At 76.5% G+C, this 56265-nt stretch carries 51 protein-coding genes (2 of these 51 running past the window's edge); 26 read left to right on the plus strand and 25 right to left on the minus strand.

All coding sequences use genetic code 11. The features are described from left to right. Positions 1-198, minus strand: partial view of a 5-(carboxyamino)imidazole ribonucleotide synthase gene (locus LO771_RS05100; protein WP_230648455.1) — the start only. Its footprint begins 942 nt before the window's first position; the window shows 198 of its 1140 coding nt (coding positions 1-198); the start codon lies at positions 196-198; the stop codon falls past the left edge of the window. Between the two features lie 373 nt (positions 199-571). Between LO771_RS05100 and LO771_RS05105 the strand changes: the two genes are divergently transcribed. Continuing rightward, positions 572-1105, plus strand: a complete 534-nt coding sequence (locus LO771_RS05105) for a GtrA family protein (protein WP_230648456.1) — start codon at positions 572-574, stop codon at positions 1103-1105. A gap of 176 nt (positions 1106-1281) precedes the next feature. On the opposite strand, the gene LO771_RS05110 is transcribed toward LO771_RS05105, so the two are convergent. Next, positions 1282-2523, minus strand: coding sequence for an ATP-binding protein (locus LO771_RS05110; protein ID WP_230648458.1), 1242 nt, complete (start codon positions 2521-2523; stop codon positions 1282-1284). Between the two features lie 8 nt (positions 2524-2531). Next, positions 2532-3203 (minus strand): response regulator transcription factor, encoded by a 672-nt coding sequence (locus LO771_RS05115; protein WP_230648460.1) that lies wholly within the window; start codon positions 3201-3203, stop codon positions 2532-2534. 400 nt (positions 3204-3603) lie between these two features. Here LO771_RS05115 and LO771_RS05120 point away from each other — a divergent pair, with 400 nt between their 5' ends. Beyond that, entirely contained in the window at positions 3604-5112 is a 1509-nt protein-coding gene (locus tag LO771_RS05120; RefSeq protein ID WP_230648462.1) for a peptide MFS transporter, read from the plus strand. Positions 5113-5223: 111 nt separating this feature from the next. On the opposite strand, the gene LO771_RS05125 is transcribed toward LO771_RS05120, so the two are convergent. Beyond that, entirely contained in the window at positions 5224-5757 is a 534-nt protein-coding gene (locus LO771_RS05125; protein ID WP_230648464.1) for an ATP-binding protein, read from the minus strand. Between the two features lie 143 nt (positions 5758-5900). Further along, positions 5901-6326, minus strand: a complete 426-nt coding sequence (locus tag LO771_RS05130; RefSeq protein ID WP_230648465.1) for an STAS domain-containing protein — start codon at positions 6324-6326, stop codon at positions 5901-5903. Between the two features lie 156 nt (positions 6327-6482). Between LO771_RS05130 and LO771_RS05135 the strand changes: the two genes are divergently transcribed. After that, positions 6483-7412, plus strand: coding sequence for an RNA polymerase sigma factor SigF (locus LO771_RS05135; protein ID WP_230648466.1), 930 nt, complete (start codon positions 6483-6485; stop codon positions 7410-7412). A 123-nt stretch (positions 7413-7535) separates the two neighbouring features. Here the strand turns inward: LO771_RS05135 and hutI are convergent, their stop codons facing one another. From hutI to hutU, 4 genes are all read right to left on the minus strand, one after another. Then, the gene (hutI, locus tag LO771_RS05140) at positions 7536-8705 is read right to left on the minus strand and encodes an imidazolonepropionase (RefSeq protein ID WP_230648468.1); all 1170 of its coding nucleotides are present in this window, start codon (positions 8703-8705) and stop codon (positions 7536-7538) included. Between the two features lie 28 nt (positions 8706-8733). After that, a complete protein-coding gene (locus LO771_RS05145; RefSeq protein ID WP_230648470.1) occupies positions 8734-10110 on the minus strand; it encodes a formimidoylglutamate deiminase in 1377 nt (458 codons plus the stop codon). Then, complete coding sequence (locus tag LO771_RS05150) at positions 10101-11297, minus strand: allantoate amidohydrolase (protein ID WP_230649057.1); 1197 nt, start codon at positions 11295-11297, stop codon at positions 10101-10103. The genes LO771_RS05145 and LO771_RS05150 overlap by 10 nt, the downstream gene beginning before the upstream one ends. Positions 11298-11402: 105 nt before the next feature. Beyond that, positions 11403-13079: a urocanate hydratase gene (gene hutU, locus LO771_RS05155; RefSeq protein WP_230648472.1), complete on the minus strand. Its 1677-nt coding sequence runs from the start codon at positions 13077-13079 to the stop codon at positions 11403-11405. 157 nt (positions 13080-13236) lie between these two features. On the opposite strand from hutU, the gene LO771_RS05160 reads away from it, so the two are divergent. Further along, complete coding sequence (locus tag LO771_RS05160) at positions 13237-16512, plus strand: tetratricopeptide repeat protein (RefSeq protein ID WP_230648474.1); 3276 nt, start codon at positions 13237-13239, stop codon at positions 16510-16512. A 44-nt stretch (positions 16513-16556) separates the two neighbouring features. Here LO771_RS05160 and LO771_RS05165 read toward each other — a convergent pair whose 3' ends face one another. The 3 genes from LO771_RS05165 to LO771_RS05175 form a co-directional block, all read right to left on the minus strand. After that, positions 16557-17066: a hypothetical protein gene (locus tag LO771_RS05165; RefSeq protein ID WP_230648475.1), complete on the minus strand. Its 510-nt coding sequence runs from the start codon at positions 17064-17066 to the stop codon at positions 16557-16559. 158 nt (positions 17067-17224) lie between these two features. Continuing rightward, complete coding sequence (locus tag LO771_RS05170; RefSeq protein ID WP_230648477.1) at positions 17225-17566, minus strand: hypothetical protein; 342 nt, start codon at positions 17564-17566, stop codon at positions 17225-17227. A gap of 165 nt (positions 17567-17731) precedes the next feature. Next, on the minus strand, positions 17732-18145 hold the full coding sequence (locus LO771_RS05175; RefSeq protein WP_230648479.1) for a hypothetical protein: 414 nt from the start codon (positions 18143-18145) through the stop codon (positions 17732-17734). A gap of 212 nt (positions 18146-18357) precedes the next feature. On the opposite strand from LO771_RS05175, the gene LO771_RS05180 reads away from it, so the two are divergent. Then, positions 18358-18897, plus strand: a complete 540-nt coding sequence (locus LO771_RS05180; protein WP_230648480.1) for a GNAT family N-acetyltransferase — start codon at positions 18358-18360, stop codon at positions 18895-18897. A 70-nt stretch (positions 18898-18967) separates the two neighbouring features. Here LO771_RS05180 and LO771_RS05185 read toward each other — a convergent pair whose 3' ends face one another. After that, on the minus strand, positions 18968-19843 hold the full coding sequence (locus LO771_RS05185; protein WP_230648481.1) for a MurR/RpiR family transcriptional regulator: 876 nt from the start codon (positions 19841-19843) through the stop codon (positions 18968-18970). A 284-nt stretch (positions 19844-20127) separates the two neighbouring features. On the opposite strand from LO771_RS05185, the gene LO771_RS05190 reads away from it, so the two are divergent. Further along, positions 20128-20535, plus strand: a complete 408-nt coding sequence (locus LO771_RS05190; RefSeq protein WP_230648483.1) for a hypothetical protein — start codon at positions 20128-20130, stop codon at positions 20533-20535. Positions 20536-20572: 37 nt separating this feature from the next. On the opposite strand, the gene hutH is transcribed toward LO771_RS05190, so the two are convergent. Then, entirely contained in the window at positions 20573-22153 is a 1581-nt protein-coding gene (gene hutH, locus LO771_RS05195; protein WP_230649058.1) for a histidine ammonia-lyase, read from the minus strand. Between the two features lie 198 nt (positions 22154-22351). Between hutH and fdhD the strand changes: the two genes are divergently transcribed. Then, the gene (gene fdhD, locus LO771_RS05200) at positions 22352-23185 is read left to right on the plus strand and encodes a formate dehydrogenase accessory sulfurtransferase FdhD (protein ID WP_230648485.1); all 834 of its coding nucleotides are present in this window, start codon (positions 22352-22354) and stop codon (positions 23183-23185) included. Between the two features lie 152 nt (positions 23186-23337). Here the strand turns inward: fdhD and LO771_RS05205 are convergent, their stop codons facing one another. From LO771_RS05205 to LO771_RS05215, 3 genes are all read right to left on the minus strand, one after another. Continuing rightward, entirely contained in the window at positions 23338-25143 is a 1806-nt protein-coding gene (locus LO771_RS05205) for a sensor domain-containing diguanylate cyclase (RefSeq protein ID WP_230648487.1), read from the minus strand. 130 nt (positions 25144-25273) lie between these two features. Then, a complete protein-coding gene (locus tag LO771_RS05210) occupies positions 25274-26503 on the minus strand; it encodes an adenylate/guanylate cyclase domain-containing protein (protein WP_230648489.1) in 1230 nt (409 codons plus the stop codon). Positions 26504-26677: 174 nt separating this feature from the next. Next, positions 26678-27610, minus strand: coding sequence for a biotin--[acetyl-CoA-carboxylase] ligase (locus LO771_RS05215; protein ID WP_230649059.1), 933 nt, complete (start codon positions 27608-27610; stop codon positions 26678-26680). A 330-nt stretch (positions 27611-27940) separates the two neighbouring features. Here LO771_RS05215 and LO771_RS05220 point away from each other — a divergent pair, with 330 nt between their 5' ends. The 5 genes from LO771_RS05220 to LO771_RS05235 all read left to right on the plus strand — a co-directional run bounded on the left by LO771_RS05220 (position 27941) and on the right by LO771_RS05235 (position 31640). Then, positions 27941-29521, plus strand: coding sequence for an acyl-CoA carboxylase subunit beta (locus tag LO771_RS05220; RefSeq protein ID WP_230648491.1), 1581 nt, complete (start codon positions 27941-27943; stop codon positions 29519-29521). Between the two features lie 148 nt (positions 29522-29669). After that, on the plus strand, positions 29670-29888 hold the full coding sequence (locus tag LO771_RS05225; RefSeq protein ID WP_230648493.1) for an acyl-CoA carboxylase epsilon subunit: 219 nt from the start codon (positions 29670-29672) through the stop codon (positions 29886-29888). Positions 29889-29997: 109 nt separating this feature from the next. Then, a complete protein-coding gene (mmpB, locus tag LO771_RS30560) occupies positions 29998-30123 on the plus strand; it encodes a morphogenic membrane protein MmpB (RefSeq protein ID WP_255743832.1) in 126 nt (41 codons plus the stop codon). Between the two features lie 42 nt (positions 30124-30165). Next, the gene (locus tag LO771_RS05230) at positions 30166-30783 is read left to right on the plus strand and encodes a nucleoside triphosphate pyrophosphatase (RefSeq protein ID WP_230648495.1); all 618 of its coding nucleotides are present in this window, start codon (positions 30166-30168) and stop codon (positions 30781-30783) included. A gap of 83 nt (positions 30784-30866) precedes the next feature. Continuing rightward, positions 30867-31640, plus strand: coding sequence for a hypothetical protein (locus LO771_RS05235; protein WP_230648496.1), 774 nt, complete (start codon positions 30867-30869; stop codon positions 31638-31640). A 75-nt stretch (positions 31641-31715) separates the two neighbouring features. Here the strand turns inward: LO771_RS05235 and LO771_RS05240 are convergent, their stop codons facing one another. Then, positions 31716-32222 carry a hypothetical protein gene (locus LO771_RS05240; protein ID WP_230648497.1) on the minus strand — a complete coding sequence of 169 codons (507 nt, stop codon included), beginning with the start codon at positions 32220-32222 and terminating at the stop codon, positions 31716-31718. Between the two features lie 312 nt (positions 32223-32534). Here LO771_RS05240 and LO771_RS05245 point away from each other — a divergent pair, with 312 nt between their 5' ends. Further along, on the plus strand, positions 32535-34310 hold the full coding sequence (locus LO771_RS05245; protein WP_230648499.1) for a biotin carboxylase N-terminal domain-containing protein: 1776 nt from the start codon (positions 32535-32537) through the stop codon (positions 34308-34310). Positions 34311-34948: 638 nt separating this feature from the next. Here the strand turns inward: LO771_RS05245 and LO771_RS05250 are convergent. After that, a complete protein-coding gene (locus LO771_RS05250; RefSeq protein WP_230649060.1) occupies positions 34949-35929 on the minus strand; it encodes a DeoR/GlpR family DNA-binding transcription regulator in 981 nt (326 codons plus the stop codon). A gap of 206 nt (positions 35930-36135) precedes the next feature. Then, complete coding sequence (locus LO771_RS05255) at positions 36136-37581, minus strand: NAD(P)H-quinone dehydrogenase (protein ID WP_230648501.1); 1446 nt, start codon at positions 37579-37581, stop codon at positions 36136-36138. A 170-nt stretch (positions 37582-37751) separates the two neighbouring features. On the opposite strand from LO771_RS05255, the gene LO771_RS05260 reads away from it, so the two are divergent. From LO771_RS05260 to LO771_RS05270, 3 genes are all read left to right on the plus strand, one after another. Next, complete coding sequence (locus LO771_RS05260; protein ID WP_230648503.1) at positions 37752-38189, plus strand: gamma-glutamylcyclotransferase; 438 nt, start codon at positions 37752-37754, stop codon at positions 38187-38189. A gap of 143 nt (positions 38190-38332) precedes the next feature. Next, the gene (locus LO771_RS05265; RefSeq protein WP_230648505.1) at positions 38333-39154 is read left to right on the plus strand and encodes a purine-nucleoside phosphorylase; all 822 of its coding nucleotides are present in this window, start codon (positions 38333-38335) and stop codon (positions 39152-39154) included. 140 nt (positions 39155-39294) lie between these two features. Next, positions 39295-41025: a phospho-sugar mutase gene (locus LO771_RS05270; protein ID WP_230648507.1), complete on the plus strand. Its 1731-nt coding sequence runs from the start codon at positions 39295-39297 to the stop codon at positions 41023-41025. 172 nt (positions 41026-41197) lie between these two features. On the opposite strand, the gene LO771_RS05275 is transcribed toward LO771_RS05270, so the two are convergent. Next, the gene (locus tag LO771_RS05275) at positions 41198-41869 is read right to left on the minus strand and encodes a PH domain-containing protein (RefSeq protein ID WP_230648509.1); all 672 of its coding nucleotides are present in this window, start codon (positions 41867-41869) and stop codon (positions 41198-41200) included. Positions 41870-41987: 118 nt separating this feature from the next. Here LO771_RS05275 and deoC point away from each other — a divergent pair, with 118 nt between their 5' ends. The 4 genes from deoC (at position 41988) to LO771_RS05295 (ending at position 46403) form a co-directional block, all read left to right on the plus strand. Beyond that, complete coding sequence (gene deoC, locus LO771_RS05280; RefSeq protein WP_230648511.1) at positions 41988-42974, plus strand: deoxyribose-phosphate aldolase; 987 nt, start codon at positions 41988-41990, stop codon at positions 42972-42974. Between the two features lie 5 nt (positions 42975-42979). Further along, positions 42980-44563, plus strand: a complete 1584-nt coding sequence (locus LO771_RS05285) for an aldehyde dehydrogenase family protein (RefSeq protein ID WP_230648513.1) — start codon at positions 42980-42982, stop codon at positions 44561-44563. Continuing rightward, positions 44556-45470 carry an aldehyde dehydrogenase family protein gene (locus tag LO771_RS05290; protein WP_230648515.1) on the plus strand — a complete coding sequence of 305 codons (915 nt, stop codon included), beginning with the start codon at positions 44556-44558 and terminating at the stop codon, positions 45468-45470. Before LO771_RS05285 ends, LO771_RS05290 begins: the two co-directional genes overlap by 8 nt. 288 nt (positions 45471-45758) lie before the next feature. Next, positions 45759-46403, plus strand: a complete 645-nt coding sequence (locus tag LO771_RS05295; protein ID WP_230648518.1) for an ATP-binding protein — start codon at positions 45759-45761, stop codon at positions 46401-46403. A 343-nt stretch (positions 46404-46746) separates the two neighbouring features. Here the strand turns inward: LO771_RS05295 and LO771_RS05300 are convergent, their stop codons facing one another. Then, positions 46747-47613, minus strand: a complete 867-nt coding sequence (locus tag LO771_RS05300; protein ID WP_230648520.1) for a SigE family RNA polymerase sigma factor — start codon at positions 47611-47613, stop codon at positions 46747-46749. 399 nt (positions 47614-48012) lie between these two features. Here LO771_RS05300 and LO771_RS05305 point away from each other — a divergent pair, with 399 nt between their 5' ends. The 5 genes from LO771_RS05305 (at position 48013) to LO771_RS05325 (ending at position 52151) form a co-directional block, all read left to right on the plus strand. Next, positions 48013-48690: a response regulator transcription factor gene (locus tag LO771_RS05305; RefSeq protein WP_111491002.1), complete on the plus strand. Its 678-nt coding sequence runs from the start codon at positions 48013-48015 to the stop codon at positions 48688-48690. 117 nt (positions 48691-48807) lie between these two features. After that, positions 48808-50463, plus strand: a complete 1656-nt coding sequence (locus tag LO771_RS05310) for a HAMP domain-containing sensor histidine kinase (RefSeq protein WP_230649061.1) — start codon at positions 48808-48810, stop codon at positions 50461-50463. After that, positions 50460-50777 carry a hypothetical protein gene (locus tag LO771_RS05315; protein WP_230648522.1) on the plus strand — a complete coding sequence of 106 codons (318 nt, stop codon included), beginning with the start codon at positions 50460-50462 and terminating at the stop codon, positions 50775-50777. The genes LO771_RS05310 and LO771_RS05315 overlap by 4 nt, the downstream gene beginning before the upstream one ends. Positions 50778-50892: 115 nt before the next feature. After that, positions 50893-51621: a VanZ family protein gene (locus LO771_RS05320; RefSeq protein WP_308188841.1), complete on the plus strand. Its 729-nt coding sequence runs from the start codon at positions 50893-50895 to the stop codon at positions 51619-51621. Between the two features lie 347 nt (positions 51622-51968). Next, positions 51969-52151, plus strand: a complete 183-nt coding sequence (locus LO771_RS05325) for a PspC domain-containing protein (RefSeq protein ID WP_230648524.1) — start codon at positions 51969-51971, stop codon at positions 52149-52151. A 122-nt stretch (positions 52152-52273) separates the two neighbouring features. Here LO771_RS05325 and LO771_RS05330 read toward each other — a convergent pair whose 3' ends face one another. The 3 genes from LO771_RS05330 to LO771_RS05340 form a co-directional block, all read right to left on the minus strand. Beyond that, complete coding sequence (locus LO771_RS05330) at positions 52274-52834, minus strand: hypothetical protein (RefSeq protein WP_230648526.1); 561 nt, start codon at positions 52832-52834, stop codon at positions 52274-52276. A 208-nt stretch (positions 52835-53042) separates the two neighbouring features. Next, positions 53043-54194, minus strand: coding sequence for an adenosine deaminase (locus LO771_RS05335; protein ID WP_230648528.1), 1152 nt, complete (start codon positions 54192-54194; stop codon positions 53043-53045). Positions 54195-54527: 333 nt separating this feature from the next. Then, on the minus strand, positions 54528-55454 hold the full coding sequence (locus LO771_RS05340; RefSeq protein ID WP_230649063.1) for a LysR family transcriptional regulator: 927 nt from the start codon (positions 55452-55454) through the stop codon (positions 54528-54530). 105 nt (positions 55455-55559) lie between these two features. Here LO771_RS05340 and LO771_RS05345 point away from each other — a divergent pair, with 105 nt between their 5' ends. Then, positions 55560-56265 carry the 5' portion of an MFS transporter gene (locus LO771_RS05345; RefSeq protein ID WP_230649064.1) on the plus strand. 584 nt of this gene lie beyond the right edge of the window, so 706 of the gene's 1290 nt are visible here — the first part of the coding sequence; its start codon is at positions 55560-55562; its stop codon lies beyond the right edge, outside the window.

Below are 56265 nucleotides of genomic sequence, written 5' to 3' on the forward strand. Positions count from 1 at the left end.
GTCGCAGCCCTCGGCGAAGGCTCGCAGGACGTCCAGGTCGCGGTGGTCGCCGACCACGACGTCGCCGACCACCTGCGAGGCGGAGTCCTGCGGGGTGTCCGCGAGGAGCCTGAACCTGACACCGAGCGGGATGCCCGCCTGGTGTGCCATACGGGCGAGCTGGCCGCCACCGATCATGCCGACTACCGGGAAAGTCACACCGCAAGGATATCCGCGCCGCCGCCGGGCACCCGGCGCCGGGGCGGGGGGTCGGGACGCGGGGCCGCCGGGCGGGGGCGGGTGGCGGGGCGGACGGGCGGCGGGGCGGACCGCAGGGCGGGGAGGGGCGGGAACCGGACGGCCCCCTCCGGACGTCACACCGGGGCCGCACCGCCCGCGCGCCCGTCCGTCCGGTGCCCGCGGCACGTCCGGCCCCGCACGGTCCGTCCGGTGCGCCGGGGCTCCCCGGGGCTCCCCGGGGCCCGGATGCGTCCGGGGTGCGAGGCGGGTCCGGCTGTCCGGGGTGCGCCGTGTGCCGGGCGGGCACGCGGATACCATGGCAGGAATCCCGACGTCTGGAGACGGTCCCGGTATGACGACTGACACTCGCGCGGCGCACGGCCTGCGCGGACGGCTGCGCGGCCTCGTGCACGAGGTGATGAAGTTCGGCACGGTGGGCCTGCTGGGCGTCGTCGTGAACCTCGTCGTGTTCAACCTGTGCATCCACGGGCTCCACTGGGCGCCCGTGCGGTCGGGCGTCCTCGCGACCCTGGTGGCCATCGCCACCAACTATGTGGGCTACCGCTACTGGGTGTACCGGGACCGTGACGCGGACGCCCGCTCCCGGGAGATCACGCTCTTCCTGGTCTTCAGCGGCATCGGCATGGTGATCGAGAACGGCACCCTGTGGATCTCGCACTACAGCCTGGGCTTCCACTCGGGGCTGGCCGACAACATCGCCAAGAACGTGGTCGGCCTCGGCCTGGGCACCCTGTTCCGCTTCGTCTCCTACCGCACCTGGGTCTTCCGGGCGCTGCCGGAGCTGGAGGGCGAGCAGGCGCCGGGGGCCATAGGCGCGCACGAGCCGGCCATGGCCGGCCGGCCCGCCGCCGTCCGCGAGGGCTGACCGCCGCCCCGCACACCGTACGGACCACTGCCGCGCCCCGGGCCTCCCGCCCGGGGCGTTCCTGTTCCCGCGCCCGGCACCCCCGCCATCGGCCGCGCCCCTCCCGGCCCGTCCCGCCGCTCCCGGCCCGCAGCCCGAGAGGCGCCGGCCGGTCCGCGGGCCGGCCGCCGGTCCGGTCAGTCCTCGAGCTGCCGCCCCAGGAAGAGGGCGAACACCGGCGGCCGCAGCGAGAGCAGCTCCAGCCGCCCGCCGTCGGCCTCGGCGAGGTCGCGGGCCACGGCGAGGCCGATGCCGGTGGAGTTGCGCCCGCTGACCGTGCGCTCGAAGACCCGGGCGCCCAGCTCGGGCGGCACACCGGGCCCCTCGTCCCGGACCTCGACGACGACGGAGGTCCCGGTGACGCGGGTGGAGACCACCACGGTCCCCCCGCCGTGCATGAGCGAGTTCTCGATCAGGGTGGCCAGGACCTGGGCGACGGCGCCGGGGGTGCCGACCGCCTCCAGTCCGTGCAGGCCCTCGACCTCCAGGCGCCGGCCGGCGCCGCGCAGGGCCTGCCGCCACTCCTCCGCCTGCTGCTTGACGACCTCGTCGAGGTCGAAGGAGACGGCGGAAGTGCTGCGGGGGTCGCGCTGGTTGGTGAGCAGGCGCTGCACCACGTCGGTGAGCCGCTCGACCTGGCCCAGGGCGATGGCGGCCTCCTCCTTGACCGTCTCCGGGTCCTCGGTGGCGATGATCTCCTCCAGCCGCATGGAGAGCGCGGTGAGCGGGGTCCGCAGCTGGTGGGAGGCGTCGGCGGCGAGGCGGCGCTCGGCGGTGAGCATGCGGGCGATCCGCTCGGCGCTGGCGTCGAGGACCTCGGCGACGCGGTCGAGCTCGGGTGCGCCGTACCGGCGGTGGCGGGGGCGGGGGTCGCCCGAGCCGAGGCGCTCGGCGGTCTCGGCGAGGTCGTTGAGGGGCCGGGTGAGGCGCTTGGCCTGCCAGACGGCGAGGGCGACGGCGGCCTGGACGGCGAGCAGGGCGACGACGCCGAGCGTGAGCAGCATGGTGCCGATCTCGTGCTCGACGTCGCTGCGGGAGTGCTCGACGACCACCTGCTCGCCCCGGCCGCCGCCCTGGACGGCCCGGACGGGCCTGCCGCCGGAGGGCGGGCTGCCGATGACGATGGGCGCGCGGCCCGGCAGGCGGACCTCGGCGTACGAGCCGTCGGTGATCTGCCCCCTGAGGTCGTCGGTGCGGACGGGCTCCCCCGCGGCGATGCGGTTCTCGACCATGCCGAGGACCCGCACCGCCTCCGCGCCGGCCCTGTCCTGGGCGGCGCTCTCGATGGTCCTCTTCTCGAAGAGCGCCAGCGGCACGCAGAAGACGACGACCATCACGAGGACGACGCCCAGCAGGGAGTTGATCATCCGGCGCTTCACGCTGCCGGTCAGCCCTTCTCGAAGCGGAAGCCCACGCCGCGGACGGTGGTGATGTAGCGGGGGTTGCCGGCGTCGTCGCCGAGCTTCTTCCGCAGCCAGGAGATGTGCATGTCGAGGGTCTTGGTGGAGGTCCACCAGGTGGTGTCCCAGACCTGCCGCATGATCTGCTCGCGGGTGACGACCCGGCCGGCGTCCCGGACGAGGACGCGCAGCAGCTCGAACTCCTTGGCGGAGAGCTGGAGCTCGTCCTCGCCGAGCCAGGCGCGGTGGGACTCCACGTCGATCTTGACGCCGTGGGCCCCGGTGGTGAGGTCGACGGTGCCGCGGCGCAGCAGGGCCCGCACCCGGGCGAGCAGTTCGGCGAGGCGGAAGGGCTTGGTGACGTAGTCGTCGGCGCCGGCGTCGAGCCCGACGACGGTGTCGACCTCGTCGGCGCGGGCGGTGAGCACGAGGACGGGGAAGCCCTTGCCGTCGGCGCGGAGCCTGCGGCAGACCTCCAGGCCGTCCATCTCGGGCAGGCCGAGGTCGAGCACGAGGAGGTCGACGTCCTCCTCGAGCCCGGTCTCCAGTGCGGCAGGGCCGTCCTCGCGCACCAGCACCTCGTAGCCCTCGCGGCGGAGCGCCCGCGCGAGCGGCTCCGAGATGGCGATGTCGTCCTCGGCGAGCAGAACTCGGGTCATGGGGCGATCGTAGTCCGCGTCCCCGCCGCTGATCGGGCGCGTCGCGCGGGACGGGCGGGGCGGCGGGGCTGTGAAGTGAAGCACACCGTCCGGGGCGGGGAACGCCGGACGGGCGTGACGCGCACCACTGACGCCGAGGCGAAAGAGAGGAAGACTCCCGGAGAACGCCTTGCGTTCGAAGGAAGATTTACGCAAACGCCTGCATTTCGGCGTCAGATGCGCGATATGCACACTTAATGGCTGTTCACGGTCAATGAGTGCTCTTGATCCGTTATGGCAGCAATGGTGCCCGTACAGTGGTGGCGTCCCCATGTCACGTACCGCGGCACCCCCGTGCCCGGTGCAGGATCCGCACGGCCACCCCCGCGCGGTCCGCGCAGTCAGACAAGGAACGGCTCACATGGCGTCCACCCCGACGCAGACGGTCACTCCGCCCACCGCGGACCGCAGCACAGGCAAGACCTTCCTCGGTCAGCCGCGCGGCCTGGCCACCCTGTTCATGACCGAGATGTGGGAGCGGTTCAGCTTCTACGGCATGCGCGCCCTGCTGGTGCTCTACCTGGTGGCACCCACCGGCAAGGGCGGGCTGGGCTTCGACCTGGCCACCGCCACCGCCATCTACAGCGTGTACAACGCCATGGTCTACCTGCTCGCCCTCCCGGGCGGCTGGGCGGCCGACCGGCTGTGGGGCGCGCGGCGCACCGTGGCCATCGCGGGCTTCGTCATCATGACGGGCCACTTCCTGCTGGCCGTGCCGGCGAGCGCCTCGTTCTTCGTCGGCCTGGTCCTCATCGCGGCGGGCTCCGGACTGCTGAAGTCCAACATCTCCACCATGGTGGGCCACCTCTACGAGGGGCCGAACGACCCGCGCCGCGACGGCGGCTTCACGATCTTCTACATGGGGATCAACCTCGGCGCCTTCGTCGCGCCGCTGACCATCGGCACCGTCGGCGAGAAGGTCAACTGGCACCTGGGCTTCGCCATGGCGGGCGCCGGCATGGCGCTGGGCCTGCTCCAGTACCTGCTGGGCAGCCGCCACCTGAGCGAGCGCAGCGACGTCGTCCCGACCCCGCTGACCGCCGACGAGCGCGGCGCGCTGCTGCGCAAGGCCGGCTTCTGGACCCTGCTCGCGGTCGTCTTCTACGGCGCCGTGGCGCTGTCCGGCCACTTCACCATCAACTGGGCGATGTGGCCGCTGACCGTGGGCGGCCTGGCGATCCCCGCCTACTACCTGCTCCGGATCAAGCGCGACCGCGACCTGAGCCGGGACGAGCAGTCGAAGATGACCGGGTACGTCTGGTTCTTCGTGGCCGCCGCCATCTTCTGGATGATCTACGACCAGTCCGGCTCGACGCTGAACCTGTTCGCGGAGAACAACACCTCCTCCACGCTCCTCGGCTTCGGCTTCCCCGCCAGCTGGTTCCAGTCCCTGAACCCGCTGATGATCATGGCGCTGGCGCCGCTCTTCGCCTGGCTGTGGGTCGCCCTCGCCCGGCGCGCGAAGGAGCCGAGCACCACGGTCAAGTTCGCCTACGGCCTGCTGCTGATCGGCGCGTCCTTCCTGGTCATGATGCTGGCCCAGGCCGCCGCCTCCGACGGCACCAAGGTGAGCCCGCTGTGGCTGACCGTGGTCTACCTGATCCAGACCGTCGGCGAGCTGTGCCTGTCCCCGGTGGGCCTGTCGGTGACCACCAAGCTGGCGCCGCAGAAGTACGCCAGCCAGATGATGGGCGTGTGGTTCCTCGCCGTGACCGCGGGCGACTGCGTCACCGCGCTGGTGCAGCTGGCGGGCGCCAACATCGACAGCCAGGGGTACTTCGCCTTCCAGGGCGTCCTGGCGGTGCTGGCCGGCGTCGCCGTGGTGATGTACCGCCGCAAGGTGGTCGCCCTCATGGGCGACGTGCACTGACGCACGGCACAGCGGAGGGGCCCGGGGCCGGTACGGAGATCCGTACCGGCCCCGGGCCCCTCACCGTTCCGCCGTCCCGCGGGCCGGGGCCGCTGCGCCCCGGGAAGGCCCTCAGGAGCGCGCCCAGGGGGCGTCCAGCTCCACCCAGACCGTCTTCCCGGGCCCGGCGGTCCCGTCGGCGGAGACGCCGTCCGCGGCCGGGGCGGGGTGCCCGACCACGCCCCAGCGGCGGCTGAGCCGGCCCACGATGTGCAGGCCGTGGCCGCCCGGCTTGCCCCGCTCGTGGGGCCGGCGCGGCTCGGGGTGGGACGGGTTCGCGTCGGCCACCTCGATCCGCAGCGCGTCGTCCGTGCAGTGCAGCAGCAGCTCCTGGGGGCCGCCCGCGTGCAGGCAGGCGTTGGTGACGAGCTCCGAGACCACCAGCAGCACGTCCTCCGCGACCGCCAGCGCCTCCTCGTCCTCCCCCGGCAGCCACTCCCAGTCCTCCAGGGCCCCCCGGGTGAAGTCGCGGCTGCGAGCCACCACACCCTTGGTCCCGGCCAGCGCCAGACGGCGCACCTGGCCGCCCGGTGGCAGGGAGGAAGGCCTCCTGCGGCCACCGGAGGTGTGGGGGTCCTCCGGCACCCGAGGCCGGATGGTGCTCATGCCGCCCCTCCGTTTCGCTGCGGTCCACTGCGCGCCGTCCCGGCCGCGGTGTCGACCGCGGGCGCCGCCGCGCACACCGACCCGGCCCGCCCCGGCCGGATCCTGCCGGCTCTCCTGCCCGCACTTCGCCGGTGGATGCACATCTACCGGTCCGCCAGCGCCTCGTCGAGGGAGCCGTGCACCCGGAAGACGGTCTCCGCCCCGGTGATCTCGAACACGCGGGCCACCGCGGGCCGCATGGCCGCGAGGTGGACGGCGCCGCCCGCCTCCTGGGCCCGCAGCCGGGCGGCGAGGAGCACGTTGAGGCCGGTGGAGTCGCAGAAGAGCAGGTCCGAGCAGTCGACGACGATGCGGTCCTCGCCCTCGTCGAGGGCCCGCTCCAGCGGTCCCCGCAGCAGGTCGGCGGTGTCGTGGTCCAGCTCCCCCGAGGGGGCGACCACCACGCTCCCGGCGACGCTGCGCACCGCGACGGCGAGCCGGTCGGCCCCTGCGGCCTCCCCCGGCGTCAGCCCCACGGCGTCGCCGCCCGCGCTGTCCGAGCCGGGCGTACCGGCTGATCCACGGTCCATCTATGACCTCCCGGCGCCATCATCCCCCATCCCGGGCGATGAACTCGGCTTGCATCCTTGCAGACGGTCGGGGTAGGCAGGAACAAGAGGTGTCCGTACACGGAGGTGGCATGGCAGCCAACCATGCGCATCCCACCCGAGGGAGGAGCATCACCCATGGCAGCCCAGCTCGACGCCACGCGGCACGACGACGCGTCGTCGGAGACGGCGCGCACCGCGGCAGCGGAGCGGCCGGAGGCGGCCGCGCAGGTCACGGGAGCGCCGGTCCGCCGGCCCGCCTCGCTGGGGGACCTGCCGGAGATCCCGCCCGCGGACACGGTCGGCCCCCTGGACGCCAGGGCGCTCTCCAAGGTGCTCTTCCGCCGTATGGAGACCCTGGAGGAGGGCACGCACGAGCACGCCTACGTGCGTAACACCCTCATCGAGCTCAACCTCGCCCTGGTGAAGTTCGCCGCCTCCCGGTTCCGCTCCCGCAGCGAGCCGATGGAGGACATCGTCCAGGTCGGCACGATCGGCCTGATCAAGGCGATCGACCGGTTCGAGATGGACCGCGGGGTGGAGTTCCCCACCTTCGCCATGCCCACGATCATCGGTGAGATCAAGCGGTTCTTCCGCGACACCAGCTGGGCCGTCCGGGTACCGCGCCGCCTGCAGGAGCTGCGGCTCGACCTGGCCAAGGCCACCGACGAGCTGGCGCAGCAGCTGGACCGCGCCCCCACCGTCGCCGAGCTCGCCCGCAAGCTGGACATCCCCGAGGACGAGGTCGTCGAGGGCATGGCCGTGAGCAACGCCTACACCGCCAGCTCGCTGGACGCGCAGCCCGAGGAGGACGAGACCGAGGGCGCGCTCGCCGACCGCATCGGCTACGAGGACCACGGCATGGAGGGCATCGAGTACCGCGAGTCCCTCAAGCCGCTGATCGCCGGGCTGCCCGAGCGCGACCGCCGGATCCTCTCGCTGCGCTTCGTCGGCAACATGACGCAGTCGGAGATCGGTGCCGAGCTGGGCATCTCCCAGATGCACGTCTCGCGGCTGCTCACCCGGACGCTGACCCGGCTGCGGGCCGGGCTCCTCGTGGAGGAGTGACCACCCGCCGCACGGCCTCGCCGGCCACCCGTACGCACCCCCGCCGCCCCGGAGCGCGCCGCCGTCCCGGGGCGGCGGCGCGTTCCGGCGCGCGGGGGCCGGAGGCCGGCGGACGGACCCGGGTCAGAGCTCCCGCACGCCGCCGCGCCAGACGGCGGAGACCAGGGGCACCCCGGGCCGGTAGGCGAGGTGGACGTGGGAGGGCGCGTCCAGCAGCACCAGGTCGGCGCGGGCGCCGGGGGCGATCCGGCCGACGTCGGTGCGGCGCAGGGCGCGGGCGCCGCCCGCGGTGGCGGCGTGCACGGCCTCGTCCGGGGTCATGCCCATCTCCCGGACGGCGACCGCGACGCAGAACGGCATCGAGGTGGTGAAGCTGGAGCCGGGGTTGCAGTCCGTGGAGAGGGCCACGGCGGCGCCCGCGTCCAGCAGGCGGCGCGCGTCCGGGTAGGGGGCGCGGGTGGAGAACTCGGCGCCGGGCAGCAGGGTGGCGACGGTGTCCGAGGAGGCCAGGGCGGCCACGTCGGCGTCGTCCAGGTGGGTGCAGTGGTCGGCGGAGGCGGCGCCCAGCTCCACGGCGAGCTGCACGCCGGGGCCGGGGCCGAGCTGGTTGGCGTGGACGCGGGGGACGAGCCCGCGGGCCGCCCCGGCGTTCAGGACGGCGCGGGCCTGGTCCCCGTCGAAGGCGCCGCGCTCGCAGAAGACGTCCACCCAGCGGGCGTGCGGGGCGCAGGCGTCGAGCATGGGCCCGGTGACGAGGTCGACGTAGCCCGCCGGGTCGTCCGCGTACTCGGGGGCGACGACGTGGGCGCCCAGGTAGGTCGTCTCGGGGGTGTGCCGGGCGGCGATCCGCAGGGCACGGGCCTCGTCCTCCACGGTGAGGCCGTAGCCGGACTTGCACTCCACGGTGGTGGTGCCCTGCCGCAGCGCCTCCCGGACCAGGCGGGCGACGCCCGCGTCCAGCTCGGCGTCGGTCGCGGCGCGGGTGGCGGCGACGGTGGTGCGGATGCCGCCCGCCGTGTAGGGCCGCCCGGACATGCGGGCGGCGAACTCGGCGGTGCGGTCCCCGGCGAAGACCAGGTGGGCGTGGGAGTCGACGAAGCCGGGCAGCGCGGCACGGCCGCCCGCGTCGTGCACGGTGTCGGCGGCGGGGGCGGCCGCGGCCGGTCCGGTCCAGGCGACGCGGCCGTCCTCCAGGACGACGGCGGCGTCGGCGAGCAGGCCGAGGGGGCCGGTGCCGTGCGCCTCGTCGTTGGTGACGAGGCTGCCGATGCCGGTGATCAGGGTGGCGGTCATGGGTCGCTTCCTGCCGCGCGGGGCGGCGCTACCGGCCGCGCAGGGCGGCGATCGAGTCCCGCAGGGCGGCGGGCACGTCGGGGACCAGCTGGTGGACGCCGTCGCGGACGACGTGGCGGCCGCCCACCACGACGTGGCGGACGTCGGCGGCGGACGCCGCGAACACCGCGGTCTCGGCGCCGAGCCGGGGGACGGCGCCGGCGGTGCGCACGGAGTCCAGGGCGACGGCGGTGAGGTCGGCGAGGGCGCCCGGCTCGATCCGGCCGGCCTCCTCCCAGCCCAGGGAGGCGTGGCCGTCCTCGCCGGCGGCGCGCAGCAGGGCGGCGGCGGTCCAGTGGCCGCGGCGGCGGGTGCGCAGCCGCTCGTCCAGCTCCAGGGCGCGGGCCTCCTCGAAGGGGTCGACGACCGCGTGGCTGTCGCTGCCGAGGGTGATGCGGCAGCCGGCGTCGGCGAGGTCGCGGGCCGGCCCGATGCCGTCGGCGAGGTCGCGCTCGGTGGTGGGGCACATGCAGACGGAGGCCGCGGAGCCGCCGAGGAGCCGGACGTCCTCACCGGTGAGGTGGGTGGCGTGGACGGCGCTGGTGCGCGGGCCGAGGACGCCGTGGTCGGCGAGGAGCCGGGTGGGGGTGGCGCCGTGCGCGTCGAGGCAGGCGTCGTTCTCGGCGGTCTGCTCGGAGAGGTGGACGTGCAGCGGGGCGCCGCGCTCCTCCGCCCAGCGGGCGACGGTGGCGAGCTGGCCGGCGGGCACGGCCCGCACCGAGTGGACGGCGGCGCCGACCCGGGCGTGGGGGGTGCCGCGGTGGGCGTCGGCGAACGCGGCGGCGCGGGCGGCCCAGGCGTCGGCGTCGCCGTCGCTGAAGCGCCGCTGGTGGGGCTCGGGGGCGGCGCCGAAGCCGGAGGAGAGGTAGCAGGTGTCGAGCAGGGTGATGCGGATCCCGGCCCGGGCGGCGGCCTCCACCAGCGCCTCGCCCATCGCGTTGGGGTCGGCGTAGGGGGCGCCGCCGGGGGTGTGGTGGACGTAGTGGAACTCGCCGACGCAGGTGGTGCCCGCGAGCGCCATCTCGGCGTAGACGGCGGTGGCGAGGGCCAGGTAGGTGTCCGGGTCGAGGGCGGCGGCGAAGCGGTACATCTGGTCGCGCCACGTCCAGAAGGTGCCGGAGCCGACCTGGACGGTGGCCCGCAGCGCCCGGTGGAAGGCGTGCGAGTGGGCGTTGGCCATGCCGGGCAGCAGCAGGCCGCCGAGGCGGACCGCGCGGGGCGGGCAGGGGCCGGAGCCGGGGGTGACGGCGGTGATGCGGCCGTCGCCCCCGACCTCCACCAGCACCTGCTGCTCGACGGCGGGGGCGGGCGCTCCCGGCCGCCGCAGCCAGGCGTGCTCGGCCCAGTAGGCGGTCGTCACCGGCACGCCAGCTCCTCCAGGACGTCGGCCAGGGCGGCGGCCCCGGCGAGGCAGTCGGACTCCTCGGCGGACTCCGCGGGCGAGTGGGAGACGCCGGTGGGGTTGCGGACGAAGAGCATCGCGGTGGGCACGGCGGCGGAGAGGATGCCCGCGTCGTGCCCGGCGCCGGTGGGCAGCACCGGCACCTCGCGGCCGGTCGCGGCCCGCACGGCGGCGGCGAGGCGGTCGCGCAGCGGGACGTCGAAGGAGACGACGGGCGTGTACGACTCGCGGGCCACCTCGACGCGCACCCCCTCGCGGGCGGCGTGCTCCTCGGCGGCGCGGCGGACCGCCGCCACGGCGTCCTCCAGGGCGGGCTCGTCGGCGGCGCGGGAGTCCAGCCAGCCGCGCACCAGGGAGGCGATGGCGTTGGTGCCGTTGGGCTCCACGGCGACCCGGCCGAAGGTGGCGAGGGCGCCGCCGCCGCGGGTGTGCTCGCGGGCGGCGAGCACGGCGCCGGCGTAGGCGGCCATGGGGTCGCGGCGGTCCTCCGGGCGGGTGGTGCCCGCGTGGTTGGCCTCGCCGTGGAAGTCGAACCGCCAGCGGCCGTGCGGCCAGATCGCGGAGGCGACGCCGACGGGGTGGTCGCCCAGGGCCCGGCCCTGCTCGACGTGGAGCTCGACGAAGGCGCCGATGCGGGTGAGCCGGTCGTCGTCGCGCCCGAGGGCGGCGGGGTCGTGGCCGGCGCGCTCCATGGCGTCGGCGAGGCGGACCCCGTCCGCGTCGGTCAGCGCGCGGGCCCGCTCCGGCGCCAGGACGCCCGTGGTGAGGCGGGAGCCGGTGCAGGCGACGCCGAAGCGGGCGCCCTCCTCGTCGCCGAAGTTGACGACGGCGAGCGGCCGGACGGGCCGGGCGCCGCGCCCGCGCAGGGCGTCGACGGCGGCGAAGGAGGAGACCACGCCGAGCGGGCCGTCGTAGGCGCCCCCGTCGGGCACGGAGTCCAGGTGGGAGCCGGTGACGACGGCGTCCCCGGCCCCGGGGTCGCCCCACCAGGCCCACTGGTTGCCGTTGCGGTCCACCTCGTACGCCAGGCCGCGGGAGCGGGCCTGCTCCTCGAACCAGGCGCGGCACTCGGCGTCGGCGCCGTTCCAGGCGTGGCGGCGGTAGCCGCCGGTGGCGCCGTACCGGCCGACGGGCAGCAGCTCCCGCCACATGCGCCGGTACGCGTCACCGGCGGCGCCCAGCCGCTCCTCGGCGCCGGGCCGCCCCTCGCCGCCGGGACGCTCCCCGGCGGCCCGGGCCTCCTGCGCGGGGGCCACTCAGCCCTCCCCGCCCTCGCGCATGGGGACGCGGACCCCGCGCTCGTCGGCGACCTCGGCGGCGCGGTCGTAGCCGGCGTCGACGTGGCGGATGACGCCCATGCCCGGGTCGTTGGTGAGGACGCGGCGGATCTTCTCCCCCGCGAGGGCGGTGCCGTCGGCGACGGTGACCTGCCCGGCGTGGATCGAGCGGCCGATGCCGACGCCGCCGCCGTGGTGGATCGAGACCCAGGAGGCGCCGGAGGCGACGTTGACCATGGCGTTGAGCAGCGGCCAGTCGGCGATGGCGTCGGAGCCGTCGAGCATGGCCTCGGTCTCCCGGTAGGGGGAGGCGACGGAGCCGCAGTCGAGGTGGTCGCGGCCGATGACGACCGGCGCGGACAGCTCGCCGCTCCCCACCATGGCGTTGAACCGCTCGCCCGCCCGGTCGCGCTCGCCGTAGCCCAGCCAGCAGATGCGGGCGGGCAGGCCCTGGAAGTGGACCTTCTCCTGGGCCATGCGGATCCAGCGGGCGAGGGACTCGTTCTCGGGGAAGAGGTCGAGGACGGCCCGGTCGGTCCTCGCGATGTCCGCCGGGTCGCCGGAGAGCGCGGCCCAGCGGAACGGGCCCTTGCCCTCGCAGAACAGCGGCCGGATGTAGGCGGGGACGAAGCCGGGGAAGGCGAAGGCGCGCCCGTAGCCGGCGAGCTGCGCCTCGCCGCGGATGGAGTTGCCGTAGTCGAAGACCTCGGCGCCCCTGTCGAGGAAGCCCACCATCGCCTCCACGTGCCGGGCCATCGACTCCCGGGCCCGCTCGGTGAACTCGGCGGGCTTGGTGCGGGCGTACTCGGCCATGTCGGCGAAGTCGACGCCGGTCGGCAGGTAGGCGAGCGGGTCGTGGGCGCTGGTCTGGTCGGTGACGATGTCGATCGGCGCGTCCATCGCGAGGAGCTGCGGGACGAGGTCGGCGGCGTTGCCGAGCAGGCCGATGCTGAGCGGCTCCCGCCGGTCGCGGGCCTCGACGGCGAGCCGGAGCGCGTGCTCGACGGAGTCGGCCCGCACGTCGAGGTAGCGGTGCTCGATCCGGCGGGCGATGCGGCTGGGGTCGCAGTCGATGCAGAGCGCGACGCCGCCGTTCATGGTGACGGCGAGGGGCTGGGCGCCGCCCATGCCGCCGAGGCCGGCGGTGAGGGTGACCGTCCCGGCGAGGGTGCCGCCGAAGCGCTTGGCGGCGACGGCGGCGAAGGTCTCGTAGGTGCCCTGGAGGATGCCCTGGGTGCCGATGTAGATCCACGACCCGGCGGTCATCTGCCCGTACATGGTGAGGCCGAGCTGCTCCAGGCGCCGGAACTCCTCCCAGTTCGCCCAGTCGCCCACCAGGTTGGAGTTGGCGATGAGGACGCGCGGCGCCCACTCGTGGGTCTGCATGACGCCGACCGGGCGGCCGGACTGCACGAGCATGGTCTCGTCCTGCCTGAGGGTGCGCAGGGTGCGGACCATGGCGTCGTACGAGCGCCAGTCGCGGGCGGCCTTGCCGGTGCCGCCGTAGACGACGAGCTTGTCCGGGTGCTCGGCGACCTCGGGGTCGAGGTTGTTCATGAGCATCCGCAGGGCGGCCTCCTGCTGCCAGCCCTGCGTGCCGAGCGCGGTGCCGCGGGGCGCCCTGACCTCGCGCGGGCCGCTCTGCTGCTGCGTCATGCGCCTCGACCTCCCTGGTCCGCCGTCCGGGCGGGGTGGATGGAGTCATTCAAAGTCCGATGCAGTGAATATATCCGCACAGCGGGGCCGGGGCCAGAGCACGGGATCCGCGCCGGACGCCTGTACGGCGGGGCGGTCCGGCCGCAGAATGTGCGGCATGGGGGACGGAGGGGGACGGCTGGCGCTGGTGGTGGGCTGCCGGTGGCGGAGCTTCGGCCACGGCCAGGAGCACATCACCGACGCCGCGGCGGGGCTGGCCGAGGTGCTGTACGACCCCGCCCTCGGGGCCTGGTCGCCGGCGCTGCCGGACCGCCCCGTGGTGGAGGACCCCGGCGTCGAGGAGCTGGACGCGGCGCTCTCCCTCGCCTTCGAGACGGCCGCCGCCGCGCGCGCGGTCCTGCTCGTCGCCTACGTGGGGCACGGCGTCTCCCGGAACGGCGCCTTCTACCTCGTCCCCGCCGACCACCCGGAGGACCTGTCCGTCATCCGCGCGCGCCGGGTGGTCGAGCCGCGGTCCCTGCTGCACACCCTGCACGAGGGCTGCTCCGGCCTCGAGGGGCTGGTGCTGCTGGTGGACGCCTGCCAGTCCGGGGAGCTGGTCGCGGTGGACCGGCCCGCCCTGACGCCCGGCATCGGGCGGCTCGTGGTGGCGACCTCGACCTCCGGGGCGCGGCGTGCCGCCGGCTCCGCCTTCACCCGGGCCCTGACCACGGCGGTCCGCACCGGCGTGCCCGGCGCCGGGGACCACATCTGGCCGTTCGACATCGAGGAGTCGTTGGCGGCTGCGTGCGGCCGCCAGTCGCCGCAGCACATCCTGCGGCTCGACCGGGCCCAGGACGCAGGCCTGTGGCTCGCCCACAACCGGGCGCGGCGCGCCCAGCGGCTGCGCGGGGCGGTGGGCACGTCGCTGCCCTTCGCCGAGCTGGAGGGCCTGCCGTCCCTCTACCAGTACCCCGAGGGCCCCGACCCGGTCCGCGCGACCGTGGCACGCCACCGGTGCACGGCGCTGACCGGTCCCGGGGGCTGCGGCAAGACCGCGACCCTCCACATGCTGGCCGTCGACGGCGCGTGGGCCGGCGGGGTGCCGGAACCGGGCCGGGAACCGTCGGCGGTGCGGGCCGCCGCGCTGTACCACTGCTCCGCGGGCAGTACGGCGGAGGACGCCGCGGGCAGGATGAGCGCCCAGCTCGCCCACCAGCTGGCCCCCGTGCCGGGCAGCCCCTACGAGACCGCCCGGGCCCGATTCGCGGCAGCCGCCGACTACGAGGAGCGGCTGCGCATGCCGGCGTTCGACCAGCTGCTGCTCGGGCCGCTGCGCCACCTGTCCCCGGAGGTGGCGGTCACCCTGATGCTGGACGGGCTCGACGAGCTGCCGGCCGAGTCCCGGCCCGAGGCGGGGCGCGCCCTCGCGGCCCTCGCCGACGACGGCGCCTTCCCGCACGTTCGGGTCGTGGTCACCGTCCGCAGCGACGCCGGGGCGCCGGACCTGCCGGACGGGTTCGCCACGGTCCGGATCCCGCCGGCGACACCCGGGCGGGTGGCCCGGTACCTGGCCTCCGCCGGGCGGTCGGCGGAGGGGGCCGAGCGGATCAGCAGCTGGTCGGAGGGCAACTGGCTGCTCGTGTCCCTGCTGGCCGGGGAGGACGCCGGCCCGGTCCCGGCGGAGCGGTCCGGGCACCCGGACCTCGCCGCCGTGTACGCCCGCTACCTGCGGGAGGTGGCCTCCTCCGACCTGCGCGGGTGGCAGTCCGGACGGGCGCCGCTGCTGGCCCTGCTCGGGGCCTCCCGGGCCGCGGGCGGGGTACCCGTGCCGCTGCTGTGCGCCGCCTCGGCCCTGCTGGGCGGCCCGGGTACGGAGGCGGGGGTGCGCGAGGCCCTCGGCCCGCTGCGCCGGGTGGTCCGCCGCACGGGAGGAGGGGCGCGGGGCGGCGCGGTCCGGCTGTTCCACTCCACGTTCGCCGAGTTCCTGGCGGTGCGGCGCGCGGACGCCCCGGTGCCGCCCGCCGCAAGCGCCCACTGGGCACTGGCCGGGGCCCTCGCTAGCCTCGAGGGCATGGCCGACGAGGACGAGGCGGTCCGCACCTATGCGCACGCCAACCAGGCGCACCACCAGTGGGAGGCGGGGGACCACCACGGGGCCGTACGGACCCTGATGGCGCGCCCCTCGGCGATCCCGCGCCAGAACCTGGAGACCTGGACGGCCTGGTCGCGGCGGATCGGCGAAGCCCTGGGGGACGACCACCCGCTCGCCCTGCAGGCCCGCCAGCAGACCGCGGCGTGGCACAGCAGGTGCGGACAGTACGACGCCGCGCGGCGGTCCTACCGGTCCTTGGTGGACGACCTGCTGGCGGCGGTCGGCCCGGACGACCCGCTCACCCTGCGGACCATGCTGGACGCGGCGCTGTGCCGCGGCGTCGCGGGCGACGCCGCCGGAGCGCGCGAAGCGCTGCGGGATCTCGTACCGCGGATCGGGGCGGTCCTCGGCCCCGACCACCCGCTGTCCCTGGAGGGCGGCCACGCGCTCGGCGACTGGACCGGCCTCGCGGGCGCCCCCCAGCAGGCCGTCCGGGACCTCGCCGGAGTGCTGGAGCGGTGCACGCGCGCCCTGGGCCCGGACCACCGCGAGACGCTGGGCTGCCGCAACTCCCTGGCCCGGTGGACCGGGGAGTCCGGGCGGGCCGCGGAGGCGGTCGGGCAGTTCCGCGCCCTCCTGCCGGCCCAGGAGCGGGTCCTGGGCCCCGACCACCGCGAGACCCTGCGCACCAGGAACAACATCGCCTACTGGAGCGGTGAGGCGGGGCGGCCCGCCGAGACCCTGGCGCTGCTGCAGGGCCTGCTGTCCGACCAGGAGCGGGTCCTGGGCCCCGACCACCCGGACACCCTCCGGACCCGGCACGGCATCGGCGTGTGGACCGGGGCGAACGGCGACCCGCAGGAGGCGGTCCGGCTGCTGGAGGGGGTGCTCGCGGACCGCGTGCACATCCTGGGCCCCGACCACCCGGACACCCTGCGGACGCTCAACAACCTCGGCCGGTGGCACGGCGAGGCGGGGAACCACGCGGAGGCGCTGGAGCGCCTGCGCGACACGCTGGAACGCCGCGAGCGCACCCTGGGGCCCGCACATCCGGACACCCTGCGCACGCGGAACAACCTCATCGACACCCTGGGCGCCTCGGGCGACGCGGCCGCGGCGCTCGCGCACAGCAGGGAGCTGCTGCCGGTCCAGACGGAGGTGCTCGGCGCGGAGCACCCGGACACCCTGAGGACCGGGTTCAACGAGGCCCGGTGGACTGCGGCGCTCGGCCGGTCCGACGAGGCGGCGGCGCTGCTGCGCAGGCTCGTCGCACGGCAGGCAGGGGTCCTGGGACCGGATCATCCCGAGACCGTGCGGGCCCGGGGGCTCCTGGACCGCCTCACGGACGGGCGCGGCTGACCGCCCGGCTCGCCGCCGCCGTGCTCAGCCGTGTTCAGCCGTGTTCAGCCGTGCGCGGCGGGTGCGCCCCCGGCCGGGGGTGCACCCGCCGGCCCCGGTTCGCGCGCGGGGCCGCCGAGCAGCCGCTCGGCGAGGACGGCGGCGTCGGCCGCGCTCCCGCGGACCTCCACCGTCTGCACCACCCGCCCGTCCAGCTCGCGGGTCACACGGAACACGGGAGCGGGGTCGCGTCTGCCGCCGGACCGGCGCTCACGCCGGTCCTGGAGCAGCAGGAGGACGACCTGGAGCGCCGCGGGGGCGACAGTCCCGGTCCACTGCAGCACCTCGAGGCCGCCCATCACGTCCGGGTCCGAGGTGTCCGCCACCTGCCGCACCCGGCCGCGGAGGTCCGGGACCCCGGCGAGGCCGGCCCGCAGCTCCCGCAGCTCCCGCTGGACCTGGACCTCGGCGTCCCCGTCGTCCAGAACGCTCTCGACGGAGACCACCCAGCGCTCGGCGGCCCGGCCGCCGGCCTCCGGATCGCGCGGCTCCCGGTCCTGCACCCGGTCCTGCATGGCGCACCCCTCCCTGCGAACTCCCGACGCGGCGAACTCCTGACGCAGCGTCGGAAAGGGTGGCACGCATGGCGCCGGAAGTGAAGGCCCTCCCGGCCGGTCGGGATCCCGGAGGGCCCCGGGCCGACCGTCGTCCGCGGGCGGACGCGGGGAGACCCTCAGCGGCGGCGCCCGGAGCCGAGGTACTGCTCGTTGTTGCGGCTGTTGTCGCCGCCGCCCTCGGTCGTGTTGTTGCTGTTCGGGGAGCCCACGATGTTCGTGGGGCTGCCGGAGTCGTTCGCGCTGCCGTCGAGCCGCACGTTCTGGCTGTTGCTGAGGTTGCCGCTGTGCACGGGGCCGTTGGCGCAGATCCGGGTGCCCTCGGCGCAGCGGACGTCCGCGTCGATGTCCGTGCGGTTGCCGTCGGGGAAGTCCCACAGCAGGCCGGGCGGGCCGTCCCAGGACGCCGCCGACGCGGACGCCGCCCCGGGCAGCAGCAGGCCGGCGGCTCCCGCCCCCACCGCCAGGCACCTCGCCAGGCACCTCGTCACTCCACGCACCGCGCACCTCCGCTCCCGGCGCGTCCCGGAGCGGGACGCGGCCGCCCCGGGATGGCTACCTCGGCGGCCGCGGTCCGAACGTGCGGGGCCGCGTCTTCACCCGGACGGCGGCGGGCCGCGACCGGGTCAGCGCCGCCCGCCCCGCCCGCCCACGGCCTGGACGGTGTTGCCGCTGTCCACGCTGTCGCCCGCGGTGGAGTTCGCCGCGTTGGAGGAGCCGTTGACGCTGGACAGGTTGCCGCTGTTGTTGGGGTTGCCGTGGTTGACGAAGTTCCCGCTGTTCACGCTGTTGCCGCTGTGGATCGCGCCGTTCACGCACTCGACGGGCGCCTTGTAGGTCACCCCGACCAGGGGCCCGCAGAGCACCCCGGACGTCACCTGGGCCAGCGACCCCAGGTCGGCCCCGGCCACCGCGGAGAGCAGCGACCGCTCCGGCGCCGGCCGGGCCGCGACCCCCCTCGCCGCCGCCTGCGCCTGCGCCGCCGCCAGCAGGCACAGTGCCCCCGCCGCCGCGGCCCCCGCCCGTGTGATGCCTCTCATGCCCGCCCGCCTTCCGCCGCCGCCACGTCCACGGCGTCGGTTGTACGGCGCGGCCGGGCCGGGACGGCGCAGGCGCACCGCCCTCTGCCCGAAGTCCGCCGGTTCCGCACCCCGGCGTGGGCCGATCGGCCCATCCGGTCCCCCCGGGCGGAGGCCGCGACCTGCGATAACCCGTTGCCGGGCGGCTCGGCGCCGGGGCAGGATCGGCAGGCATGGAACACCCGCCCGAGACCATCGCCTCCGGCCCCGTCGTCCTGCGCCGCCGCCGGGCGGCCGACGCCGCCGCCGTGGACCGGCTCGTCACCGAGTCGCTCGACCACCTGCTGCCCTGGATGCCGTGGGCCGCGCACCACGACGCGGCGGCCGCCACCGCCTACACCGCGGACTGCGAGCGCCACTGGGAGTCCGGCGAGGCGTACGACTACGCGATCACCTGCGACGGGCAGGACGTCGGGAACTGCTCGCTGATGCGCCGGATCGGGCCGGGCGGGCTGGAGATCGGCTACTGGCTGCACCCGGCCTGGACGGGCCGGGGCCTGGCCACGGCCGCCGCGCGGGCGCTGGTGGAGGCGGCCTTCGCGCTGCCCGGCACCGGGCGGGTGGAGATCCACCACGACGCGGCCAACCACGCCAGCGGCGCCGTCGCCCGCCGGGCGGGCCTCACCGAGGCCGAGCGGCGCCCCGCCGCGCCGGACGCGCCGCAGGCGTCGGGCGAGTGCGGGATCGACGTGGTCTGGCGCACCACCCGCTGACCGCGCCCGGCCGGGGCCCGGACGCGGGCTCCGGCCGGGGGACGCCGCCGGGGAGCCCTGCCGGGGGCACTCAGTCGAGGAAGAGGCCCCGGGCGGCGGCGGTGTGCTCGAAGGCCTCCAGCCGGGCCTCCGCGCCGGGCAGCTCGTCGCACATGGCCTGGAGCAGGACCCGGCCGAGCACCATCGGCGCGCAGGCGGTGTCGAAGACCAGGCTGCTGCCGACGGCGGCGGGCAGCAGCAGGTCGGACATCCGGGCGACGGGGGCGAAGGCGCTGTCGGCGACGGTGACCACGGTGAGCCCGCAGTCGCGGGCGGCGGTGAGGGCGTCGGTGAGCTCGCGGGGGTAGCGGGGCAGGGCGAAGCACATCAGCGCCGAGGCGCCCGCCGCCGCGGCCTGCTCGACACGGTCGGTGAGCATGGAGCCGCCCTCGTCGAGGAGCCGCACGTCGGGGTGGACCTTGGCCGCGAAGTAGGCGAAGCCGCGGGCCTGGGCGGAGGCGGCGCGCAGGCCGAGGACCGGCAGCGGGCGGGAGGCCGCGAGGATCCGGGCGGCGCGCGCGACCGGCTCGGGGTCGGCGAGGAGCTCGGCGAGCCGGTTGAGGTTGTCGATCTCGGCGAGGACGGCGCGCTGCTGCTCGTTGCGGACGGCGTCGCGGGGCGACTCGGCGGGGGCGGCGCCGGCGGCGGCCTCGGCGGGGCCGAGGTCCCGCAGCCGCCTGCGCAGGCCGGGGTAGCCGTCGTAGCCGAGGGCGACGGCGAAACGGGTGACGGAGGGCTGGCTGACCCCGGCGAGCTCGGCGACCTCGACGCTGGAGAGGAAGGGCGCGTCGGCCGCGTGCTGCACCAGGGCGTGCGCGATGCGGCGCTGGGTGGGGGTGAGCCGGCTGCCCTCGAAGAGGCGCAGCAGGCGGGCGGAGGGGCCGAGCGCCTCGTCGGCGGTGGTCATGGGTCTCCTCGGTGCGGGCTCTGGTCCAGCCACTGCTTCGGCCGCTGCCTCAGGCACTGCTTCAGGCACTGCCGACTGTGCATGAGGCCATTCAGCGGGGCAAGGGCTTTCCGGATGCCGGGCGCGGCGGTCAGCGGGGCCGGCGGCGGGCGGCGGCCTGGGGGCAGGGCGGGGGCGGGCCGGGGCCGGGGCGGCGGGGACGACCCTGAACCGCCCCTGAGAGACCCCCCGTTCGCCCCCGAGAACCCTGGACGGCCGGGGCGGCGGGGACCACGCTGGACCGCATGGAGAAGCCGCCGCGCACCGAGCTGCACAAGGACCTCGACGCCGCCGTCCAGACCCGCAAGGAGCTGGGGCCGGAGTACGAGGAGGAGGTCGTCGACGCGTTCCTGGCCCGGGTCGACGCCCGGCTCGACGCACGCGTGGAGCAGCGGGTCGCCGAGCGGCTGGACGCGTACGGACCGGCGCGGCGCGGGGCGTACGGGCCGCCGCGGGGCCGGGCCGGGAGCCGGCTGGCCGTGATCTCGCTGGCCCTGGGCATCCCGCTCTCCGGCGTCGGCGGCGGCACCGGCGGGCTGACCGGTCTGGTGGTGGTGTGGGCCGGGATCGTGGGGGTCAACGCGGCGGCCGCCCTGGGCGAGCGCCGGGAGGAGCGGGAGGAGCGGCGGCGGCGCCGGGACGGCTGGGAGTGACCCCGGCCGCGCCCGGCACCGGCCGCCGCCTCCCGCATCAGGCCAGCGGCCCGGTGACGGCCTCGACGGCCTCGACCAGTCCGCCGCCCGCCACGAGGGCGGCCGCGGCGTCCAGGTCGGGGGCGAGGAAGCGGTCCGGTCCGACGCCGCCGACCCCGGCCGCGCGGACGGCGGCCAGCGCGGCGGCGGTCGCGGGGGCCAGCGGGTCGGTGTCGCGCGAGGTGTAGGCGCTGCGGCGGATCTCCAGCGCCCGGGCGGCGGCGGTGAGCTCCACGGCGAGGACGCGGCCGAGGTTGTCCACGGCGGTGCGCAGCTTGCGGGCGGCGGACCAGCCCATGGAGACGTGGTCCTCCTGCATCGCCGACGAGGGGATGGAGTCGACCGAGGCGGGCACCGCGAGGCGCTTGTTCTCGCTGACCAGGGCGGCCTGCGTGTACTGGGCGATCATCAGGCCGGAGTCGACGCCCGGGTCGTCGGCGAGGAACGGCGGCAGGCCGTGCGAGCGGTTGCGGTCCAGCAGCCGGTCGGTGCGGCGCTCGGCGATCGAGCCGAGGTCGGCGGCGGCGACGGCCAGGAAGTCCAGGACGTAGGCGACGGGCGCGCCGTGGAAGTTGCCGTTGGACTCCACGCGGCCGTCGGGCAGCACCACGGGGTTGTCGACGGCGGAGGCCAGCTCGCGGTCGGCGACCAGGCGGGCGTGGTCGAGGGTGTCGCGGCCGGCGCCGGCGACCTGCGGGGCGCAGCGCACGGAGTAGGCGTCCTGGACGCGGGGCGCGTCGTCCTGGTGGTGGCCGGTGAGGCCGGACCCGGCGAGCACCTTGAGCATGTTGGCGGCGGAGGCGGCCTGGCCGGGGTGCGGGCGGATCGCGTGCAGCTCGGGGGCGAGGACCCGCTCGGTGCCGAGCAGCGCCTCCAGGGACATCGCGGCGGTGATGTCGGCGGTGGTGAAGAGGCGGGCCAGGTCGGCGCAGGCCATCACGAGCATGCCGAGCATGCCGTCGGTGCCGTTGATGAGGGCCAGGCCCTCCTTCTCGTGCAGCTCGACGGGGGTGATGCCGGCCGCGGCGAGCAGCTCGCCGGCGGGGCGGACGGTGCCGTCGGGCCCGTACGCCTCGCCCTCGCCCATGAGGACCAGGGCGCAGTGGGAGAGCGGCGCGAGGTCGCCGGAGCAGCCGAGCGAGCCGTACTCGCGGACGACGGGGGTGATGCCCGCGTTGAGGACGGCGGCCATGGTCCGGGCGACCAGGGGGCGGACGCCGGTGCGGCCGGAGGCGAGGGTCTTGAGCCGCAGGAACATCAGGGCGCGGACGACCTCGGGCTCGACGGCCGGGCCCATGCCGGCGGCGTGCGAGCGGACGAGGGAGCGCTGCAGCTGGGCGCGGAGCTCGGGGCTGATGTGGCGGACGGCGAGGGCGCCGAAGCCGGTGGAGACGCCGTAGACGGGGCGGGGCTCGGCGGCCAGGGCGTCGATGCGGGCGCGGGAGGCGGCCATCCCGTCCAGGGCCGCGGCGGAGATCTCGACCCGGGCGCCGCCGCGGGCCACGGCGAGCACGTCGTGCGCGCTGACAGAATCCTTGCCGACCGTCACCACGGTGCTCTCGCCCTCCACGGCATGCATATCCATATGCACATTCTCATCAGGTGAATGGCAGTATGACAACCCGGCGGGGGCGCCCGGACCGGGTAAGGGGCCCGGATCGGGGGAAGGGTGCCGGACCGGGGGAGGATGGGCCGCGCAGGCGGCGGACGGCGGCGCGGGCAGCGGCACGGGCGACGGTACGGGACGGGCGACGGCGCGGGACGGACGGGTGACGGCATGGGACGGGTGACGGAGCGCCGCAGGGTGGTCCGGCTGCGGGACGGGGCGAGCAGTGTGCGCCCGGACTCCCTGGCGGCCGAGGAGCCGCTGGAGATCCGGATCGGCGGTCAGCCGCTCACGGTCACCATGCGCACCCCCGGGCACGACTTCGACCTGGTGGCGGGCTTCCTGGTCTCCGAGGGGCTGCTGCACTCCGCGGACCGCCTGGCCGCGCTCCGGTACTGCGCCGGGACGGACGCGGACGGCGCCAACACGTACAACGTGGTGGACGCAGCCGTGCGCGGCGCCGCGGAGATCCCCGTCTCCCTGCACCGCAACCTCCTCACCTCCAGCGCCTGCGGCATCTGCGGCCGCGACACCGTGGACGCGGTGCGCACCCGTTCGCACTGGGACGTCGCCGCCGACCCGGTGCGGCTGGACCCCGAGGTGCTGTACGCCCTGCCCGACCGGCTGCGCGCCGCCCAGAAGGTCTTCGACACCACCGGCGGCCTGCACGCCGCCGGGCTCTTCACCGCCGACGGGGAGCTGCGCTGCGTGCGGGAGGACGTGGGACGGCACAACGCCGTCGACAAGGTGGTGGGGTGGGCCCTGCGGGAGGGGCTGCTGCCGCTGTCCGGGCACGTGCTGATGGTCAGCGGGCGGGCCTCCTTCGAGCTCACCCAGAAGGCGGCCATGGCCGGGATCCCCGTGCTGGCGGCCGTCTCCGCGCCCTCCGGCCTCGCCGTCGACCTCGCCGCGGAGCTGGGCCTGACCCTGGTCGGCTTCCTGCGCGGCCGGTCCGCCAACCTGTACGCGGGGGCGGAGCGCGTCACGGGCGCACCGGCGGGCTGACCCGCGGGGCGCGTGCGGGCGCGGCCCGCGCCGCGCCCGCCGCCCGGCCGCCGTGGACCCGGGCCGGACGGCCCGCCCCGGCCCACGGCCCCTCCGCACGGCCGCACGGCGGCGGGGCCGCACGCCCGGTCCCGCGCCGCGCGGCCGCCCGCTCAGTCCGGCGGCGAGGCCGGGCCCGACAGCGCCACGGCCACCAGCGCCCGCAGCACCGGGGCGACCCCCGCCAGCGGCAGCGTCGCCTCGTCCGCGAACAGCTCGACCAGCCAGCCCCCGGCGGCGTTGCTGCCGCCCGCCGCGACCATCCCGCGGTAGCCGCCGACCACGAGCACGGCCTCCTCCGCGGGGTCGTTGCCCGGGCTGCCGGTGCGCAGGGCGAAGGCGTCGCCGCGGACGGCCCGCTCCGTCAGCGGGTAGGAGCGCAGGTCGAAGACGGCGTCGGGGGCCTCGTTGAGGGCGCGCTGCGCCTGCGCCCCGGCGCCGGCGGGCCCCCGGGTCATCCGGTGCACCGAGTACCGCACGGTGCGCATCCGCCGGGAGCCCGGCGGCACGTAGGAGGTCCACCAGGCGACGGCGTCCAGCATCCGCGCGGCGGTCTCGGCGACGGCAGCGAGGCGGCCGGCGGTGTCGGCCGGGTGGGCGACGCGGACGGGCTGCCCCTCGACGGTGTGGCCCGCGTCCAGGACGGCGAGGACGGCCGGGATCAGCTGGGCCGGGTCGGCGCTGTGCAGGGCGCCCCGGAAGCGCCGGCGGTCGGGCCGCCGGGCGCGGCCGCCGCGGCCGGACCGCTCGGCGGAGTCGGCGAGCTGCACCACCGCGTCGGGCGACCGCCCCCGCCCGGCGACCACGGGCTCGGCGGCGCGGGCGGCCTTGGCCCGGTACTGGGCGGCGTCCGCCAGCCGGAAGAGGCGGTCGGCGGTGGTGACCGGGCCGATGGGGTCTCCGGTGGAGGCGACGCCGCAGGCGACGCCCTCGCCCTCGCCGAGCTCCAGCGCCCGGGTGCACAGCTCCTCGGCGACGCGGACCACCTCGTCGGCGCTCTGGCCCTCGGCCAGCAGGCAGAACTCGTCGCCGCCGAGCCGGGCGGCGATGCTGCCGGGCAGGCGGGCGCCGCACAGGGAGAGCAGGCTGGCGAAACGTTCCAGCAGGCGGTCGCCGACCTCGTGGCCGTGCACGTCGTTGATCCGCTTGAGCCCGTTGACGTCGCAGACCACCAGGGAGACCACCACGCCCTCGCGGCGGTGCGCCTCCAGGGCCGCGTCCAGCCGGCCGTCCACGGCGCGCCGGTTGGCCAGGCCGGTCAGCGGGTCGGTGAAGGCCAGGCGCCGCAGGTCCTCCAGCCGCTCGGTCTGGGCCAGCCCCGCCGAGATCTGCGCCGCGACCAGGGTGGCGAAGTCCGTGTCCCCGGCGGTGAAGACCGGGCTGCCCAGGCCCCGGGCCAGGTACAGCTCCCCCCAGGCGCGGCCGTGCAGCACGATCGGCGCGACCAGGCAGGACGACCGGCCCCGGCGGCGCAGCGCGGCGGCCCGCTGACGGCTGAAGGCGGCGCCGCGCGGGGGCACCCCGGCGGGCGGCCCGGCCTCGCCGTCGTCCGCGGTCTGCACCCAGGCGCGGGGCAGCCGGCGCTGGGCGTCGAGGAAGCTGACGATCTCGGGGAAGTCGGCCACGGGGTAGGACTCGTCCTCGGGCAGCGGCTCCTCGCCCGGCGCCAGGTCGCCGTGGTTGACCAGCACCCGCAGCCGCCCCGACTCGCGGTCCCACACCGAGACGGCGGACATCGCCGCGCCCAGCGCCCCGCGGGCGCGGCCCGCGGCGGCCCGCACCGCCTCCAGGGGGGACTGGGCGGCGGCCATCGCCTGGGCGATCTCGACGACGGCGCGCAGCCGCGCATCCGGGTCCACCACCGCCGGGGCGTCCTCCGCCCGCTGCGCCTCGCCGCCCACGGTCTCCCTCTCTGCCATCGATGGGATCAAGATTACGGCGGCTTTGCCACGATATGCCCGACCGGTGGGAGTGCGTTCGACGGGACGGAGGACACCCGGCCGCGGCGCGGGGGCGGGCGCCCGGGGGCGGGCGCGGGCGCGGCGGGGGTCAGCCGTGCTCGGGGCGGCGGGTGAGCAGCCAGGGCTCGACCAGGCCGAGCCCGCGCACCGGCCGGCGCCACATGGGCTGCAGGTGGAAGCGGTGCTCCGGGGCCTTCCGGTCCACGGTGTGGACGGGCCCGCCGGCGGCGACCCCGACGGCGGCGACCGTGGAGAGGGCCTCGGCGAGGCCCTCCGCCGGGGTCCCCGGGGCGGCCCCGGCGGACGGCGGCACCGCGCCCTCCCGCTCCAGGGCGGCGGCGAACTCCCCGTCGATCAGCACGGCGTCCTTCGGCGCGATCGAGGTGAGCCGGCTGGCCAGGTTGACGGTCGTGCCGAAGACGTCGCCCATCCGGGAGGTGACCGTGCCGAAGGCCATGCCGACCCGCAGCGCGGGCATCGTGTCGTCCTTGGTCAGGGTCTCCACCAGGGCGAGGGCGATCTCCGCGGCCACGGCGGGGTCGTCGGAGACGTAGAGGATCTCGTCGCCCAGGGTCTTGATGAGCCGCCCGCCGTGGCCGGCGACCAGGTCGGCGCAGGTGGACTCGAAGGTCTCGACCAGCTCGCCGAGCTCCTCCTCCTCCAGCCGCCGGGACAGCCGGGTGAAACCCACCAGGTCGGCGAAGCCGACGGCGAGGCGTCCGCTGGTCACCTCGTCGTCCTCGGCGGCCTGGACGACGCGGCCGGTGACGGCGGCCAGCTGGCGCCGCCACACGTACACCAGGAACTCCTCCAGCTCCGGCAGGAGCAGCTGCACCAGCGGGTAGGCGACGTCGGCCCGGGAGAGGCCGGGCTCCAGCGACTGGGTGAGGCTCTCCAGGAAGGTGTCCATCTGCCACTCGGCGAGCCGGGCCGTGGTCTGGCCGGTGGAGCGCGCCACCTGGATCGCCATGGGCTCGCTGATCAGCCCCGCCTCGACGAGGCCCGCGAGGCGGCGCAGCGCGATGACGTCGGCGTCGGTGAGGGCGCGGGACTGGCCGATGTCGGGGAAGCCCATCGCCCGCCAGAAGCGGCTGGCCAGCTCCATGGGGACGTCCGCGGAGCGCGCCGCCTGGTACGGGGTGTACCGGCGCGGCGCGTCGAGGATCAGCTGCTCCAGCCTGAGCGCGACGGTGCTCTCGTCGTCCTGCTCGTCGGGCGGGCCGGCGGGGTCGGGGTGGTCCGCCGGTCGGGGGCGGCCCGCCGGGTCCGGGTCGGGTCCGGGCAGCCGCTCCCGCGTGGTGCCGTCGTCGTCTGTCACCGTTCCATCCCCGTGCGGTCGCCGCACTTCTCCGCCGTCGAGCCGGGCCTCGGGCCGCGGGCTGCCGCAGTGGCCTGCCTCACACCGCCGTCCTGAGGAATGTTCGCACGGAATCACCGGGACCGGGGTATCCGGCCGCGATGCGGACCGGCGCTTCCGTGCTTCGGACGCCGGTCACCGCTCATCCGGTTCCGGCCCCTCCGGGCCCGCGGGCCGCACGGGCCCCTCCGGCCGCCGCGCGTCCCCCGGCCCCGGCCGCTCCCCGGGGCGGGGCGGCGGGCCCGGTTCCTCCGGCTGCGGGCGGACGTGCACGACGTCCCCGGCGCTCACCGCGTGCTCGGCGCCGTCGCCGGTCCGCACCACCAGCCGCCCGTCGCCGTCGACCGCGACCGCGCGGCCCTCCAGGGCCCGGTCGCCGGGCAGCAGCACCCGGACCCGGCGGCCGACGGTGGTGCAGCGGGCGGTGTAGGCGGGGAGCAGGCCGCTGGCCTCGGGGTCGCCGCCGGCCCGCCGCCACTCCTCGTACAGCTCGGCGAAGGAGCGCAGCAGCGCCCGCAGCAGGGTGTCGCGGTCGGTGACGGCCGCGCCCGCGAGGGCGAGGGAGCCGGCGCCGGGCACCGGCAGTTCGGCGGCCCGCAGCGACACGTTGACGCCGATGCCGGGGACGACGGCGCCGTCGGCCAGCTCGGTGAGGACGCCGCCGAGCTTGCGCTCCTCGCCGTCCACCGTGACCAGCAGGTCGTTGGGCCACTTCAGGCCGACCTCGACCTCGGCGATCCGGGAGAGGGCGGAGGCGGCCGCGACGCCCGCCAGCAGCGGCATCCAGCCGTACCGGTGCGGCGGCACGCCGGGGCCGGGGCGCAGCAGCAGGGAGAGGAAGAGGCCGGAGCGGGCGGGGGCGGTCCAGCGGCGGTCGAGGCGGCCGCGGCCCGCGATCTGCCGCTCGGCCACCAGCACCGCGCCCTCCTGCGCGCCGGCGCGGGCGCGCTCGGCCAGGTCGCTGTTGGTGGAGCCGGTCTCGGCGACCACCTCCAGGGAGGTCCACAGGCCGCCGGGGGCGACCAGGGCGCGGCGCAGCCGGGCGGCGTCCAGCGGCGGCCGGTCCAGGTCGGTCCAGGGGGAGGGCCCCTCGCCGGTGAAGCCCCTGAGTCCGCTGGTGCGGCGGCGGCTGCCGCCCGTCTCGTCGCTCACGGCGCCAGCCTATGCGGGCGGCCGCCGCGCCGCGGACCCGCGGCGGACCGGCGGCGGACCTGCGGCGGCGGAAACCCGGGGGCGCCTGTGGTGCTCGCCATACTGACAACGTCCCCGTGATCGCTACGCTACGCAGTGGTAATCCTCCGCCCCGTCCCCCTTCCCGGCGGTACGGCAGCGGCCAGGGCCGACCTCTGAGCACCCACCCTCACCAGCTCACGGCGACTACCTAGGGAGAAGCGCGGGATGGCCGAAGCGGAGACCGACATCCACACCACCGCGGGGAAGATCGCCGACCTGCGGCGGCGGATCGACGAGGCGGTGCACTCCGGTTCGGAGCGCGCCGTGGAGAAGCAGCACGCCAAGGGCAAGATGACCGCCCGCGAGCGGGTGGAGCAGCTGCTGGACGAGGGCTCCTTCGTGGAGTTCGACGAGTTCGCGCGCCACCGCTCGACCAACTTCGGCCAGCAGCACAACCGCCCGTACGGCGACGGCGTGGTGACCGGCTACGGCACCGTCGACGGCCGCCCGGTGGCGGTCTTCGCCCAGGACTTCACCGTCTTCGGCGGTTCGCTGGGCGAGGTCTTCGGCGAGAAGATCGTCAAGGTCATGGACTTCGCGCTGAAGACCGGCTGCCCGGTCGTCGGCATCAACGACTCCGGGGGCGCCCGCATCCAGGAGGGCGTGGCCTCGCTCGGCCTGTACGGCGAGATCTTCCGCCGCAACGTGCACGCCTCGGGCGTGGTGCCGCAGATCTCGCTGATCATGGGCCCGTGCGCGGGCGGCGCGGTATACTCCCCCGCGATCACCGACTTCGTGGTGATGGCGGACCAGACCTCGCACATGTTCATCACCGGCCCGGACGTCATCAAGACCGTCACCGGCGAGGACGTCGGCTTCGAGGAGCTGGGCGGGGCGCGCGCCCACAGCACCAAGTCGGGCGTGGCGCACCACATGGCGTCGGACGAGAAGGAGGCCGTGGAGTACGTCAAGGCGCTCCTGTCCTACCTGCCGTCCAACAACCTGGAGGAGCCCCCGGTCTACGCGGAGGAGGCCGACCTGGCCGTCTCCGAGGAGGACCTGGAGCTGGACGCGATCGTCCCGGACTCCGCCAACCAGCCGTACGACATGCACCGGGTCATCGAGCACGTGCTGGACGACGGCGAGTTCCTGGAGACCCAGTCGCTCTTCGCCCCCAACATCGTCACCGGCTTCGGCCGGGTCGAGGGCCACGCGGTGGGCGTCGTCGCCAACCAGCCGATGCAGTTCGCCGGCTGCCTCGACATCGACGCCAGCGAGAAGGCCGCACGCTTCGTCCGCACCTGCGACGCCTTCAACATCCCGGTGCTGACCTTCGTGGACGTGCCCGGCTTCCTCCCCGGCACCGGCCAGGAGTGGGACGGCATCATCCGCCGCGGCGCCAAGCTGATCTACGCCTACGCCGAGGCGACCGTGCCGCTGATCACGGTCATCACCCGCAAGGCGTTCGGCGGCGCGTACGACGTCATGGGCTCCAAGCACCTGGGCGCCGACCTCAACCTGGCGTGGCCGACCGCGCAGATCGCGGTGATGGGCGCGCAGGGCGCGGTCAACATCCTGCACCGCCGGGAGATCGCCGAGGCCGAGGACCAGGACGCGAGGCGGGCCGAGCTGATGGCGGACTACGAGGACACGCTCCTCAACCCGTACGTCGCCGCCGAGCGCGGCTACGTCGACGCGGTGATCCTGCCGTCGGAGACGCGGCAGCACGTCGTGAAGGGGCTGCGGGCGCTGCGGAAGAAGCGCGAGACGCTGCCGCCGAAGAAGCACGGCAACATCCCGCTCTGAGCCGCCCCGCCGCCGGGGCCGGGCCCCGGCGGCCCGTCGTCCCGCCGCCCCCGTCCCGCCGCCTGCCCGCCCCTCGCCGGCGGGCGGCGGGCCCATCCGTCCAGGAGTGCCCCCGCGCCCCGGGGTGCCCGACGACCAGGAGTGCCCCATGACCCCCGTCAAGGTGCTGCACGGGCAGCCCACCCCCGAGGAGCTGGCCGCCGTCATGGCGGTGGTCTCGGCCCGGGCCGCGGCGGCCGCGGCGGCGGCGGCCGCGCAGCGCACCGCCGGCGGCCCGGCCTCCGCCTGGGCCGACCGCGCCGCCGCCATGCGCCGCATGCCCGCCCCCGGCCCCCACGCCTGGCGCACCTCGGGCTGGGCCCGCTGACGCCCGGCGCCCCCGCCGGCCGTCGGCACCGCACGCCGGCGCCGCACGGCCCCCGATCTGAGTACGCGTACTCAGGCGCGGGGCCCGCGGCGGGCGCACCATCGGTGGTGTGCTCTGGTCGGATCCACGTGACGAACCGTCACCCGAAGGCCGGCGCGCGCTCGGGATGATGCGCCGCGCGGGTGCCGTCATCGCCGTCTTCGCCGTCCTGGTCCTCGCCCTGCTGGTGCGCTGACCGGGCCCCGGGCGCCCGGCGCGGCGCTCTACCCTGGTCGGCATGAGCGACCACCGCACCCTCGTCCTCGCCTCCGCCTCCCCCGCCCGCCTGGGACTGCTCCGGCAGGCCGGCCTCGACCCGCACGTGATCGTGAGCGGGGTGGACGAGTCCGCCCTGACCGCCTCCACCCCCGGCGAACTCGCGCTGCTGCTGGCCGAGGCCAAGGCCGCCGCGGTGGCGGGGCGCCTGGCGGTCGACCCCGAGGGGCTGGAGAACCCGCTGGTCGTCGGCTGCGACTCGGTGCTGGACCTGGACGGCGAGGCGCTCGGCAAGCCCGCCGACGCCGCCGACGCCACCGCCCGCTGGCAGGCGATGCGCGGCCGGGAGGGCGTGCTGCGCACCGGCCACTGCGTGATCGACGTCGCCACCGGCGCCCGCGCCGCCGCGACCGCCTCCACCACGGTCCGCTTCGGCACCCCGGACGACGAGGAGGTGGAGGCGTACGTCGCCTCCGGCGAGCCGCTGCACGTCGCGGGGGCGTTCACCCTCGACGGGCGGTCCGCGCCGTTCCTGGAGGGCATCGAGGGCGACCACGGGAACGTCATCGGCCTCTCCCTCCCCCTGCTGCGCCGCCTGCTGGCCGAGGTGGGCGTGCGGATCACCGACCTGTGGGCATGATCGCGTCATCCCGGTAGCCTGGCCGCCCGCGGACGGGGCAGGGGTGCCGCGGGGACGCGGCAGGCGGCAGGAAGGGGCCGGGGATGGGCGACGGAGTGCTGAACGTGGTGCTCGGCGTGGTGGCGAGCCTCGTCAGCGCCGGACTCGGCTGGCTGGCGCAGACGCTGCGGCGCAGGCGGCGGCTGGAGCGCGTGCGGGAGTTCCTCGGCATGGCCGAGGGCACCGAGTGCCTGCTGGTGGTGCCCCGGCACGCCAAGCTGCCGGACGGCGCGGCCGTGGCGCTGCAGGACGCGTACGCGCTGATGGAGCTGGCGGCGCTGATCCGGGAGTGCGGGGCCCACGCCCACATCGCCTCGCACGACCGGGTGCAGCAGGGCGTCGGCACCAAGGCCGAGGTCTGCCTCGGCGGACCGTCCGTCAACAGCCGGACCGCCGCCCACCTCGCCTGGCGCTTCCCCGGCCTGCGGGTCGGCGAGTGGACCGGCCCCGGCAGCCCGATGCCGATCACCGCGGGGGAGCACTCCTTCTCCCGCGTGCCGGACCAGGCCGAGTACGCGGTGCTGGCCCGCATCCCCGGTTCGGACAGCCGCCGCCCGGTCTTCCTGGTCTGCGGGCAGACCCCGGTCTCCAACCAGGCGGCGGTGCGCTACCTGATGGCCCACCGGCGGCGGCTGATGCGCGCGTACGGCGCGGGGAAGCCGTTCTGCCTGGTCGTCAGGGCCGTGAACACGCCGGCCTACGGGCCGGACGTGGTGGAGCTGGCGGCCGACGTCACCCGCGAGGCGGTCACCCCGCCGCCCCCGCCCGCGCCGACCGGCGAGCCCGCGGCCGGCACCGCGGGCGCCGCGTCGTCCTGAGCCCGGGGCCGGGGCCGGGGCGGGCCGGATGCGGGGCCGGGGCGGGTGCGCCGCCCCGGCCCGCTCCGGGCCGCCTCAGGCCGGCTGCGGACCGCCGGCGACCGGCGGCACGGGCGGCACCGGCGGCACGTCGGCGGGCGGCACCTCGGCGCCGGCCGCCCCCGCCGGGGGCTCGCGCAGCACCAGCACCGCCAGCACCACGACGGCCAGCACCAGCGTCAGCCCGGTGAAGACCGCCCACCCCGCGAGGCCCAGCAGCACGGCCGCCAGCAGGCCGTGCAGCACCGCGCACCCGACCAGCAGCCCCCGGGCGAGCCGGCCCGCGCCGCGCGGGGCCGCACCGTGGCGGCGGCCCGCACCGGACAGTCCGGCCCGCGCCGCGACCACCGCGCAGACCAGCAGGAACGCCGCGAGCAGCCCCTGCCCGACCCAGGCCCCGACCGCCATGGCGTCGGTGGACAGGCCGCCGATCGACATCGACTGCTTCCGCACGGCCAGGCCCATGACCAGGCCGAGCACCGCGAACACCAGCGCCTCCGCCACCAGCAGCACCGCCGCCGCGACGAGTACGGCTCTCCGCACGGCCCGCCCCCTCTCCCCGACGCCTCTTCCCTCCGGCGGGGGAACGTTACTGACTGTCCGTCTCACTGCTCAAGGGGGCGGACGGCCCCGGCTCCGCGGGCGGGGTGGTGAAGGCCACTGCGCCGCTCCAGCGAGGTTCCGACGGTGTCCGGGGACGCGGCGTACCGTGGTGACCAGGGCGTCGTCACGGAGGCGGCACAGCCGGTGACGGCCCGGGATGACTCTCCGTGTGGGCAAGGTCACCATGGGGGGTGACTCGATAGTAGGGAACACTGCTCCCTACACTCGCCTAGGTTCAAGAAGGGAGCCATCGTGCGCAAGGTGCTCATCGCCAACCGCGGAGAGATCGCAGTCCGCGTCGCCCGGGCCTGCTCTGACGCCGGAATCGCCAGCGTCGCCGTCTACGCCGACCCGGACCGGGACGCGCTGCACGTCCGCGCGGCCGACGAGGCCTATGCGCTGGGAGGCGACACGCCCGCCACCAGCTACCTCGACATCGCCAAGGTGCTGAAGGCGGCGGCCGACTCCGGCGCGGACGCCGTCCACCCGGGCTACGGCTTCCTCTCCGAGAACGCCGAGTTCGCCCAGGCCGTCATCGACGCCGGGCTGACCTGGATCGGCCCGCCGCCGCAGGCCATCCGCGACCTGGGCGACAAGGTGGCCGCCCGCCACATCGCGCAGCGCGCCGGCGCCCCGCTGGTGGCCGGCACCCCCGACCCGGTCTCCGGCGCCGACGAGGTCGTCGCCTTCGCCCGCGAGCACGGCCTGCCGATCGCCATCAAGGCGGCGTTCGGCGGCGGCGGCCGCGGCCTGAAGGTCGCCCGCACGCTGGAGGAGGTCCCGGAGTTGTACGACTCCGCGGTGCGCGAGGCGGTCGCCGCCTTCGGCCGCGGCGAGTGCTTCGTCGAGCGGTACCTGGACCGGCCCCGCCACGTCGAGACCCAGTGCCTGGCCGACCGGTACGGCAACGTGGTCGTCGTCTCCACCCGCGACTGCTCGCTGCAGCGCCGCCACCAGAAGCTGGTCGAGGAGGCCCCGGCGCCGTTCCTCTCCCCCGAGCAGAACGCGGAGCTGTACCGCGCCTCCAAGGCCATCCTCAGGGAGGCCGGCTACGAGGGCGCGGGCACCTGCGAGTTCCTGGTCGCCGCGGACGGCACCATCTCCTTCCTGGAGGTCAACACCCGCCTGCAGGTCGAGCACCCGGTGACCGAGGAGGTCTCCGGCATCGACCTGGTGCGCGAGCAGTTCCGCATCGCCGACGGCGAGGAGCTCGGCTACACCGACCCCGAGCTGCGCGGCCACTCCTTCGAGTTCCGCATCAACGGCGAGGACCCGGGCCGCGGCTTCCTGCCGGCGCCCGGCACCGTCACCGCGTTCGCCGCGCCGACCGGCCCCGGCGTGCGGCTGGACTCCGGCGTGGAGGCCGGATCGGTGATCGGCCCGGCGTGGGACTCGCTGCTCGCGAAGCTGGTCGTCACCGGCGCGACCCGGAGGCAGGCGCTGGAGCGGGCCCGCCGGGCGCTGGCGGAGTTCCAGGTCGAGGGCATGGCCACCGCCCTCCCGTTCCACCGCGCGGTGGTCGCCGACCCCGCGTTCGCCCCCGAGGTGCACGGCGACGCGGAGCCGTTCACCATCCACACCCGGTGGATCGAGACCGAGTTCGACAACACCATCGCCCCCTTCGCGGGCGGCGGCGCCGAGGGCGAGGAGCCCGAGGGCCGCGAGACCGTGGTGGTCGAGGTCGGCGGCAAGCGCATCGAGGTCTCGCTGCCCTCGTCGCTGGGCGCCTCCGCCGCACCGGCGGCCGCGGGCGCGGGCACCGCCAAGGCCAAGCGCCGCAGCGGCGCCCGGAAGGCCGGCTCGGCGGTCTCCGGCGACGCGCTCGCCTCGCCGATGCAGGGCACGATCGTGAAGGTCGCCGTCGAGGACGGTCAGGAGGTCCAGGAGGGCGACCTGGTCGTCGTCCTGGAGGCCATGAAGATGGAGCAGCCCCTCAACGCGCACAAGTCCGGCACCGTCACCGCGCTGTCCGCCGAGGTCGGCGCGAGCGTGACCAGCGGCGCCGTGCTCTGCGAGATCAAGGACTGACGTCCGCCGCAGCACCCCGGGTGCCGGCTCCGGCCGGACCCGGCACCCGGGCGGGGCCCCGCGGAGCACGCTCCGCGGGGCCCCGCCCGTTCCGCCCGCCTCCGGGCGCCCGGGCCCACCGGACCGGCCTGCCGGACCGCCGGTCCGGGCGGCCAACCCGATCGGCCGGTCAACCGCCGCTTAAGCACGCCCTAAGCCCTCCGGCAGACCCCCGGCTCCCGTGCGCGGCCGGTCTAGCGTGGTCCTCGACGCCGGAGAGAGCGCGGCGGCGGGGGGGAGGGGGCCGGACCGGCCCGGCCCCTCTCTGCCGCCCCGGGCATCCGCTCCTCCGGTACCGCGGACACCGGACCCCTCCGCCCCGGTGTCCGCGGGGCGCCGCCGGACCGCGCACCCCGACTCCTCCACCCGGGGGCCGCGGCACCGCGAACGGCGCCGGCAGAGTGAGGCCCCCGGCAGCTCCCGCCGGGGGCCTCACCCGCCTGTGCAGCCGTCCCGCGCATCCGCTCCGCGCCGCCTGCGCCCGCCGTCCGCGGGCCGTCCCGCTCCCGCTGCGTGCCGCTGGTGCATCCTGCCGCCCGCGCACCGTCCCGCCCGCCGTGGTCCGCCGGGTCCGCCCGGCGCTCTCCCCCGCCCGCTCCTCAGCGCTTGCGGCGGCTGCCCAGCTCCGCGAGCCGGGCCGCCTGGCCCGGCCCCGCCAGACCCGCGCCGGGCGCGGCGCCCGGGGCGGCGTGCGGGGGCCCGCCGTGGGCGCCCGGACGGCGCTGGCCGGGCAGCGGGGCGCCCTGGGGGGCGCGGCGGGGATCGGCCGGCGCGGCGGCCCCGGGGTGCGCCGCCGGGCCGTGGCCGTAGGACTGCGGCTGGTCCCCCGCGAGGCCGAGCGGCGCGACGGTCACCTGCACCCCCCGGTCGGCGAGCGCGTCCAGCTCCCGGGCGGTGCGGTCGTCGGCGGTGGCCTGCTCGTCGGTGACGAGGTGGGTGACCGCGTCGGTGGGCACCGTCTGGAACATGGTGTCCGTGCCGAGCTTGGTGTGGTCGGCGAGGACGACGACCTCGGCGGCGGCCTGCACCAGGGCCCGGTCCACGCTGGCGGAGAGCATGTTGGTGGTGGACAGGCCGCGCTCGGCGGTGAGCCCGCTGCCGGAGACGAAGGCCCGCGCCACCCGCAGCCCCTGGAGGGACTGCTCGGCGCCGCTGCCCACCAGGGCGTAGTTGGAGCCCCGGAGCGTGCCGCCGGTCATCACGACCTCGACGCGGTTGGCGTGCGCCAGGGCCTGGGCGACCAGCAGGGAGTTGGTGACCACGGTCAGCCCGGGGACCCGGGCCAGCCTGCGGGCCAGCTCCTGCGTGGTGGTGCCCGCGCCCACGACGACCGCGTCGCCCTCCTCGACGAGGCCGGCGGCGAGATCGGCGATCGCGCTCTTCTCGGCCGCGGCGAGGTGGGTCTTCTGCGGGTACCCGGGCTCCCGGCTGAAGCCGCCGGGCAGCACCGCGCCGCCGTGGCGGCGGTCGAGCAGCCCTTCGGCCTCCAGGGCCCGCACGTCCCGGCGCACGGTCACTTCGGAGGTCTGGACGACACGTGCGAGCTCCCGGAGCGACACTGCCCCGTTGGCGCGCACCATTTCGAGAATCAACTGGCGACGTTCTGCTGCGAACACGGAACAGACCGTAACCCGCGTGACCGTCTGCTTTCAGGCGTTTGCACCTGGTAGCCGAAGTTGCTCGCAGGCGGACGGCGCGCACCTCTACAATGCGCGCCGTCATATGCCGCGCCCGCCCCCTCGGCGTGCGCCCCCGCGCCCGGCGGGGGCGCGGGACGGGGGAGGGGTCAGGACCCGCTCTCGCCCCCGTCGCGCCTGCGGTGCAGGCGGCGGGCGGCCTCGGCGGTGGAACCGGAGAGCGACGGGTAGACCGTGAAGGCGCCGGACACCTGCTCGACGGTGAGGTTGTTGTCGACCGCGAGCGAGATGGGGTGGATCAGCTCGCTGGCGCGCGGGGCGACGACCACGCCGCCGACCACGATGCCGGTGCCGGGGCGGCAGAAGAGCTTCACGAAGCCGTCGCGGATGCCCTGCATCTTGGCGCGGGGGTTGCCGCGCAGCGGCAGCTTCACGCAGACCGCGTCCATCGTCCCGCAGTCGACGTCGGCGGCCGTGTAGCCGACGGTGGCGATCTCGGGGTCGGTGAAGACGTTCGAGGAGACGGTCTTGAGGTCGAGCGGCTGCACCGCGTCGCCGAGCGCGTGGTACATCGCTATGCGGCCCTGCATGGCGGCGACCGAGGCCAGCATGAGCACGCCCGTGCAGTCGCCGGCCGCGTAGACGCCGGGGGCGGAGGTGCGGGAGACCCGGTCGACCTTGACGTGGCCGGACTCGGTGAGCTTCACGCCCGCCTCCTCCAGGCCCATGGCGGCCGTGTTGGGGATGGAGCCGACCGCCATCAGGCAGTGGGTGCCGGTGATGACCCGGCCGTCGGAGAGGGTCACCTCGACGGTGTCCCCCACCCGCTTGGCGGACTCGGCGCGGGAGCGGGACATCACGTTCATGCCGCGGCGGCGGAAGACCTCCTCCAGCACGGTGGCGGCGTCCGGGTCCTCGCCCGGCAGCACCCGGTCGCGGCTGGAGACCAGGGTGACCTTCGAGCCGAGGGCCTGGTACGCGCCGGCGAACTCGGCGCCGGTGACGCCGGAGCCGACCACGATCAGCTCGCCCGGCAGCTCCTCCAGGTCGTAGACCTGGGTCCAGGTGAGGATGCGCTCGCCGTCCGGCTGGGCGTCGGGCAGCTCGCGCGGGTGGGCGCCGGTGGCGATGAGGACGGCGTCGGCGCGCAGGGTGCGGGTCTCGCCGTCGGCGGTCTCGACGACGACGGCGCGCGAGCCGTCGTGGTCCTGGCGGCCCTCCAGGCGGCCCTTGCCGCGCAGCACGGTGACGCCCGCACGGGTGACGGAGCGGGTGATGTCGTGCGACTGGGCGACGGCGAGCCGCTTGACGCGGCGGTTGACCTTGCCCAGGTCGACGCCGACCACCCGGGCCGCCCGCTCCAGCGGCGGGGTGTCGTCGGCGACGATGATGCCGAGCTCCTCGTAGGAGGAGTCGAACGTGGTCATCACCTCGGCGGTGGCGATCAGCGTCTTGGACGGGACGCAGTCCGTCAGCACCGCCGATCCGCCGAGCCCGTCGCGGTCGACGACGGTCACCTCCGCGCCGAGCTGCGCGGCCACCAGGGCCGCTTCGTATCCGCCGGGTCCGCCACCGATGATCACGATCCGAGTCACGCCCCCATTGTCCCGCACGGCGCGCCGTGCGCGACGCCGGGTGCGGCCTGCGCCCGCGGGGCGCCCTCCGCGGTCCGGGTCCGCCGCCCCGGCCGCGGCCCGCCCCGCGCGGGCGCGGGTCCCGCGGGCGTCCTGCGCGCGCGGGGGGCCGCTCACGTACCCTGGTCGGCATGTCGCTCTACGCCGCGTACGCCACCAACCTCGATGCGCGGCAGATGAGCCGCCGCGCCCCCCACTCGCCGCTCCGCGGCACCGGCTGGCTCGACGGCTGGCGCCTGACCTTCGGCGGGGAGCAGCTGGGCTGGGAGGGGTCGCTGGCGACCGTCGTGGAGGACGGCAAGGAGCAGGTCTTCGTCGCGCTGTACGACGTGGCGCCGATGGACGAGGAGGGGCTGGACCGCTGGGAGGGGGTCCAGCTGGGCCTGTACCGGAAGGTGCGGCTGCGGGCGCACACCCTCGACGGCGAGGTGCCGGTGTGGACGTACGTCCTGGACGACTACGAGGGCGGCCTGCCCTCGGCCCGGTACCTGGGGCTGATCGCGGACGCCGCGGAGTCCGCCGGGGCGCCGTACGACTACGTGATGGACCTGCGCAAGCGCCCCTGCTGAGGGCCCCCGGCGGCACCCGTCCGCCGCTGCCGCCGACGCGGCCGGGGCCCCTGCGGCGGCAAAACCCCCGAGCGGTAACAATCCGGTATGCGTCACCCGATCGGTCTACGCGCGTAGGGGGTTTTCGGGCTACCCTCACGTGCGTGAACGCTTCCCCGCAGTCGGTGGCCCCCGCCGACCCCCACGCCGCCGCCCGCACCGCCGCCGCCCGCCTCCGCGAGCTCACCGGGGCGGAGCGCCACGACGTCGCGCTGGTCATGGGCTCCGGCTGGGTGCCCGCCGCCGACGCGCTCGGCGCACCCGAGCACGAGTTCCCGGTCACCGAGCTGCCCGGATTCCCCGCACCGGCCGTCGCGGGCCACGCGGGCACCGTCCGCTCGCTGCGGATCGGCGCGAAGCGCGCCCTGGTCTTCCTGGGCCGCACGCACTACTACGAGGGCCACGGCGTCGCCGCCGTCGCCCACGGCGTGCGCACCGCGGTCGCGGCCGGCTGCTCCACCGTCGTGCTCACCAACGGCTGCGGCGGCCTGCGGCCGACCTTCAGCCCCGGCCAGCCGGTGCTGATCAGCGACCACATCAACCTCACGGCGACCTCCCCCATCCTCGGCGCCAACTTCGTCGACCTCACCGACCTCTACTCGCCGCGGCTGCGGGCCCTGTGCAAGGAGGTGGACCCCTCCCTGGAGGAGGGCGTCTACGTCCAGTTCCCCGGCCCGCACTACGAGACCCCGGCCGAGATCGGCATGGTCCGGGCCATCGGCGGCGACCTGGTGGGCATGTCCACCACCCTGGAGGCCATCGCCGCCCGCGAGGCCGGCGCCGAGGTGCTCGGCATCTCCCTGGTCACCAACCTCGCCGCCGGCATGACCGGCGAGCCCCTCAACCACGAGGAGGTCCTGGAGGCCGGCCGCTCGTCCGCCTCCCGGATGGGTGCGCTGCTGGCCAAGGTCCTCGAGCGGATCTGATGCCCGCACCGCCGATCGGTGCGAGCTGGTGCCCGGAGGGGGCCCGCGGGGAAGGTGTCCCCCGGGCCCCCTTCCGGCTGCCGCCCCCGTCCCCTCCCTGCTCCCCGTTCCCACCGGCCCACACCACAGGAGTCGAAGCAATGGCGCTCGCACCCGAGAACGACCTGCTCAAGCGGGCCCGCACCTGGCTCGCCGAGGACCCCGACGAGGAGACCCGCGAGGAGCTGCGCGCCCTGCTGGCCGCCGCCGAGGGCGGCGAGCCCTCCGAGCGCGAGTGCCGCGCCTGGTCCGAGCTGGCGTCCCGCTTCTCCGGCACCCTGCAGTTCGGCACCGCGGGCCTGCGCGGCGAACTGGGCGCCGGGCCGATGCGGATGAACCGCGCCGTGGTGATCCGCGCCGCCGCCGGCCTCGCGGCGTACCTGCGGCACGAGGGCCACGGCGGCGGCCTGGTCGTCGTCGGCTACGACGCCCGCCACAAGTCGTACGACTTCGCCCGCGACACCGCCGCCGTCATGGTCGGCGCCGGGCTGCGCGCCGCCCTGCTGCCGCACCCGCTGCCCACCCCCGTGCTGGCCTTCGCGGTCCGGCACCTGGGCGCGGTCGCGGGCGTCACCGTCACCGCCAGCCACAACCCGCCGCGCGACAACGGCTACAAGGTCTACCTCGGCGACGGCGCGCAGATCGTGCCCCCCGCCGACGCCGCCATCGCCGCGAGGATCGACGCCGTCGCCTCCCTGCACCAGGTCGAGCTCGCCGCCGACGGCTGGGAGGTGCTGCCCGCCCACGGCGAGGGCGGCATCGTGGACGCCTACCTGGACCGCGCCGCCGCCGTCACCGACCCGCACACCCCGCGCGACCTGTCGGTGGTCTACACGCCGCTGCACGGCGTGGGCCGCGACGTCCTGCTCGCCGCCTTCGCCCGCGCGGGCTTCGCCGCGCCGACCGTGGTCGCCGAGCAGGCCGAGCCGGACCCGGACTTCCCCACCGTCGCCTTCCCCAACCCGGAGGAGCCGGGCGCGATGGACCTGGCCTTCCGCACGGCCGCCGACGTCCGCCCCGACCTCGTCATCGCCAACGACCCGGACGCCGACCGCTGCGCCGTCGCGGTGCCCGACCCCGGCAGCCCGATGGGCTGGCGGATGCTGCGCGGCGACGAGGTGGGCGCGCTGCTCGCCGCCCACCTGGTGGCCAAGCACGTCGAGGGCACCTTCGCCACCACCGTCGTCTCCTCCTCGCTGCTCTCCCGGATCGCCGCCGCCTCGGACCTCGCGTACGCCGAGACCCTGACCGGCTTCAAGTGGATCTCCCGGGCCCCGGGCCTGCGCTACGGCTACGAGGAGGCGCTGGGCTACTGCGTCGACCCCGAGGGCGTCCGCGACAAGGACGGGATCACCGCAGCCCTGCTGGTCGCCGAGCTGGCCGCCACCCTCAAGGCCTCCGGCCGCACCGTGGCGGACCTGCTGGACGACCTGGCCCTGGAGTACGGCCTGCACGCCACCGACCAGCTCTCGGTGCGGGTGGCCGACCTGTCGCTGATCGCCGACGCCATGCGGCGGCTGCGCGCGCACCCGCCGGCGTCGCTGGCGGGCCTGGTCGTGGAGTCCGCCGACGACCTGGAGGAGGGGTCCGCGGACCTGCCGCCCACGGACGGCCTGCGCTACCGCCTCTCCGGCGCCACCGTCGGGTCGGCGGTCCGCTCGGCCCGGGTCGTGGTGCGGCCCTCCGGGACCGAGCCGAAGCTCAAGTGCTACCTGGAGGCCGTGGTGCCGGTCGGCTCCGCCGCCGGCCTGCCGGCCGCCCGCGCCGCGGCGGCCGAGGTGCTCACCGCGCTGAGGAAGGACGTCGCCGCGGCGGCGGGCATCGACGCGTAGGGGCCCGGGTCCCGGCGCCCCGCCCGGGGGCTCCGGGACCCGGTCCGGACGCGGGGCCGGGGTGCCCCCGGGGACACGGGGTCCCGCGGAGGGCCGGGCCGCGGGCGGCCGGGCCGCGGGTGGCCGGTCGGCCGGTGGCCGGGCCGCGGGTGGCCGGTCAGCCGGTGGCCGGTCAGCCGGTGGCGAGCAGGACGGCGAGGGCGACCAGGCCGGCGGCGGCGGGGGCGATGACCCACCAGCACCAGGCCACGGCCACCTCGCCGGCGGCCTCGGGGCGGGTGCGGTTGCGCTCGGCGGTCTCCCGGAGGATGTCGACGACCTGCTCGGACCAGGCGCGGGCGGGGTCGGGCGCGCCGGGGAGGGCGGCGCGGCCGCCGGGGCGGCCCGGGGCGCGGCCGGCGCGGCCCGCGTACGGGTCCTCGGCGGCGGCGCGGGCCGCGGTCCGGGCGGCGCGCTTGCGCTGGCGCAGGGAGACGGGGACCGCCCAGACCTGGTACGTGCGGCCGCCGGCGAGCAGTTCGACGGAGTAGCCCGACCGGAGGCCCTCGACGGCGGCCCAGGGCGCCCGGACCGTGCGCAGCGGGTTGCGGACCAGCAGGCGCTCCTCGTTCGCGCGGACCACCGGGCGCAGGGTGTAGGCGGTCACCAGGGGGGCGAGGACGAACGCGACGGCCAGGGCGGTCCACGGGGTGCGCCCGGTGCCGTACACGACGGCGTCGGTGATCAGCCAGGCCGAGATGGCCAGCAGCAGCACGCCGGAGACGGCGCCGGGGACGGAGCGGAAGACGCGGTCGGCGTACTCGGGCCCGCCCGAGGGGGCGGCCTTGCCTGCGGGGTCGGTCATGAGTAGGGATTCTGCCTCAGGGATCGTGGGGACGACGTGCGGGTGTGTTGCGGTACGGCATCGGTTGCACCGCACCCCACCGGGATGCTACGCGTGTAGATATGCTGGTGTGGTGACTATGTCCACTGCTGCAGCCAACGCCCCCGGTGCCGTGGGCGGCGGCCTCGCCGACGTCGCCGCGTCCGAGGCCTCCCTGCGCCGCTTCCTGCACGGCCTGCCCGGCGTCGACGCCGTGGGCCTGGAGGCCCGCGCCGCGTCCCTGGGCACCCGCTCGATCAAGACGACGGCCAAGGCCCAGGCCATCGACCTCGCGATCTCGATGATCGACCTGACCACGCTGGAGGGTGCGGACACCGCGGGCAAGGTCCGCTCGCTCTGCACCAAGGCGAAGAGCCCCGACCCGGGCGACCCCTCCTGCCCGCGGGTCGCCGCGGTCTGCGTCTACCCCGACATGGTCGCCACGGCGCGGGCCGCGGTCCAGGGCACCGGGATCAACGTCGCCTCCGTCGCCACCGCCTTCCCCTCGGGCCGGGCCGGCCTGCCGGTGAAGCTGGCCGACACCGCCGAGGCGGTCGCCGCCGGCGCCGACGAGATCGACATGGTGATCGACCGGGGCGCCTTCCTCTCCGGCCGGTACCTGCGGGTCTTCGAGGAGATCGCCGCCGTGAAGGAGGCCTGCCGCCGCACGGACGGCCCCGACGCCCACCTCAAGGTGATCTTCGAGACCGGCGAGCTGCAGACCTACGACAACGTCCGCCGCGCCTCCTGGCTGGCGATGCTGGCCGGCGCCGACTTCATCAAGACCTCGACCGGCAAGGTGGCCGTCAACGCCACCCCGCCGGTGACGCTGCTGATGCTGGAGGCGGTCCGCGACTTCCGCGCCGCCACCGGCACGCAGGTCGGCGTGAAGCCGGCCGGCGGCATCCGCACCACCAAGGACGCCATGAAGTACCTGGTCATGGTGAACGAGACGCTCGGCGACGGCTGGCTCTCCCCGGACTGGTTCCGCTTCGGCGCCTCCAGCCTCCTCAACGACCTGCTGATGCAGCGTCAGAAGCTGACCACCGGCCGGTACTCCGGTCCCGACTACGTGACGGTGGACTGAGCCCGATGGCCAACCCCCAGAAGAACAGCGACCAGAAGAACAAGAAGGCCGCCCCGGCCGAGGCCCCGGCGGCTCCGGCCACCCCGGCCGCCCCGGCCGCCCCGGCGGCGGACGGCGGCTTCCCCGGGAAGCTCTTCTCCTACGCCCCCGCCCCCGAGTCCCCCGCCGCCGCGGGGGAGATCGCCTCCTCCTACGGGCACTTCATCGGCGGCGAGTTCACCGAGAGCGCGGGCCGCGAGGCGCTGAAGACGGTGAACCCGGCGACCGAGGAGGTGCTCGCCGAGTTCGCGCAGGGCACCGAGGAGGACGTCGACCGCGCGGTGCGGGCCGCCCGCGACGCCTTCCCCGCCTGGTCCGCGCTGCCCGGCGCCGAGCGCGCCAAGTACCTCTTCCGGATCGCCCGGATCGTCCAGGAGCGCAGCCGCGAGCTGGCCGTGCTGGAGTCGATCGACAACGGCAAGCCCATCCGCGAGACCCGCGACGTGGACCTGCCGCTGGTCGCCGCGCACTTCTTCTACTACGCCGGCTGGGCCGACAAGCTGGAGCACGCCGGGTTCGGCCGGAGGACGACGGACGGCACGAGCGGCCCGGCCCCCAGGCCGCTGGGCGTGGCCGCGCAGGTCATCCCGTGGAACTTCCCGCTGCTGATGCTGGCGTGGAAGATCGCCCCGGCGCTGGCCACCGGCAACACCGTCGTCCTCAAGCCCGCCGAGACCACCCCGCTGACCGCGCTGCGGTTCGCGGAGATCGTCCGCCAGGCCGGGCTGCCGGCGGGCGTCGTCAACATCGTCACCGGCGACGGCCGCACCGGCGCCGCCCTGACCGCCCACCCGGACGTCGCCAAGGTCGCCTTCACCGGCTCCACCGAGGTCGGCCGCTCCATCGCCCGGGGCCTCGCGGGCACCCGGAAGAAGCTGTCGCTGGAGCTGGGCGGCAAGGCCGCCAACATCGTCTTCGACGACGCCCCGGTCGACCAGGCCGTCGAGGGCATCGTCGACGGCATCTTCTTCAACCAGGGCCACGTCTGCTGCGCGGGCTCCCGCCTGCTGGTGCAGGAGTCGGTCCACGACGAGGTGCTGGACGCGCTCAAGCGGCGCATGTCGACGCTGCGCGTCGGCGACCCGCTGGACAAGAACACCGACGTCGGCGCGATCAACTCCGCCGCCCAGCTGGCCCGCATCCGCGAGCTGTCCGCGGCCGGCGAGGCCGAGGGCGCCGAGCGCTGGTCCCCGGCGTGCGAGCTGCCCTCGAGCGGCTTCTGGTTCGCCCCGACCGTCTTCACCGGCGTGGGCCAGGCCCACCGGATCGCCCGCGAGGAGGTCTTCGGCCCGGTGCTGTCGGTGCTGACCTTCCGCACCCCGGCCGAGGCCGTGGAGAAGGCCAACAACACCCCCTACGGCCTCTCCGCCGGCGTCTGGACGGAGAAGGGCTCCCGCATCCTGTGGATGGCGAGCCGCCTGCGCGCGGGCGTGGTGTGGTCCAACACCTTCAACAAGTTCGACCCGACCTCGCCCTTCGGCGGCTACAAGGAGTCGGGCTACGGCCGCGAGGGCGGCCGCCACGGCCTGGAGGCGTACCTCGATGTCTGACCCCGTGATGTCCGGCGCTGCGGCGCGGCTCGACGTCTTCAAGACCTACAAGCTCTTCGTGGGCGGGAAGTTCCCCCGCTCCGAGAGCGGACGGGTGTACGAGGTGACCGACAGCAAGGGCGGGTGGCTCGCCAACGCGCCGCTCGGCACCCGCAAGGACGTCCGCGACGCGGTGGCCGCCGCCCGCAAGGCCTTCCCCGGCTGGTCGGGCGCCACCGCCTACAACCGCGGCCAGATCCTGTACCGGGCCGCCGAGATGCTGCAGGGCCGCCGCGAGCAGTTCGCCGCCGAGGTGGCGGCGGGCGAGGGCACCGGCGCCGAGCGGGCCGCCGCCCTGGTGGACGCCGCCGTCGACCGCCTGGTCTGGTACGCGGGCTGGACCGACAAGGTCGCCCAGGTCGCGGGCGCCGCCAACCCGGTGGCCGGGCCGTACTTCAACCTGTCCACGCCCGAGCCGTCCGGCGTGGTCGGCGTCGTCGCCCCGCAGGCCGGGCCCGGCCACTCGCTGCTCGGCCTGGTCTCCGTGGTCGCCCCGGCGGTCGCGGCGGGCAACACCGTCGTGGTGGTCGCCTCGGAGGCCGCGCCGCTCCCCGCCCTCTCCCTGGGCGAGGTGCTGGCCACCTCCGACCTGCCCGGCGGCGTCGTCAACATCGTCTCCGGCCGGGTGCGGGACACCGCCCCGACGCTCGCCTCCCACCAGGACGTCAACGGCCTGGACCTGGCGGGCGCGGACGCCGGGGGCCCCGGCTCGGCAGCCGCCCTGGAGGCCGCCGCCGCGGACACCCTCAAGCGGGTGCTGCGCCCGGCGCCCGAGCCGGCCGCCGAGGACTGGACCGCCGACCCCGGCACCGGCCGCCTGCTGGCCTTCCTGGAGACCAAGACGGTCTGGCACCCCATGGGGATCTGACCCCTCCCCCGCCGCCCGACGGGCGCGCCCCGGCCCTCCGCCGGTGCGCGCCCGTCGGCGTCCCCGCGACCGGGGCCGCCCCGGCCCGGAGCACGGGTGCGGCACGCCGGGCTGCGCCGCCGGGCGCGACCCGCGGCCGCGCAGGACGGACCCCGCGGCCGCGGCTGTCGCCCCGCCCGAGGACCACCGCCGTCCACCCGAACCGCGGACGGCTTCGAGGGACTTGAGAGCGCCGTCACTGTCAGGGGGGTGTGAGGGGCGCACCCTCATGCGTCAGACTGGTGTCCCGTGAGCGACTCCCCCGTGAACCCCGTGCCGATCCTCCCTGCCCGCGTCGTGCTGCTGTCCGGGCCCTCCGGATCGGGGAAGTCGTCACTGGCCGAGCGGATCGGACTGCCGGTCCTCCAGCTCGACGACTTCTACAAGGACGGGGACGACCCCACGCTGCCGCTGCTGCCGGACGGCAGCGGCGCGGTGGACTGGGACTCCCCGCTCTCCTGGCACGCCGAGGACGCGATGGCCGCGATCCGGCTCCTCGCGGAGACCGGGCGGGCCGAGGTGCCGGTGTACTCCATCCCCGACAACGGCCGGACCGGCACCCGGGTGCTGGAGCTGGCCGGCGCCGCCGCGTTCGTGGCGGAGGGGATCTTCGCCGCGGAGATCGCGGCGCGGTGCGCGGCCGAGGGCCTGCTCGGCGACGCGATCTGCCTGCGGAACCGGCCGCTGACCACCGCCTGGCGCCGCTTCCGCCGCGACGTGCGGGAGGGCCGCAAGTCGGTGCCGTTCCTGCTCCGGCGCGGCTGGCGGCTGATGCGGGCCGAGCGCGGGATCGTGGCCCGGCAGGAGGCGCTGGGCGCGTACACGTGCGCGGGGGCGGAGGCGCTGCGCCGGGTGCAGGCGGTGGCCGAGGTCCGGGAGCCGGCGGCGGTCTGACCCGCCGGGGCCCCGCGGCCCCGCACGCGCATCCCCGCCCGCACCCGGCGCCGCACCCGCACCCGGCGCCGTGGCGGCGGTGCGCGGGCAGGGCGGGGACGGCCGCGGCCGTCGGCCCGGGGCACGGGAAGGGGCCCGGCGCCTCTCCCCCGGCGCCGGGCCCCTCCTGCGGTCCTCCCCCGTCGGCGACGGCTCCCCCGAGCCGGCACCGGAGTCCCGCTGCCCCCTCCCGTTCCCCCGTTCCCCCTCCGTCCCGGCCGGTCCCCCCGGACCGTCCGGGCCCCTCCCGTCCCACCCGACGGAAGTCCTCGCGGGCGCCCTCGCGGACGCCGCGCACCCTGCCTCAGGCGACCAGCTCGCCGAAGGCCCGGGCGAGGTCGCCGCCCCGGTTGAGGGTGTCGTCCTCGCGCAGCCGGCGCAGGGCGCGCCAGATGCTGCTCTTGACGGTGCCGACGCTGATGCCGAGCACGTCGGCGATCTCCGGGTCGGTCCGGCCCTCGTAGTAGCGCAGCACCAGCATGGTGCGCTGCTGCTCGGGCAGCTTGGCGAGCGCCTGCCACAGCACGGCCCGCAGCTCGGTCCCGCCCATGGCGTCGGTGTCGCCGGCCGCCTCGGGCATCTCCTCGGTCGGGTACTCGTTGACCTTGCGGCGGCGCCAGGCGGAGATGTGCAGGTTGGTCATGGTGCGGCGCAGGTAGCCGCCGACGGCCGCCTTGTCGGAGATCCGGCCCCAGGCCCGGTAGGTGCTGAAGAGCGCGGTCTGCAGCAGGTCCTCGGCCTCGTGGCGGTCGCCGGTGAGGTGGTAGGCCGTGGCGTACAGGGAGGCGCGCCGCTCGCGGACGTACGCGGTGAAGTCCTCGGTGTGGTCCACCTCGGGCTCCGCCGCGGGCGCGAACGCCCCCTGTGCGCCTCCCCGTGCGCCCCGCCCGGCCCGGTCCAGGTACTGGACCTGGCCGCCGGCACCCCCCGGGAGGTCGGCCGCCGCGGGGAGGACCCCCCGCAGCGCCACGGCGCCCGTACCGCCGCCGGTCCCGTCGGCGGCGGGCTGCCGCCGTCCGGTCCCGAACAGCCGGTCCCCCGCGGCCTGGTGGACGCACCCCCGCACGCCCACCGCACCGGCGGCCTCGTCGGCCCGGACGGGCCGGCGGCCGGACGAGGGGCGCACGGACCGGACAGGCGAAGCGGTCCTGGTCTGAAGCGTTGCGTTCATCGTGCGCCCCCGTGTCGGTACGAGCGGATGGTTCCGGTGCCCCGGGTCCGATCCGGCCCCCGTCTCCCCTCGGGTGCGGCCGGAGGTCCTTGCGGGCCCCTTCTCCGTGACAACGAAAAGCTTGCCCGCGGCGCGTCATGGCGCTGTCCGCCGACTGTCACAGGGCTGTCACAGGGGCGGAGGGCCGGTCGCCGGGCAGGCGGGCGCCCGGCACGGCGGCTGCTGCGGCCGCGCCCTCCGGCACCTTCCACGCACGCACGGGCCCCCGCGGTTCCGCAGGGCGGCCTCCCGTCGGACGGCGGGGGGCGAACGCCGCAAACCGGGGCACGGTGCGCGCGTCGCGGACGGAACCGGGCGGGGCGGGTGAACCGGCGGGCCGGAGTGGGTCAGAATGTGCCCGTGCCGTTCCTACTGCTCATCGAGGACGACGACGCGATCCGCACCGGCCTCGAACTCGCCCTGACCCGCCAGGGCCACCGTGTGATGGCCGCCGCCTCGGGCGAGGACGGCCTGAAGCTGTTCAAGGAGCAGCGTCCGGACCTGATCGTCCTGGACGTGATGCTGCCCGGGATCGACGGCTTCGAGGTCTGCCGGCGCATCCGCCGCTCCGACCAGTTGCCGATCATCCTGCTGACCGCCCGCAGCGACGACATCGACGTGGTGGTCGGCCTGGAGTCCGGCGCCGACGACTACGTCGTCAAACCGGTGCAGCCGCGGGTGCTCGACGCCCGCATCCGGGCCGTGCTCCGCCGCGGCGAGCGCGAGAGCTCCGACTCGGCCGCGTACGGGTCGGTGGTGATCGACCGGGCGGCCATGACGGTCACCAAGAACGGCGAGGACCTGCAGCTCACCCCGACCGAGCTGCGGCTGCTGCTGGAGCTCAGCCGCCGCCCGGGCCAGGCCCTCTCCCGCCAGCAGCTGCTGCGGCTGGTGTGGGAGCACGACTACCTGGGCGACTCCCGGCTGGTGGACGCCTGCGTGCAGCGGCTGCGGGCGAAGGTGGAGGATGTACCGTCGTCGCCGACGCTGATCCGGACCGTGCGCGGGGTCGGATACCGGCTCGACCCCCCCTCGTAGCAGCGTCCCGCCCCCTCCGGGCGGCGGGACCGGACCCCACGGAATGCGGACGTGACGGACTATCAGGAGACCGCCCCGCCGCGCGGCGTGGCGGAAGGCGAGCGGCCGGGCCGCCGGATGCGGCTGACGTCGCTGCGGATACGGCTGATCGCGGTGTTCGCCCTGGTCGCGCTGACCGCGGCGGTGTCGGCGTCGGGGATCGCGTACTGGCTGAACCGGGACGCCGTCCTCAAGCGGGCCCAGGACAGCGCCCTCAACGACTTCCGCGACTCCCTCACCCGCAACGTCTCGGAGATGCCGCTCGCGCCGGACTGCCGGGACCTGCAGGCCCTGGCCCGGGTGGTGGCCAGCCCGCCGCCCGGCCTGAACTACCAGGTCGTGGTGGTCGACGCCGCCCACCCCGACTGCACGGCCTCGTCCCTGCCCGAGCAGTTCACCCTGGCCCGCGTCCCGGCCGCGCTGCGGGCCGCGGTGCCGGTCGCACGCCCCCTGGGGGACGGCAACAGCTACCGCTACCACCTGTACTGGCAGCGGGTGGTCCTGGACGGCGAGCCGTTCCTGGTCGGCGGCACCCGCATTGTGCCGACCGGGCCCACGGCGTACATGTTCAAGTCGCTGGGCGACGAGCGGGCCGACCTCGACACGCTCGCCTGGTCGCTGGGCATCGCCGCCCTGCTCGCCCTCGTGGGCTCGGCGCTGCTGGCGCAGGCCGCCTCCGCCACCGTGCTGCGGCCGGTGCAGCGGCTCGGCGAGGCGGCGCGCCGGCTGGGCGAGGGCCGCTGGGACACCCGGCTGGAGGTCCGCGGCGCCGACGAGCTGGCCGACGTGGCGCGGACCTTCAACAGCACCGCCGAGGCGCTGGCCGCCCAGGTCGAGGAGCTGAGCGCGCGGGAGGCGGCGAGCCGCCGGTTCGTCGCCGACATGTCGCACGAGCTGCGCACCCCGCTGACCGCGATGACCGCCGTGACGGACATCCTGGAGGACGAGGCCGACGCGCTCGACCCGATGATCGAGCCCGCCGTGCGGCTGGTCGTCAGCGAGACGCGCAGGCTCTCCGACCTGGTGGAGAACCTCATGGAGGTCACCCGGTTCGACGCCGGGACGGCGAAGCTGGTCGCGGACGAGGTGGACATCGCCGACCTGATCATGTCCTGCATCGACGGGCGGGCCTGGTTCGACGCGGTGGAGCTGGACGCCCCGCGCGGCATGGTCGCCCGGGTCGACCCGCGGCGGCTGGACGTGGTCTTCGCCAACCTGATCGGCAACGCCCTCAAGCACGGCGGCTCGCCGGTCGTGGTGCGGGTGCGCACCGAGCCGCGCCCCGCGCACGTGCGGACCGCGGAGGGACGGGCCGTGCTCCCGCCGGAGGAGCAGGTCGTCGTCGAGGTCCGGGACAGCGGGCCCGGCATCCCCGAGGACGTGCTGCCGCACGTATTCGACCGGTTCTACAAGGCCGACAAGGGCCGGGCGCGGTCCGAGGGCAGCGGGCTCGGCCTCTCCATCGCGATGGAGAACGCCCGCATCCACGGCGGTACCATCACCGCCGCGAACGCCCCCGCCAAGCCCGACGGCTCGCCGGGCGGGGCGGTGTTCACCCTGGTCCTGCCGAAGGAGCCCTCCGGCGGGCCGGACGGCGGACCGGCCGACGCGGACCCGCCGGGCGGGAGCGGCGGGCGCGGGAGCGCCGGGGGCGTCGGGGGCGCCGCAGGCGGTGCGGGTGTGCAGGACGGGAGCGCGGGCGAGGGCGCGGGCGCGGGAAGGGGACAGCGGTGAGCGGTGGGGTGCGGAGCGCCTGCAGGGGCGCGGCGGTGGTCGTGCTGCTGGGCGCCTCGGTGGCCGCGTGCGGCATCCGGCCCACGGCCGTGCCCGTGGACGCGGGCGCCCCGGCGAGCCGCACCGCGTGTCCGACGGCGCCAGCCGACGTCACCGCGGCCCCGAGCGGGACCGCCGTGGCGGGCGCCCTGGCCGCGCCCTTCGCCGCCAAGCAGCCGACGGCGGCCGGCTCCCCCACGGCCTTCGGCCCCGCCGCGCCGCCGACGGCCCGCCCCTCGGCGACCCCCGGCTGCCTGCGGGACGCCCGCCCCTGACACCGGCGGGGCCGCCACCGGACGGCCCCGGCCGGTCCGGCGCCGTCCGCCGGGTGCGCGGAACGGACCGTTCCCGCGCGGAACCGCCCGGTCCGTCCCGCGCGTCCTTCCGCACGTGCAGCGAGGAGGCACCGGCGTACGGGCCGGGGACGGCCGGCAGCCCGGACAGGGACGGCGGAGGGCCGCACCGGCGGTCTGGGCGTCGCCGCGGCCGCCCGCGACCCCGGCGCTCCGCACCGCCGGCCTGGTGCTGCTCGGCGTCCACCTGGCGGTCGTGGCCTGGTTCGCCCTCCGCCCGGTGCCCGTCGCCTGGGTGTACGACGCCAACCTGCGGCCCTTCGCCTCCATCGGCCGCGACCTGTCCGCGGGCACGGCGGAGAGCTACCGCCGCCTCGCCCTGGGCGTGCTGACCACGGCGCCGCTCGGGGTGCTGCTGCCGCTCGCCGACGGCAGGACGGGCGTGCGCTGGCTGCCGTCGCTGCTGCGGACCCTGGCCGCGGCGGGCCTGATCCGCACCGGGCTGGAGTTCCTGCAGACGTGCGTGCCCGGGCACGTCCTCGACGTGGACGACGTGCTGCTGGGCCTGTTCGGCGTGGCCGCGGCCCACTTGGCCGTGGTGCCCGCGGCACGGGCCCGGCTGCGCCGCCGCGGCGGGCGGCCGGGCCCGTCGGAGGCGGACGCCCCGGGGGACGCGGCGGGCGGACCCGGGGGTGCGGCGGGCGGACCCGGGGGTGCGGCGGCCGCCCCGGCGGGCGGCCTGCTCCCGCGCCGCCGGCGCCCGGTGCAGGACGCGGCCGCCGCCCCGGCACCGTACGAGGTGGCGCAGGCCCCCGGCCCGTCCTGAGCGCTCCCGGACGGGCGGACCGGCGGCCCGCGCACGGCCGGCCGGGGCGGGAGCGGCCCGGGCGGGTACGGCCGGGGCCGGTGCGGCCCGGGCGGGTACGGCAGGGGTCAGGGCGGGTGCGGCCAGGGCGGGTGCGGCCGGGACGGGACCGGCCCGGACCGGCCCGGACCGGCGGGCGACCCCGAGAGGGCCCCTGACGGCCCCCCGGGAACGGGACCGGCGCGACCCCGGGGGATCCGGGGGTCGCGGATCGGCGCGCGGACCGATGCCGGACGTGCCGCCGCGGCGGAGGATCGAGGCGGACGGCAGGCCCGGAGAGGCCGGCCGGAACGCAGGAGGAGATCCCCATGACCACGCTCGCCCGCCCCCGCCACCACCGCGTCGTCGCCGGCGTCTGCGCCGGACTCGCGGAGCGCTTCGGCCTGAACCCGTGGACGGTGCGGGTGGTCTTCCTGGCCTCCTGCCTGCTGCCGGGTCCCCAGTTCCTGCTCTACCTGGCCCTGTGGCTGCTGCTCCCCCAGGAGCCGTGACCGGCCGGCGGCGCCCCGGGCGCAGGGCCGGGCTCCGGGGGCCCGCCCCCGGACGGCACGGAGGCCCGCCCCCCGGGACGGCAGGTTCCGGGGGGCGGGCCTCCGCCGCGCGCGGAGCGCGGTCAGCCGCCGAGCATGCCGCCCAGGCCGCCGAAGCCGCCGAGGCCGCCGCCGTTCGCCCCTCCGGCGCCCGTGCCGTTGCCGCCGAAGCCGTTGCCGAAGCCGTTCCCGGCCCCGCCGTTGCCGCCGAGGCCGCCGCCGAGCCCCCCGCCGCCCAGGGCGCCCAGGACCTGGCCCACCGGGCCGCCGACCGAGTTGCCGCGGGCACCGGGGGTCACGGAGACGCCACCGGCCCGGTGCTGCCGGGGCCGGTTCTGCTCGGCCAGGTGCCCGGCGGCCTCGGCGGCGCCGGCCAGGGTCGGCTGGAGCGTCTGGAGGCCCTCCGAGGCGATGCGGGCCCCGGTGCCGGGGTTGAGGTCGCCCAGGGTGCTGCCGACGGTCCCGGCGAGGGGCAGCTGTCCGAGGGTACCGGTGACGGGGCTGCCGGCGAGGGCGCTCCCGGCGGGGAGCGGCAGGGCGCCGGCCTGCGCGGCCGGGGCTGCGGCGGCGGTGCCCGCGGCTCCCGCCGCGAGGGCGGCTCCGAGCACGGCGGTGCCTGCGGTCCTGAGGGCGGCCTTCTTCATGGGGTTCCTCGCGGTGCTGGTGGCGTGCGGCGCCGGGGGGTGCGCCCTGCTACGCCTCGTGTGCTGTGGAGCACCCACCGTAGTGACGCCGGTCGCCGCCGGACAAACGACGTCCCCCGCACGGCGCAACGCGCGCCGGACGGGGGACGGGAGCCGGACGGGCTCCGGAGGGGGCGGACGGCGGGGCCGCGCCGGGCGCGGCGCGCGGTCACACCCGCTCGGCACCGCCGAAGAGCCACTCCGCCTTCAGCTCCGCGTAGCCGGGCTTGATCACGTCGTTGATCATGGCCAGGCGCTCGTCGAACGGCAGGAACGCGGACTTCATCGCGTTGACGGTGAACCACTGCAGGTCGTCCAGGGTGTAGCCGAAGGCGTCCACCAGGTGCTGGAACTCGCGGCTCATGCTGGTCCCGCTCATCAGCCGGTTGTCGGTGTTGACCGTGACCCGGAAGTGCAGGCGGCGCAGCAGGCCGATGGGGTGCTCCGCGTACGAGGAGGCGGCGCCGGTCTGCAGGTTGGAGGTGGGGCACATCTCCAGCGGGACGCGCCGGTCCCGCACGTACGCCGCCAGCCGGCCCAGCCGCACCTCGCCGGCGGGGCCGGTCGTGATGTCGTCGATGATGCGGACGCCGTGGCCGAGGCGGTCGGCGCCGCACCACTGGAGCGCCTGCCAGATGGAGGGCAGGCCGAAGGCCTCCCCGGCGTGGATGGTGAAGTGGTTGCTCTCCCGCTTGAGGTACTCGAACGCGTCGAGGTGCCGGGTGGGCGGGTGGCCCGCCTCGGCGCCGGCGATGTCGAAGCCGGCCACGCCGCGGTCGCGGTAGGCGTTGGCGAGCTCGGCGATCTCCAGCGAGCGGGCGGCGTGGCGCATGGCGGTGAGCAGCGCGCCGACCCGGATGCGGTGCCCGTTCTCGCGGGCGCGGCGCTCGCCCAGCCGGAAGCCCTCGTTGACGGCCTCGACGACCTCCTCCAGGGTGAGCCCGGCCTCCAGGTGCTGCTCGGGGGCGTAGCGCACCTCGGCGTAGACGACGCCGTCGGCGGCGAGGTCCTCGGCGCAGTCGGCGGCGACCCGGACCAGCGCCTCACGGGTCTGCATCACGGCGCAGGTGTGGGCGAAGGTCTCCAGGTAGCGCTCCAGGGAGCCGGAGTCGGCGGCCTCCCGGAACCACAGGCCGAGCTTGTCGGGGTCGGTGGTGGGCAGGCCCTCGTAGCCGCACGCGGCGGCGAGCTCCACGATGGTCCGCGGGCGCAGGCCGCCGTCGAGGTGGTCGTGGAGCAGCACCTTGGGGGCGCGGCGGATCTGGTCCGCGGTGGGGGTGTGCGGGGCCGTGCCCGCGCCGGTGGCGATCGTGTTCTCCATTGGCCAACGATACCGCCTACGCGCGTAGAAGTGGCGTTTCGAGTCGGTATCGTTCTCCGGAACACCCGGCGTCCGCCGGGCGGCACCGGCCTCCGCCGCCACCGGCCCCGGACGGACCGCTCCCGCCGCCGGGCGGGGGCCGGAACGCCGCCCGCCCCTCCGGACGGCGGGCCCCCTCCGCAGGGCGACACGAACCCCGGCCCGGAGGACGGCACGCTCACCGGCACCGGCACCGGCAGCGGCATCGGCACGCGCGGGCCGGGAACGGCGGCAGGCCCTTCCTCCGCACCGTGGAAGGTGCGATGGGGCGCCCCCGGCCCGCGCCGCCCCCCCTCAGTCGTGGTCGAGCAGCCGTCCGCGCCGCGACAGGACGAAGTCGCGGAACTCGGCCACCGGCCGCGTCGCCGGGCGGCCCGCCACCCAGGCCAGCCCGATGGCGCGGCGGGTGCGGGGCGCGGTGACGTCCAGCTCCACCACCCCGGGCCGCGGCACCAACGCCGGGGGCAGCAGCGCCACGCCGAGCCCCGCCGCGACCAGGCCGCGCAGCGTCTCCGCGTCCTCCCCCTCGAAGGCCACCCGGGGAGCGAACCCGGCCTCCTCGCAGAAGCCCTCCAGGAGCACCCGCAGCCCGTACCCGCGCTCCACCGCGACGAACGGCTCGTCCGCCACCTCGGCGAGCCGGACGCGGCGGCGCCCGGCCAGCCGGTGGTCGGCCGGGACGGCCAGGTGGAGGCGCTGCTCGTCCAGCGGGCGGGCCACCAGGTCGGGCGCGTCCGGCAGCGGCGAGACCAGGCACAGGTCCAGCTCGCCGGAGCGCAGCCGCCCCAGCATGGCGGCGACGTAGTCCTGCACGAGCTGGAACCGCACCCGGGGGTGGTCGGCGCGGAAGCCGCGCAGCAGCGCCGGCACCGCGTCCGTCCCCATGGTGTGGAGGAAGCCGAACACGACCCGCCCGGCCTCCGGGTCCGCCTCCGCCCGCGCCGCCTCCGCGCCCCGCTCCAGCTCGGCCAGCGCCCGCTCGACCGAGCCCAGCAGCACCCGGCCCGCCCGGGTGAGCCGCACCGTGCGCCCCTGCCGGGCGAGCAGCGCCACCCCCAGCTCCTCCTCCAGCCGCGCCACCGTGCGGCTGAGGGTCGGCTGCGGCACGGCCAGCAGCTGCGCGGCCCGGGTCACGTGCTCCAGCCGGGCCACCGCGGCGAACCGGGCGAGCCGGGGCGCCAGCAGTCCCGCGGGACCGTCCGGTCCCAGCTCGGCGAGCATCCCGGGAAGGTCCTGCGGCTCCTGCCTCGTCCCATACGCCACGGCATCGATTCTGCCCGCCGCATGCATTGGACGCATCGAACGGCACCGTCCTACGTTCGGACCATGCCAGCCGCCAGTACCGGGGCGTCCGCGGCCGTGCCGCCGGACGCCCGCGCCGCCGCCGTCACCGACCTCCGCCACCGCGCCGGCGAGCCCGGCTACCGCCGCGCCAACCTCGCCCTCTTCGCCGCGGGCATGGCCACCTTCGTGCTGCTGTACTGCACGCAGGGCCTGCTGCCGGTCCTCTCCGCCGACCTCGGCCTCACCCCCGGGCAGGCGAGCTGGACCGCGTCCGCCGCCACCCTGGGCCTGGCCGTGGCGCTGCTGCCCGCCAGCGCGCTCTCCGACCGGTACGGGCGGACCGCCGTCATGACGGCCTCGGTGTCCGGCGCCGCACTGATCGGCCTCGCGCTGCCCTTCGCCCCGGACCTCACCGCCCTGGTGGCGCTGCGGGCCCTCCAGGGCGCCGCCCTCGCGGGGCTGCCCGCCACCGCCATGGCCTACCTCGCCGAGGAGGTGCACCCCTCCGCCCTGGCGGGCGCCATGGGCCTGTACGTGGCCGGCAACAGCATCGGCGGCATGGGCGGGCGGCTGCTGTCCGGCTGGACCGCCGCCGCCTGGGGCTGGCGCTGGGGCGTGGCGTCGACCGCCGTCCTCGCCCTGGCCTGCGCGGCGGCCTTCCGGCTGCTGGTGCCCGCCGCCCGGCACTTCCGCCGCGCCCCGGTCGACCCGCGGGCGCTCGCCCGCACCGTCGCCGGGCACCTGCGCA

The sequence above is a fragment of the Streptacidiphilus sp. ASG 303 genome (assembly GCF_020991365.1).
Taxonomy (GTDB): Bacteria; Actinomycetota; Actinomycetes; order Streptomycetales; family Streptomycetaceae; genus Peterkaempfera.

Bases quoted from the DNA above. Each gene is read 5' to 3' on its own strand.
- LO771_RS05335 (WP_230648528.1), bottom strand. From the start codon at position 54,194: ATGGAGAACACGATCGCCACCGGCGCGGGCACGGCCCCGCACACCCCC.
- LO771_RS05105 (WP_230648456.1), top strand. From the start codon at position 572: ATGACGACTGACACTCGCGCGGCGCACGGCCTGCGCGGACGGCTGCGC.
- LO771_RS05160 (WP_230648474.1), top strand. From the start codon at position 13,237: ATGGGGGACGGAGGGGGACGGCTGGCGCTGGTGGTGGGCTGCCGGTGG.
- LO771_RS05180 (WP_230648480.1), top strand. From the start codon at position 18,358: ATGGAACACCCGCCCGAGACCATCGCCTCCGGCCCCGTCGTCCTGCGC.
- LO771_RS05130 (WP_230648465.1), bottom strand. From the start codon at position 6,326: ATGGACCGTGGATCAGCCGGTACGCCCGGCTCGGACAGCGCGGGCGGC.
- LO771_RS05205 (WP_230648487.1), bottom strand. From the start codon at position 25,143: ATGGCAGAGAGGGAGACCGTGGGCGGCGAGGCGCAGCGGGCGGAGGAC.
- LO771_RS05115 (WP_230648460.1), bottom strand. From the start codon at position 3,203: ATGACCCGAGTTCTGCTCGCCGAGGACGACATCGCCATCTCGGAGCCG.
- LO771_RS05275 (WP_230648509.1), bottom strand. From the start codon at position 41,869: ATGACCGACCCCGCAGGCAAGGCCGCCCCCTCGGGCGGGCCCGAGTAC.
- LO771_RS05225 (WP_230648493.1), top strand. From the start codon at position 29,670: ATGACCCCCGTCAAGGTGCTGCACGGGCAGCCCACCCCCGAGGAGCTG.
- LO771_RS05300 (WP_230648520.1), bottom strand. From the start codon at position 47,613: ATGAACGCAACGCTTCAGACCAGGACCGCTTCGCCTGTCCGGTCCGTG.
- LO771_RS05190 (WP_230648483.1), top strand. From the start codon at position 20,128: ATGGAGAAGCCGCCGCGCACCGAGCTGCACAAGGACCTCGACGCCGCC.
- LO771_RS05120 (WP_230648462.1), top strand. From the start codon at position 3,604: ATGGCGTCCACCCCGACGCAGACGGTCACTCCGCCCACCGCGGACCGC.
- LO771_RS05150 (WP_230649057.1), bottom strand. From the start codon at position 11,297: ATGTGGCGGGAGCTGCTGCCCGTCGGCCGGTACGGCGCCACCGGCGGC.
- hutH (WP_230649058.1), bottom strand. From the start codon at position 22,153: ATGCATGCCGTGGAGGGCGAGAGCACCGTGGTGACGGTCGGCAAGGAT.
- LO771_RS05290 (WP_230648515.1), top strand. From the start codon at position 44,556: ATGTCTGACCCCGTGATGTCCGGCGCTGCGGCGCGGCTCGACGTCTTC.
- LO771_RS05125 (WP_230648464.1), bottom strand. From the start codon at position 5,757: ATGAGCACCATCCGGCCTCGGGTGCCGGAGGACCCCCACACCTCCGGT.
- LO771_RS05310 (WP_230649061.1), top strand. From the start codon at position 48,808: ATGCGGCTGACGTCGCTGCGGATACGGCTGATCGCGGTGTTCGCCCTG.
- hutI (WP_230648468.1), bottom strand. From the start codon at position 8,705: ATGACCGCCACCCTGATCACCGGCATCGGCAGCCTCGTCACCAACGAC.
- LO771_RS05330 (WP_230648526.1), bottom strand. From the start codon at position 52,834: ATGAAGAAGGCCGCCCTCAGGACCGCAGGCACCGCCGTGCTCGGAGCC.
- deoC (WP_230648511.1), top strand. From the start codon at position 41,988: ATGTCCACTGCTGCAGCCAACGCCCCCGGTGCCGTGGGCGGCGGCCTC.
- LO771_RS05285 (WP_230648513.1), top strand. From the start codon at position 42,980: ATGGCCAACCCCCAGAAGAACAGCGACCAGAAGAACAAGAAGGCCGCC.
- LO771_RS05340 (WP_230649063.1), bottom strand. From the start codon at position 55,454: ATGCTCGCCGAGCTGGGACCGGACGGTCCCGCGGGACTGCTGGCGCCC.
- LO771_RS05220 (WP_230648491.1), top strand. From the start codon at position 27,941: ATGGCCGAAGCGGAGACCGACATCCACACCACCGCGGGGAAGATCGCC.
- LO771_RS05250 (WP_230649060.1), bottom strand. From the start codon at position 35,929: ATGGTGCGCGCCAACGGGGCAGTGTCGCTCCGGGAGCTCGCACGTGTC.
- LO771_RS05165 (WP_230648475.1), bottom strand. From the start codon at position 17,066: ATGCAGGACCGGGTGCAGGACCGGGAGCCGCGCGATCCGGAGGCCGGC.
- fdhD (WP_230648485.1), top strand. From the start codon at position 22,352: ATGGGACGGGTGACGGAGCGCCGCAGGGTGGTCCGGCTGCGGGACGGG.
- LO771_RS05185 (WP_230648481.1), bottom strand. From the start codon at position 19,843: ATGACCACCGCCGACGAGGCGCTCGGCCCCTCCGCCCGCCTGCTGCGC.
- LO771_RS05230 (WP_230648495.1), top strand. From the start codon at position 30,166: ATGAGCGACCACCGCACCCTCGTCCTCGCCTCCGCCTCCCCCGCCCGC.
- LO771_RS05260 (WP_230648503.1), top strand. From the start codon at position 37,752: ATGTCGCTCTACGCCGCGTACGCCACCAACCTCGATGCGCGGCAGATG.
- LO771_RS05135 (WP_230648466.1), top strand. From the start codon at position 6,483: ATGGCAGCCCAGCTCGACGCCACGCGGCACGACGACGCGTCGTCGGAG.
- LO771_RS05325 (WP_230648524.1), top strand. From the start codon at position 51,969: ATGACCACGCTCGCCCGCCCCCGCCACCACCGCGTCGTCGCCGGCGTC.
- hutU (WP_230648472.1), bottom strand. From the start codon at position 13,079: ATGACGCAGCAGCAGAGCGGCCCGCGCGAGGTCAGGGCGCCCCGCGGC.
- LO771_RS05175 (WP_230648479.1), bottom strand. From the start codon at position 18,145: ATGAGAGGCATCACACGGGCGGGGGCCGCGGCGGCGGGGGCACTGTGC.
- LO771_RS05235 (WP_230648496.1), top strand. From the start codon at position 30,867: ATGGGCGACGGAGTGCTGAACGTGGTGCTCGGCGTGGTGGCGAGCCTC.
- LO771_RS05270 (WP_230648507.1), top strand. From the start codon at position 39,295: ATGGCGCTCGCACCCGAGAACGACCTGCTCAAGCGGGCCCGCACCTGG.